Here is a 52,006-nt window from a genome sequence, read left to right on the forward strand (position 1 = left end):
AATATCAGTGCCATTACCTGCAACACTCATAGTGCTTATAGTGATATAATCGTTTTGACTAAAGTTTAAGACTTCGTTTCCAGGGTTTGTGCCTAAGGGAAGTCTTACGTGAGACCATAAATAAGCAACTTCTTCTATAACAGCAGAATTTGTAGCAAAAAAGAGATTAGTATCAATTGCAGAAGGATATGGATTACCTATTAAATTCCAATGAAACGATTGATAGTTAGCTGTATTATTCACAACAGGATAAGTAATATCACCCGTGTTATATGGACCGTTAAAAGTAAAATCATAAGCTGTATTAGGCATAAAAATAGCAGCATTATGTGTGGCTGCAAATCCTTGTCCTGGGGTCATAGGGAAACTTCCTGTTTCTCTAGTCCATGCATTAGCATCATCATCAATGCCATCACCATCTTCATCAATAAAATTATTTGCATTAAACCAGAATCGAAAACTTGGATTGGCTGGAAATAAGGCAGAATCAGTAGTTTCATTTTCAACCGGGGAACTCCAATAAGTATAATCGAACCAGTTGGCTAAGATAGCAGTTGTTTTAATCACATCAGAATTTCCTCCACTACTAGTAAACGTACCTGCATCACTACCATTACCACGTTGTACAAATGTACCTTGAGTTTCTGTAGTAATTCTTCCACCATTAACAATAACATTATTAATTATCTCAATGAAATTACCACCTTTAATAGCTAGAGTTCCAGAATTTATAGTTAGACTACACGCGGAAAAACTACCTCCATTAACTATGGTATCATAATCTCCATTAATAATAGCAGCTATAGAATTGTTTGGGCCTGTAATATTATCCCATGATGTACCATCCCAAGTTGCTGTTGTAAGGCATAGTTGGCAAGAAAAATTACATTGTGCTAGAGCCAGGGATTGATCTCCTGCTCCATCGGTAGTTGTCCAATTATTAATGTCAGATACAGCAGCTAATATTAACTTAGGGTCATTGGTAATAGTACAATTATAGGCACCATTATCATCATCACCACCAATATTAATTGAGTTTACTCCATTAACCAAACCAGTAGGGATTGCAGATTGTTGTTGACTTCCAGCAGTAACAGTCCAATCAGGGTTATTATAATTTAAAGCATATATAAAAGACGGATTTGAGTCTAAGCCTTGGTATACAATAATTTGATCTCCATTGCCTCTAAATTCGAAGTCATCAGTTTCAGTAAGTGTTCCTATATTAGGGATAATAGTTAAAGTACTGTCATTATCGGATTGAATAACGATCTGTGTGCCACATGTAACTGCTGTAGTAGCAGTCCATGTAAGTGTACCTTCTCTATCTGTATCTCCAACTCTAAAAGCGTTTGTGTCTAGCCAACCTCTATCTGTAAAATTAATTTGAGTACCTGCGGAAATATCAGTCAACAATAGAAAAGCAACTTGATCATCACCATCATTATTATAACCTGTAATAACAATATCACCTGGGTTAAGAATATCACAAGAAAAATTACATTGTGCTAGAGTTAAAGATTGATCTCCTGCTCCATCAGTAGTTGTCCAATTATTAATGTCAGATACAGCAGCTAATATTAACGCTGGGTCATTGGTAATAGTACAATTATAGGCACCATTATCATCATCACCACCAATATCAATAGAATTAATTCCGTCTGTTAACCCTGTAGGAATAGCTGATTCTTGCTGAGATCCTGCGGTTGCTGTCCATCCAGGAGCATTATAATTTAAAGCATATATAAAAGTTGGATTTGTATCTAAACCTTGATATACAATAATTTGATCTCCATTGCCTCTAAATTCAAAATCATCGGTTTCAGTAAGAGTTCCAATATTTGGAATAATGGCTAAAGTACCATCATCAGCTGATTGAATAGTAATTTGAGTGCCACAAGGGAGGTCAGTATCTGAAGTCCAAGTTAATGTACCTTCTCTTCCTGTATTACCTGCTCTAAACGCATTAGTATTTAACCAACCTCTATCTGTAAAGTTAATTACTGTACCCGTAGTAATATCTGTTAATAATACAAAAGCGATTTGATCATCACCGTCATTATTGTAGCCTGTGATTGCTATATCACCTGCAGAAAGTGTAGTTTGAGAAAAACTAATATTAAAAACTAATATTAGTAATATAAAAGAGCAATATTTTTTAATCATAGGGCATTAAAAAATGATATTGCGAAGATAGAAAAATATACGATTAATAAATGAAAATTCTTACTTCAAATACAATATAGTGTTCATATTAAGACATTTATTCTTATGTTATAGATTGTCTTTCGTAGTACGAGAAATGGCTTGCTCATTTTTCCAATCTATCCATTTTTGACCTCTAAGCCTTCGCATAATATTATCAAAACTGCGCATAATTAAGATGTTATATATAGCTTTACCTAAGTTTTTAGGATTGCGAGCAATAGCACGTAAACTCATAGAAAAGCCAGGAGTTATATAGCGCATGTAATGCCAATAACCTTCAGGCATATACAAGACTTCTCCATGATTAAGATCACATACCCAACCTTTAGCATTTTTAAGAGCAGGCCATTTTTTAAAATCAGGATTTGCAAAATTGATATCTTCTCTCGTAATTAAAGAATGTGGAATTTTATAAAGATGTTTATTCTGTTTCTGATCAAACAAAATGCATTGCTTTTTGCCTTCAAAATGAAAATGAAAAATATTAGCTAAATCAATGTCATAATGCATAAAAGTATGAGAGTCTTTACCTCCAAAAAAGAGCATAGGTAAACCTTTCATGAGTCGTAATCCAAAATCGGGAAATGTATAATCTTTTTGAAGTTGCGGCACTTCTTTTAAAATATTCCAAAGAAAAATACGATACTTAGTAGGCTCTCGTTTAAGCAAATCTACATATTCGCTCATTTTCATTTTAGCATGGGCTTCATTAAAACCATCTTTATAATCTACTGGTCTATCGTCATATAAAGGCACAGTTACATCACCAGCAATATCTTTCATGTAATCTAAATTCCACTTAGTGTATGCTGGCCAGTCTTCAATAAAACGTTCTATAACCACAGGTTTTTGTGGTTTAAAATAGTTTTTAATAAAATCTGATTTTGTAATCGTTTTTACACGAGGAATATCTTGGAGGTTTAATTGCAATATTGATTGATTTTAATAACTCAAAGTTAATAAAACGTTATCTAAAAATAAATAGTATAGAATGAAGTTTAACGAATTATTTTAAAACTTTAGCTTTTTGCTTTGCGTCTTCATTGCGTTCAATCTTATGCTCTGGCCTTGTCCATTTTGGTTTTTCGCCTAAAGATTGTAACTCAGAATCAACGGCCTCAACAGTCTGTGGCTGTGTTTTTTTAGTAAATGGTTTTTGAGGATTTAAACCTAATAATTTAAACATCTCCATATCCTCATTAACATCTGGATTTGGAGTTGTTAATAACTTGTCTCCTGCAAAAATTGAGTTAGCACCTGCAAAGAAGCACATGGCTTGTCCTTCGCGAGTCATTTGTGTTCTTCCTGCACTTAAACGCACTTGAGTTTCTGGTAATACAATACGCGTTGTAGCTACCATACGCACCATATCCCATATAGAAACTGGATGTTGATCTTCTAAAGGAGTACCTTCAACAGCAACTAAAGCATTAATAGGAGTAGATTCTGGTTGCGGATCTAGTGTAGATAATGCGACAAGCATACCAGCTCTATCTTCAATTTTTTCACCCATACCAATAATTCCTCCAGAACAAACGGTTACATTCGTTTTGCGAACATTATCGATAGTTTCTAAACGGTCTTCAAAACCACGTGTAGAAATCACTTCTTTATAGTATTCTTCAGACGAATCTAAATTATGATTGTAAGCATACAAACCAGCTTCAGCTAATCTTTGCGCCTGGTTTTCTGTAACCATACCTAAAGTACAGCAAACTTCCATATCGAGTTTATTAATGGTACGCACCATTTCTAAAACCTGATCGAATTCTGGACCATCTTTTACATTTCTCCAAGCGGCTCCCATACAAACTCTTGAACTTCCAGATGATTTTGCACGCAATGCTTGCGCTTTTACTTGTTGTACAGACATTAAATCATTCCCTTCAATATTGGTATGATAACGCGCTGCTTGTGGACAATATCCGCAATCTTCAGGACATCCACCAGTCTTTATAGATAACAACGTAGAGACCTGAACCGTATTTGGATCGTGATGTAAACGGTGTATTGTAGCTGCTTGATACAACAATTCCATTAACGGAGTATTGTATATGTCTAGAATTTGTTCTTTTGTCCAATCGTGCCTTACTGTACTCATAAAAATTCAAATCTTTGAAAAGCAAAAATAACTATAACCATTTAGATTCTCGCTCTGTGGCATCTAAAATATCAACATTTAATAGTGTAGCAATTTGTTTGGCTTTTTTAAAAGCATCATTTATATCGTAGGTATTATAGGCTTCAATTCTTTTATTTGTGTTATAGAACAAGTTTAGTTTTAAGACTTCATTAGTAACATTTGCTTCGGCAGATGTTTGTCTTATTGTGGTAGTTTCATTTGTTTTAAAAACGGAAACGTATTCTATTTCTGGAAGCTCTTGCCATTTCCCAATAGTAACTCCTAATATCGATTTTGTTTTCCTATATTTTCTATCTTTAAAATTGAATTCCGAACCTTCAATTAAAAGCATATAAATACCAATACCAATAACGGCAAAACCTATAAAGTCAGAGAATAATGAAATGATACCAACTACTAATGCTAGAACTCCAAGAACTAGTTTCCATATGGGAAGTTGTCTTTTAAATATAAATACATCCATGAAAATAAGATTCATTTAAGATTTATGACGCTTTATCCTGTAAAGTTTTTGACACCTTGTAGGTATTGCTTGTAAATTGTATAAACCTACAAGGTGTCAAAAACCTTGCAGGTTTATAAGGTGTTATTTATCTTCAGATTCTTCTACTTCAGCATCTTCAATAGTATCGTCTTTTTTGTCTTTCCCTTTTAAATACTCAGGTAAATCCATACCAGCCATATTAAACATTTCTTGTAAAGGTGGTACTGACTTGTACATGCCAGATAAGAAATTAGCAGTTGACGATTTTCCGTTTTCACCATTACCGCCATTATCCCAAACCGTCACTTTATCAATTTTAATATTTTTGATAGCATCAGCTTGTATTTTTACTAATTCAGGTAATTTGTCTGCAATTAATAATAATACGGCATCTCTACTACTATTTCCAGCAGCTTTTACGATTTCTTGTAAACCGGCAGCTTGTTTTGTTAAAACTTCAAATTGTCCTTGAGCTTCAGCCTGTGCTTTAAAGAGAATGGCATCTGCTTGTCCTTTGGCTATTCTTCTAATGTTTTCAGCTTCTGCTTCAGCATCAATTTCCACTTTACGTTTATCAATTTCAGCAGGAACAATAATATCAGCCATTTGAGAAGAACGTTCACGCTCAGCTCTTGCAACCTCTGCTAGTTGTTCAGCAGCATAAGACTCTTCTAATGCTTTTGCCGTTTGTACTTTCTCAGATGCTATTGCCACACGTTCTGCTTCCGCTTCACGTTGACGACGTAACGAGTCCGAATTAGCAACAGCAATCTTAGCGGTATTCTCTCCTTCTACAGCTTGTGCATTTGCAGCAGCAACTTGTGTTCTTTCATCTTGTACAGCGTTGGCTTCACCAATAGATCCGTCTCTAGTTTTCTCAGCAACCGATTTACGAGCGGCGTTAATTGCGTGTGCTGCAGCTTCTTTACCAAGTGCTTCAATATAGCCAGACTCATCAACGATATCTGTAATGTTTACGTTGATTAATTTTAATCCAACTTTCTTTAATTCAGTTTCTACACTTTGTGAGATATTAGTTAAGAATTTATCACGATCATTATTAATTTCTTCAATATCCATTGAGGCTACTACTAAACGCAGTTGACCAAAAATGATCTCTTGTGCTAATTCTTGAATTTCATTTTGTCCTAATCCTAATAAACGCTCTGCAGCATTTTGCATAATACCTGGCTCAGTAGAAATACCAATGGTAAAACGAGACGGCACATTAACACGAATGTTTTGTTTAGATAAGGCATTAACCAGATTCACTTCAATAGAGATTGGAGTTAAATCTAGAAATTCGTAATCTTGAATAACAGGAATAATAAATGCAGCTCCACCATGAATACACTTAGCAGATTGTCCGCCGCCAACTTTTCCATAAACGACCAGTATTCTATCTGATGGACAGCGTTTATAACGTTTAATTAAAATAATTAAAGTTAATACTACAAATAATACGACAAATATTAATAGCATAGGACCGCCTATGCTTTCCATGTTAAAGTTCTCTTGTATGCTCAGTAATTTCATATAGTATATTTTAATGGTTAGTATTGAGTTATTTTAAGTTTAATCATTGCTTAATAAATGGTTCTCACCTGTCTGCAACTTTTCATTTTCTATGTTAGAGACTTCTATAGGTTTCCGTGTGCGATCAACAACAAGTATTCCGTTAGAAGTGACATCGAGGACTTTTATAATAGTTCCAGATTTTAATTCTGTTAATGAATCTGTCAGTGCATCTAACTCTCGCATAGTGCCTTGCACACTAACGTTTACTTTACCCATTTTAGAACGATCTGCGCCAATGGTTAAATAAACTTCGCCAATAGCATCGATTGCATTTTTATACTTTAATGTTCCGCTATCCGTGAGTTTGCTAATAAAATAGAATAGCGCAGCCATGATCATCATCATTAATAATCCAGAAATAACTGAAATAATTATGATTAGTGGAGTTGAAAGGCCAGCATCAATGCACGCGATTCCACTCCAGCCAAAGATGGTGAAAAAGCCCACCAAGTTTTTAAAGGAGATGAATTGAAATCCAGCACTTGCATCCATATCAGAGTCCATATCTTCAATGCCATCACCGTCTCCGCCTGCAAATGCCATTAGCATTACTACCGAAAAAGTCAAAGAACCAATAATAGCAACTAGCCAATATATCTTAGGTAAAAATTCTAAATTTGAAAACCATTCAGTCATAATGTTAAGATTTAAAATGCGTTAATAAATATACGACCATTATAAGACTGCGCAATCTTATTTTGAAAGTAAAATAGTCACTGCATTACCACCAAAGCCGACGGCATTAATCATAATTTTTGAAATCTTTTTTGGATGCGATTGCTCCAAGTAAGGAATGTCAATAAATGTTTGATGGTTAAGCATAAGTACGGCCATTTCTATACTTAATAATCCGGAAGCTCCTAGACTGTGACCTACTTTCAATTTATTAGTAGTCAAAGCAGGAATTTTGTTACAAAAAATCTGTTTTATTGCATTGTATTCTGCTAAATCTCCTTTTACAGTTCCGGGTGTGTGAGTAACAATAATATCAATGTCGTCAGGCTTTAATTTACCCAAAGCCATTGTCATTGAACGTTGAAAACAATCGGCATTTGTAGATAAAGAGGCGTTATGCTCTAAAGGTTCTGTGCCATAACCAATGCCTTCAATAAAAGCTAATGCATGCTCTTTTTTGCCTAATTCTAAGCAAGCCATTGCAGCAGCTTCACTAAGAATCATGGTGTTTTTAGTTTTATTAAAATCTAAAGCTTTGCAAGGATAAGATTCTTCACTTTGTTCTGAATGACAATAAATTTTAAGCGCTTTCATTTGAGCTATAGTAAATGGCGTTAATGGAGCTTCGCTTCCTCCTACTAAAAACTTATCAGATAAACCAGATTGTAACCAAGCCACTCCATTTAGCATAGAATGCAGTGCTGTAGAACAGGTAATGGAATGTGAAATCTCTGGACCTTTAGTCTGTAAATCGTGCGCAATCCATGAAGAGATATTCCCTAAAGTTGTTGTTGGTGAGCTTAAAGGTTTAGCCTTATTCTTATCTAAAAAATCTTTAAAATACGTTTCAAATAAACCTGTAGCTCCACGAGACGAGCCTACATTTATTCCAAAATTATCTTCTGCTTGCCAACCGGCTTGTTGTACTGCTTTTCGAGCAGCATATATTCCGTATAATACTGAATCATCTAATTGCTTATATTTAGAATTAGAATTGCGAAGTTTAGCAATATCTTGTTTTGCTTCTTCAGAAAGTTGTGCTACTAAATCTCCATTTATTTCAGAAAAAAAATGACGGTTAGATCTATAATTTCTCCAAATAGATTCTGATTGAAAACCTAAAGGAGAAATAGAAGAAATGGCAGTTATGGAAATGGGTTGATTCAATATAAATATATTAAAAAGCAAAAGTAAGATTTAAACACAAGTCTAAAAACGAACCTATACAATTTATTATCTTTTTGTAACATATTCGTGTTTTAGATTACTTACATTGAGATATCAATTACAATATTATGGAAGAACAAAGACAAAAAAGTTGGTTTGCAAAAAATTGGGGATGGGTTTTAGGTGGAGGTTGTTTAACGTTAATAGTAGTTGTAGTTGTGGTTGTCGGTGGAATAATTTATAAAGTAACTGATACGATAAAAGAGTCAGAGCCTTTTACGCATGCTTATGCCGAAGCCATAGAAGATGAAAGAGTTATTGAATATTTAGGGACTCCGATTGAGACGAATGGTATAGGAAACACAAGTTATAATTATTCTAACGGATCTACCACGGCAGAATTAACAATACCAATAAAAGGCCCTAAAGACGAAGGTAATATTGTGGTTAGTGCTGAAAAAATAAGTAATGAATGGGCTTACAAATTACTTTATGTAAAAATAGATGGGGAAATAGAAACGATTAATCTATTAGAAACAAACAAGGAAGAAGCATTAGACGATTTCTAACGCCGCTTCAATTGTAGCATACACTTTTTCTAATTGTGCGTTTGTAATAACATAAGGCACTTGTATATAAATAGTATTACCAAGTGGTCTTAAAAACACACCACGATCCATAAAGAATTTTAAAAGCTGATCTCTTAAACTTCCGTACCGTTGCATATTGGTATCTAGATCTAAAGCAAAAATAACTCCTAATTGTCGTGTAGATTTTACTTTAGGATGATTCTTAATTCGTATATTAAACACAGTATGTGATTCTGTAATTCGCTGAATATTATCTTGTGTCTCTTTAGAGGTTAAAAGCTCAATACTAGCAATTGCGGCAACACAAGCAATGGGATTACCTGAATACGTATGGCAATGAAAAAAGCCTTTAGCTATATCATTACTTAAAAACGCATCGTAAATATTTTGCGAACAAGAAGTAATTGCCATAGGAACTAAACCAGCGGTTAAGGCTTTACTTAAACAAATAATATCGGGTTTAGTATCTATATAATCTGAAGCAAAATGACGCCCTGTTTTTCCAAAACCAGTCATGACTTCGTCAGCAATAGTTAAGATGCTATTGGCTTTGCAAAATTTAAGAACTTCATTTAATCCATTAGCATCATGGATTTTCATTCCGGCAGCACCTTGTACTAAAGGTTCATAAATAAATCCTGCAACTTTACACTCTTCAGAAATCGACTTTAGTTTGCTTAAAATAACATCATGATTAGATCCATCAGGAACAGGAATCCGCTTTACTTCAATTAAAAGATCTTCAAATGGGCCATTGTAAACAGATAAGCCAGAGACTCCCATTGCGCCAAAAGTATCTCCGTGAAAACCATTTTCAAAAGCAATAAATGTAGAACGTTTTTCATCGTTGTTAAAATAGTATTGCAACGCCATTTTAATTGCAGCTTCGACAGCAGTAGAGCCATTGTCATTAAAGAAAATTTTAGCTTGACCTTCAGGTAAAATAGCAATTAATTTTTCAGATAATTCAATAGCTGGTTGATGCGTGAAATCGCTAAACATCACCTGGTCTAATTGCTGCATTTGTTTATAGACTTTATTAATGATATAATCATTACAATGCCCAAACATACAGGTATACCATGAAGCAATGGCGTCGATATATTCATTGCCATTTTCATCAGTTAATAGACAACCTTTGGCTTTTACAATAGCTAAACTATCAGGGTTGAGCTGATGCTGTTTTAATGGATGCCAAAGGTGTTTTTTATCGCGTTCTTGTAATGTCATATTTTCTGTCATTTCTGCCTCTCGACTTCGCTCGAGATAAACTACAGCAGGAATTTTTTAAGTATTACTTATAATCTTTTCCTTCAAGGTCTTTTTTTGACCTTGTAGGTATGGTCTATTTTCTTTTATATACCTACAAGGTTTTTAAAACCTTGCAGGATTTACCTTCTTCATGAGATTCCTGCGAAGGCAGGAATGACAATCTTTCAATTCAAATTTTCTTTAAAAACTCTCGCATATTCCTTAATCACATTTTTATCAAAATAGGGCTCGTCATTTATTCTGCCAATAACTTCAACTCCAGTCATTTTTTTAATAATAGATTCTGTAGACTTATGTTCGTCACCACTGTAAATTAGAGCGATATCAAATCCTTTGTCTTTTAATGTGTTAATTGTTAAAAGTGTATGATTAATACTTCCTAAATAATGCCGAGAAATGACTATAACTTTATCTTTTGGTTGTATAAGATCTAAAATAGTTTCAGAATTATTTAGTGGCACCATCAATCCGCCAGCTCCTTCGACGATCAGATTGTTTTTGGTTTTTGGGCGCTTAAGTTGTTTTAAGTCTATGGTTAATCCATCAATTTCGGCTGCACCATGAGGACTCATAGGCGTTTTTAAAGCATAACTATTAGGATGAAAAATAGAAGCAGTATTTGAAATGAGGCGTTTAACCTTATGCGTATCGCTATTGTCTAATTCGCCAGCTTGAACAGGCTTCCAATAATCGGCTTTAAGCGCTTCTACTAAAATAGCTGAAGCTATTGTTTTTCCTACATCTGTTGAAATTCCAGTAACGAAATAGGTGTTCATTTAAAAACAGTTTTACAATCATTACAGATGTGTTTACTTTTTTCAAAAAAAGGAAACAACATATATAGTATATTTTTTTGATTTGGAGGCGCCATTAAAATATGAGTTGAATTGCATTTTGGACAATGAATATCATTACCGTTTTCATCTTTACGATAGCTCCTTATCCTATTATATATTTCAGTGGCTTTCTTTAGATCATCATTATGAACAAATAACTTAACACCACCAATAGCTTGACTTAGTAAAGGATCAGCATCAATAGTTTTTTCGTCTGCTAAAAATGTTCTGATATCTTCAGACTCTAATTTAGATTTTATAACCTGTGCTTCTGTTGAGTATTCAAAAACAGCGAGTTTAGAAAAACTATCTTTCATCTATAAATTAAATTTTGTGCTACACAAAGGTAGCTAACAAGCTTAAGACTTCCGAAATTTCTTTTTCAGAATTATAACTGTGTAAGCAAAACCGTAACCGCTCATCTCCAATAGATACTGTTGGTGATAAAATAGGCTTTACATTAAATCCTTTATTTTGAAGTTGATGTGCTATAGATTTTACTTCAGTATTACCCGAAATAATACAACAATGGATGGCAGAATTACTTGTTATAAATTTAGCTTGAAGCTGAAGTCTTTTTACTTCGGCATTGAAAAATGCAATATTACTATGAAGTTTACTTACTTCTTTTAAAGAATCAGAAACCAATTTATTATAAGCCATCTGTATGGTTGCTACAGAATGTGGCGGAAGTGCAGTTGTGTAGATTAATGACCTAGAAAAATTAATCAGATAATCTTTTAAATCTTGAGAGCCTAATATAGCAGCACCATGGCAACCTAACGCTTTACCAAAAGTTACAATTCTAGCAAAAACTTCATTCTCTAGTTGCATTTGTTGTACTAATCCATAATCAAAGATGCCAAGAGCATGGGCTTCATCTATAATGAGGTTTGCACTATAATCTTTGCATAATTTTGATAGCTCTTCTAAACCTGGAGAATCACCATCCATAGAAAACACAGATTCAGTGACAATATAGATTTCTATATTGTCATGCTGAACTCGTTTCAGCATCTCTTTCAAGTTGCTTAAGTCATTATGCTTAAACTTATATGATTTTGCATGACTAAGTAATATGCCATCACGTATAGAGGCATGCGAAAATTCATCGTATAAAATAATATCTCCGCGTTGAGGTACAGATGAAAAAAAACCAATATTAGCATCGTAACCCGAATTAAAAACCAAAGCGCTTTCGCAATGATGCGTCTTGCTAAGTGTCGTTTCTAATTGCTCATGTAATTGATGATTACCAGATAAAAGACGAGAACCTGTAGCGCCATTTTGAGTGTTATTCTGAGATTTTAGCTGGTTATAAGTAGCATTAAAAATAGTTTCAGATTTAGAAAACCCTAAATAATCGTTAGATGAAAAGTCGATTAGAGTATCAGACGTACTTAACTGCCTAAAAGCATTGTTAACTTTACGATCTTCTAATTTTTTATGGAGCTTTTTTGGTAGCATCAATCTATGTAAACGATTTCACCTGTTAATCTATATTCATCTTTATCTATCCATTTATGATAGCCCTTTTGTCTTGCGTCTAACAAATCAATTTTTAATTTTTCAGCAAAGAAAAAAGCTTTTTCGATAACTTCATCAAAGTTATCAAAAACAAACAAATTGATGATTTCATTTTTGTTATGCCATAAATTTACTTCATAACCATTCTCCGTTTTAAAAACTGATATATATTCTAGTTCTTTTAAATCTTTCCATCTTTTTCGAAATGTAAAAGGGCCGATACTCATTTCGTGTTTAATTTTAAGATAACTAAAATTTAGATGTATTGCTTTTGTAGTTAAACCAGGCATTATCATATATTTAAATACAAAAAAGCCTAGAATAATAAGATAAAGAATAGTTGATGATTTATCTTCATTTTCAGTGAAGAAATAATAACAAAGCGCAAAGTAAACGGTTAATATAAATGCAATGAGTATGCTTATTCCAATTGTAGTTTTGGGCTCTCTTATGGTAAATTCTTTTTCAATCATCTTAACAAAGATACCTATTATTGAATTGAAATCTCGATAATAGAAATAACCTTTTTAATAAAAAATTATTGTTTTTCGATAATTTTATTATATATTTGTTATCGTTAAACAATAATTATTAGATCACAATCATGAAAACGACAGTAAATTTAAAAAAGCAATTTAACTATGTGTTAGCAGTTTTTTTAGCATTGAATATATGCTCAAAATTAATGGCTCAAGAAAAAAAAGCAGTAGATCTAAAAGATTTTAAAATAATTATTGAACATACTGAAGATGGGATTAAAATGCAAGGTGTGGAAGGCAGTGCATGGATATATTTATCATTTGACCTTAATAATGATCGTTCCCAAGCTGTTGATGAATATGGAGCAATAATATTAGAAGAAGCATCTTCTGTGAAAGATAAAAATCTTGCCGATTTTTTGTTTACTGTAACTAGGACAGAAGATGGACTTAAGCTGAAAGGTTTAGAAGGTACTGCTTGGACAGACCTTAGTTTTTCTCTTGGTAAAAACCATAAGCAAGCCATTGATCAAAATGGAATGACTTCACTAAATTAAAATAATCATCTTTTATCGCCATGAAAACCATCAAGCTTTTAAAAATCTTAATCACTATCATTTTTTGGGGAATGATAGTTTTACTCGGATTAGGGATTATATGCTTTATATTACTACTATTTTTTGAGGATTTATTTCCACCATTTTTACAAGGTTTCAATATGCTTTTTAATGATAGATTTCCTTGGCAAGTATGGATTGGTCCAATTGCATCAGTTATAGCTTTTGTACTTTTTATACTAGCAATTAATTATTTAAGAAAGTGCATTGCTCCAATACAAGAACAACGTTTTTATTCTGAAGAGGTGATTTCTAATTTAAAAAAATCGGGACGTTTATTCATCATTATTGCTTTGGGTACAAGCTTCATAAGAATAGTAGGCGTGTTTATGATTAAAAATTTAACCAATAGGTTGGCATATGGAGGAAATTTAGGAGGTCAGATTGGTGTTACTAATTTAATGCAGACAACGGATTCTAGTGTTTGGAGTTATTTGGGCGCTATATTATCTGCTATTGGAGGAACCAATTTCTTTCTATTAATTATAGGCCTCTTTTTATTAGTGTTTAGCAGTGTTTTTAAAGAAGGGCAATTGCTTAAAGAAGAAAACGATTTAACGATATAATTGAAATGAATAAAAGAAATCTAAAATATCAGCAAATCATAGTGCTTTTATTTATAGCAGGAATACTTTATTATGGCTGGTTATATTACCATCCTTGGATAACAGCACTTATTAAAGGAAGTTTTATAGATAAAGATTTTAATGAGATGAGTTATAATATTATAAAAAGTGAATCAGGATTTTATATGCGATTCTTTTGGCAAACGCTTCGTTTTCTGTCACTGTCATTGTTATTGGTAGGGATGTTTAAATATTTTAATCTGATTCAAGAATTCGAAAAAAAATGCTTATTTACAGAAATGAATTATAAAGCATTAATGAAGTGTGGGAATTTATTTATGATGTATAGCGCAATCATATTCATGATTAGGTTATTTGATCCAGGTAAAAATATAATCGGTTTCGGTCTAACTGTTTTTATAGGTTCTACATTATTAACATTTGGAGAAGTGTTTAAACGCGCGTATCTCAATAAAAAAGAAAACGATTTAACAATATAAAAGTATGATTATGAAAATGTTTGGTAATAAATCTATAGCATCAATACTATATAGGGTGTTCTTAACTATGTCAATACTTTTAATGCTCGTTACTATTTACAGGGTAACAAATATGCTTGTCGGAGAAGATTTACAGTATTCTGAAGATGGAAAATATATAGTACAAAAGTTTAGTGATGGTTTAGTTTATACAGAGCCAGATAACTATAACGAATTAAGAAAAAGAGGATTATTTAATATAGGTTATTTGAGTTTATACCTTTTTATAGTTTCGTTAATATTCAAAAGCGTAAGTGCAGAAAGTGTTTTTTCAAGGAAAGTCATTACCATATTACGAATATTTGCAATAGTTAATTTTGTACCATTTTTATATGCTTTAATCTATAATATTACCACTTGGAGAGAAAGCTGGTTTTTTGAAGATGTATTGTATAGTAATTTGGCTTTTGTTTTAGCTGGTCTTTCCACATTGATTATAACAGCAGTATTTAAAAAAGGTTTAAAAGTGCAACGAGAAAACGACCTAACCATCTAAGCTATGTCAATAATCGTAAATTTAGATGTGATGCTTGCCAAACGTAAAATGAAAAGCAAAGATTTGGCAGAGATTATTGGTATTACTACGGCTAATCTATCTATCTTAAAATCCGGGAAAGCCAAAGCCATTCGGTTTTCTACCTTAGAAGCCATTTGTAAAGCACTCGATTGTCAACCTAGTGATATTTTAGAATATATAGACGATGAGTAATTATCATCTTTCAGTTTAAGTGTTTTCTGTCGTATCGAGCGCAGTCGAGATAAAAAAAATACTTCGAGAACATTTTTTTGATATAACTTCACAACAGACTAATACCCTAAAAATACTATCTTAGTTGCTCAAAAATTCAAGATCATGCAACGTGTACTTTTACTATTAGTATTTTTAAGCTTATTTCAATGCAAACAAAGTGAAACATCAGAAGCCTTACCTTCTATAGACGGAAAATCAACCTATACGATTTCTTTTGAAAATGCGGTACATCACGAAGCTTTAGTTAATGCTACATTTTCAGGAATCCCAACAGGTGAGTTTGAATTCAGAATGAGTCGTACTTCACCAGGACGTTATGCCTTGCATGAGTTTATGAAAAACGTATACGATGTAAAAGTAACTGATGACGCAGGAAATGCCTTAGAAACATCTCGCCCAGACCCATATTCTTGGATTGTAAACGGTCACAATGGTACAGTAAACGTCAGCTATATTTTATATGCCAATCGTGGTGATGGCACCTATGCACAAGTCGATGAAACGCACGCACACCTCAATATTCCAGCAACGTTTATGTATGCCCCCGTTTTGGCTAATAACGAAATAGAAGTCACCTTTAATGTACGTAAAGATTTCAATTGGAAAGTCGCCACACAATTAAAACACCTCGAAGGCAACACCTATTACGCTAGAGATTTACAATATTTTATGGATAGCCCAACTGAGGTTAGTAATCATAGTGTACGCTCGTTTGATGTAGGCGACCAAAAAGTGAATTTCGCATTGCATCATAACGGTATAGAAGCCGAATTTGATGCCTATTTTGAAAGCGTTAAAAAAGTAGTATTACAACAAGAAGCCGTATTTGGTGAGCTGCCAAAATACGATTATGGCGAATACACCTTTTTAGGCTGTTATATCCCAAATGCTTCGGGCGATGGTATGGAACATCGTAATTCTACCATTGTAACCAGTACACGCAGTTTGGCTAATGGCGGACTTTCGGGAAATTTAGGAACCGTATCGCACGAGTTTTTCCACTGTTGGAATGTCGAGCGTATCCGTCCGCAAAGTTTAGACCCTTTCGATTTTGAAGAAGCCAATATGAGTGGCGAACTCTGGTTTGCCGAAGGCTTTACCAGTTACTATACCAATTTAATGATTACCCGTGCAGGTTTAATGACGCCTGAGCGTTATGTACGCGGATTAACAGGTGGATTCAATTACGTGTGGAATTCCCCAGGGCGACAATTTTTCAACCCTATCGAAATGAGCTACCAAGCCCCATTTGTAGATGCGGCACGTTCGGTAGACGATATTAACCGTAACAACACCTTTATTTCTTATTATACTTACGGAAGTGTTTTAGGACTAGCTTTAGATTTATCATTGCGTGAGCAAAATTTAAACCTTGATGATTATATGAAATTGGTTTGGAACACCTACGGAAAAGTTGAAGATTATTACACCGTTAAAGATTTACACACTACCTTAAACGCATATGCAGGAGCAGAGTTTGGTGATGCTTTTTTCAATAACTACATCTATAAAAGCGGAATGCCAGATTACGAGCGTTTGTTTAAAACCGTGGGTATAAATGTAACCAAAAATGACAATCGTGTTTCTTTTGGTGGGTTTATAAGAAATCAGGTGATTACTGCTAACGTAACAATGGGTTCATCAGCGTATAACGCAGGTTTAGAAAAAGGCGATAAATTGCTTAAAGTAGGAAAAACAACACTTACAGAAACCAAATCACTTAACGATGCCATTAGCCAATACAAACCTAACGATACAGTAACGGTAACGTACGAGCGTTTAGGTGAGGTGAGAACAACGCAATTAACCTTTCAAAAAGACCCATCGTATAGTATTGCGCTGTCTGATGCAGAGAATGCAGAAGCTAAAACCAATCGCGAGGCTTGGTTAGGTGCTAAGTAATGCACTTCCTGAAACAGTATTTATAAGTTGTTTGTTTTGGGCGTTCCCACGCAATTATTGAGACAAGCTCAATAATTGCGTGGTCAGGCTTTCCACTATATCTCCCAATTAAATTGGGAGGATGCCGTTACAATCCTTAACGCATACATACTTTATTTAAAATTTGTCACTCAGAGTTGTCATTCTAAACTTGTTTCAGAATCTCACAAACCGTACCTTTAAACCTATGCTTGCACTCGTAGATTGTAATAACTTTTATGCCTCTTGCGAACGAGTATTTAACCCGAATTTGCAAGACAAACCAGTTGCTATTTTAAGCAATAACGATGGCTGTATCATCTCGCGTAGCGACGAAGCTAAAGCCATAGGTTTACCAATGGGTGCGCCCATTTTTAAATGGGAAGGTTTTTGCAAATTGCACAACATTAAAGTACTATCTTCCAATTACCCACTGTATGGCGATTTAAGCAGTAGGGTGATGTCTATTTTAGAACAATTTACACCCAATGTTGAGGTGTATAGTATTGACGAAGCCTTTATAGAATTCAATAATTTAGAAGAGGACACAGATTTTGGTTTACAAATACGTCAACGTATTTTACAGTGGGTTGGTATTCCAACCTCTGTAGGCATTGCACCTACCAAAGCGTTGAGTAAAGTAGCTAATAAAATTGCACGCAAATTCCCTAAAGAAACCAAAGGTGTTTATGTCATTGACTCTGAAGAAAAGCGTATTAAAGCTCTGAAGTGGACAAAGTTAAAAGACGTCTGGGGTATTGGTCATGCCTTGCAAAAACGACTTAAAGCTAAAGGTTGTAAAACTGCTTACGATTTTGTACAACTACCAGAGGAATGGGTGCGTAGCACGTTTTCTATAGTAGAATGGCGCCTTAAAAAAGAATTAGAAGGCATTTCAAAACTATCCTTAGATAATTTTGAAACCAAACGTGCTATTGCCACTACACGAAGTTTTGAATACACCTATTCGGATATTGAAAATATAAAAGAGCGTATTTCTACCTTTGCCAGTAGTTGTGCCGAAAAACTAAGAGCACAAGGCTCAAGTTGCTATGCAATTTATGTAATGTTACGCAGTGATCGCCATAAAAAAAATGTAGAACAACATCGTGTAAGTGCGGTTGTACAATTACCATACCCTACAAATTCATCGCTTATTATTAGTGGCGAAGCTGTAAAAGCAGTTAAATCTATATTCAAAGCAGGAATTAAATATAAACGTGCTGGCGTAATTGTTACCGGATTGGTGCCTACAGATAATTTCCAGATGGATTTGTTTGAAGCCGAAAACCCAAAGCATCAACCTTTAATGAATACTGTTGATATACTGAATGCCAAGTATGGCGATTACAAAATAAAACTAGGGAACCAAGATTTAGAACGCACTTGGAAAATGCGTCAAGAACGTTTGTCACCAAAATACACTACAGATATTAATGATATTATTGTTGTGAAATAAAGTTTCAAAAAATCCGTAACTTTATAAAATCATTAATAATCCACGCCTTATGTTGTTACATCGTTCCGAATCACTTACCTTCTTTACGCCAGACCATTTTAGTAACATCGACATTCCTTTTTTTGATACGGGAATTTCAGCAGGGTTTCCTTCACCAGCCGAAGATTTCAAACAACAACGTCTGTCTTTAGATAGAGAATTAATTAAAAATAAAGAAGCCACATTTTTTGCACGGGTAAGTGGACAATCGATGATTGGTGCTGGATTAGATGATAATGACTTGTTGGTGATTGATCGTAGTATAAACCCAACTCATAATAAGATAGCGGTTTGTTTTTTAGATGGCGAATTCACTGTAAAACGTTTAAAGATGAGTGATGGCGAATTGTGGTTACAACCCGAAAACCCAAGCTATCAACCTATTAAAATCACTAAAGAAAATAATTTTGTGATATGGGGTATTGTTACTAATGTTATAAAAAGAGTATAATAATCGTGGTAGAAGTTATCTATAAACGTGCAGAAACTTCTGAAGAATTACAACAAATTTTAGAATTACAGCAACGTAATATAAAAGCAGTTTTAAAGGATAGCACAATTAAAACTGAAGGTTATGTTACAGTAGAACATACATTTGATGTTTTAAAACGTATGAATGATGCTTGCCCACATATTATAGCAAAAGCAAATGGCGTTGTTGTGGGTTATGCGCTTTGTATGTTAGAAACATTTAGAGATGATGTACTTATATTAAAACCTATGTTTGAGTATATGGATACAATTATAGAATCTAAAAACCTATTGCGCTTAAAGTATTTAATCATGGGGCAAATATGTATAGACAAAACATTTCGTAAACAAGGTTTGTTTAAAAAGCTATACACTCATTTTAAAATAGAATTAGAATCGGATTTTGATGCTGTAATTACCGAAGTTAATACTAAAAACACACGTTCTTCTAAAGCTCATAAATCTGTAGGATTTGAAGTTTTAGATGAGCATACCGAAAATGGCGAAGATTGGGAACTTATCATTTGGAAATGGCACTGATTAAAATCAATATAAAAATGCTAGCATAAATCTTAATATTTTGTTAAAAATTTAGTATATTTGGTTAACTACTAACTAACCATACCATCATTATGAATACTTCTGAAGAGAATTTAAGAGTTGAAATGATAAGAAATGCTGCATTATTTTTGATTATGATATTATGTGTGTATTTCTTTATAGATAGTATTAAGCTAATTCTAGTTGCATTTCAAGATCGTATTTATGAAGGTATAGCTTCTAATTTATAGAGGCAATAACAATGTGATATAATAGAAAAAGCTTCAAGAATTTCTTGAAGCTTTTTTGTTTTTTATAAAGTGAAAGTATTAATCAGCTAAAACAATCACTTTATTATCTTTCATTTCAATTGTTCCAGAATTGATCTCTAAAAATGTACCATTAGCATCTTTAGTAAATTTAGTTTCAACATCTTCTTCTAGAGTAATGTCTCCATAAATTTTTACTTGACCAGCTTTTAATAACGATACAATAGGAGCGTGATTATTAAGCATTTCAAACTCTCCATGAACTCCAGGAACAGCAATGCTAGTTACTTCTCCGCTAAATAAGGTAGCTTCTGGTGATACAATTTCTAAATACATCTTTTAAATTTTATTTAAAAGCTTCCGAGAAATCGGAAGTCTTAATTTAAGCCTCTGCTAACATTTTTTCTCCAGCTTCAATAGCTTCTTGAATAGATCCTTTAAGGTTAAATGCCGCTTCTGGTAAGTGATCTAATTCACCATCCATAATCATATTAAACCCTTTAATAGTTTCTTTAATATCTACTAATACACCTGGGATTCCTGTAAACTGTTCAGCTACGTGGAAAGGTTGAGATAAGAAACGTTGTACACGACGTGCACGACCTACAGCCATTTTATCTTCTTCAGATAATTCTTCCATACCTAAGATGGCAATAATATCTTGTAATTCTTTATAACGTTGTAATAACTCCTTTACACGTTGTGCACAGTTATAGTGTTCATCACCTAAAATGTCAGCCGTTAAAATACGAGATGTAGAATCTAACGGATCTACCGCAGGATAAATACCAAGCTCAGCAATTTTACGAGATAATACTGTTGTTGCATCTAAGTGGGCAAACGTTGTTGCCGGTGCAGGATCTGTTAAATCATCCGCAGGTACATAAACTGCTTGTACAGATGTAATAGACCCTTTTTTAGTAGATGTAATACGTTCTTGCATCGCTCCCATCTCTGTTGCTAGTGTAGGTTGGTAACCTACCGCAGATGGCATACGACCTAATAATGCAGATACTTCAGAACCAGCTTGTGTAAAACGGAAGATATTATCCACGAAGAATAATACATCTTTACCTTGTCCATCTCCAGCTCCATCACGGAAATATTCTGCTATAGTTAATCCTGAAAGTGCCACACGAGCACGAGCTCCAGGAGGTTCATTCATTTGTCCAAAAACGAAAGTTGCTTTAGAATCTTTCATAGCAGATTTGTCAACCTTAGTTAAATCCCATCCACCATCTTCCATAGAATGCATAAAATCATCACCGTATTTAATAATACCAGATTCTAACATTTCACGAAGTAAATCGTTTCCTTCACGAGTACGTTCACCAACACCTGCAAATACAGAAAGACCACCGTGACCTTTAGCAATATTATTAATCAACTCTTGGATTAATACTGTTTTACCAACACCTGCACCACCAAATAAACCAATTTTACCACCTTTTGCATAAGGCTCAATTAAATCGATAACTTTAATACCAGTAAATAAAACTTCAGTAGATGTTGATAAATCTTCAAACTTAGGTGCTTGTCTGTGAATTGGTAAACCGGCATCACCAGCTTTAGGTAAATCACCTAATCCATCAATAGCATCACCAATTACATTAAATAAACGACCATAAACATCACCACCAATAGGCATTTGTATAGGAGCACCAGTTGCGTGAACTTCTGTTCCTCTACTTAATCCATCTGAAGAATCCATAGCAATAGTACGTACGGTATCTTCACCAATGTGAGATTGTACCTCTAATACTAATTTAGAACCATCTTGGTTATTAATTTCTAATGAATCGTAAATCTTTGGAAGCTCTGAGCCAGCAGCGAATTCAACATCGATAACTGGACCTACAATTTGTGCAACTTTACCTGTAACTTTTGACATTACTTATATGTTTTTGTTTTGCAATAATTTAATTAAGAAAAACACGCGGTTTTTCGCGCTGCAAAGATATAGTTTTATTTAAATATAAAAGTGTTTTTGCAAAGCTTTTTTAAGCAAAAAAAATGCACTCAATTTGAGTGCATTTTTCTTATGTTTTTAGACTTGTATTATTGTAACGCTGGTGAATAATTAGTTGGGAAATCTCCTATATCATAGAAGTTTTCGGAAGCTTCAAAATTAGAACCATAAGTAGCGTCAATAGACCTCATAAACTCATTAGCAATCAATGCATAACCTCTAGCCGTAGGATGAACACCATCTAAAGAGAATGCGCCACCAGTAACGAGTTCTGTTGATAGAGTAAAATTGCCAGATGTTAAGTCTCCGCTAAGAATACTATTAGCGTCTACAAAAGCAAAGCCAGCAGCAGTAGCAGCAGACTCAATCATTGAATTGAAAGTTGTCGTAGCATCAGAAATAGCTTGTTGCTCACTTGGCAATAATACAAAGCGATCTGCTAGAGGTGAGGTTATGCCTTCTACAGCGAACTGACCAGCTAATTCAGGTGGTAATCCTTGTTGAACTAAACTACCTGCTACAGTTTGGTTTACAGTACCAATTATAGAGGCACTCGTTAGAGTTAATAGATCATCAGCATTGGCTTGACGTGTTTGACCAAAAGTAGATCCAAATAGATTAGCAACAATTGGCGCTGCTTGAGCTGGTAACCCAAATTGTGCTAAGAAATCTGGGAATGTAGGGTTCTGTAATAAAACTCCAGTGATTTGAGCAGATAAATCTACCAATGTTTCATCTACAATAACTACAGGGCTAGCGGCATCGGTAACAAATACAACTTCACGTCCGGCAGCAGCAGTAAGGCCTTGTGATTGTAAGAATGCAAAAACACCATTTAAGGCTCCATATATTGTGTTTAGTGTTGGGATTTGAGATCCAAAACTTGGGTCAGCTGGGCTTAAAGGCGCAAAAGGTACCGTAGTAAAAAACGGTATTGTAGTCACATCAGGAATGTTAGCCATAACTCCTTGCCTACCTGACATAGTAGACATAATAGCATCTAGAGAAGCACTAAATAAAGGAACAGGTGTAATATTACTAATGTTTTCATCACCTCCACTAGTTGCAAATCCTAGTACATCATTATTTCCAATCCATAATGATACAAAAGAAGGATTTTGTGCTATAGCATCTTCTAGCATAGATGAATTAGGAGAAGTTGCCATTCTTATAAAATAAGGATTAGCCGTAGGAGGATTTGTTTGGAGACCTGCAGGATTACCAAGACCATTAAATACAACTTGAAAACTTGTAGCACCAGGAACACCCATATTATTAAAAGGACCTGTAGGGTTATTTGAAAATATGTCAGTTGTAGGTGTTGCAGGAAGCGTTGTTGGTCCTGAACCATCAAAAAATAATCTAGGATTAAATCCAGGAAGTTGATTGCCTCCAGCTAATAATCCTCCAATATTATCATTAGTAAGCGGTTGGTTAAAGTTACCTCCGCCAACTAAAGCAAAGCGTTGAGATAATAAATTAGGAAACGAATTATTTTGACCTGCTTGAAACAAGGCGTTATCTGTAAATCCTGCGGTTAATGAATTACCTATAGATACAAAACTTGAAAAATCGGCATTACCAGCGGTTAATTCTGGAATAGGATCAACCTGAATGTTATCGTCATCATCACTACACGCTGTAAAAGCGGCAAAGAGAAGACATAACCATATATATTTTGTTTTCATAATATTATTCTTTTTCATTTTTATAAATTATTAATTGTCCATGAGAATAAAAATATTGAGCCAACAGGTCCAGGACCAATAGCAGTAATAAATTCATTACCAGTAAGATTTGAAGCACTTAATCTAAAGTTTGATTTTATACTAGGAATACTATAATTGATTTGTAGATCTACAGTATTGAAGGCAGGCACATTACCATCTGCAAATGGGGCTTGCCAGAAATAAGAATCACTCCAACGCCATGCTATGTTAAAACCAAAGTTTTTAAATAATTCGCTGTTACCAAATGAAGCCTTTACTTTATGTTTAGGGGTATTAAATCCTGGTCTGAAATCAGGATCAGAATCTTGATCAAATTCAAAATCTGAAAATGTATAATTGACACCAATATTAAAATCACCAAAAACTTTAGTAGTTATACTGGTAGTTGCACCAAAAGATTCTATATCTGCATCAGAATTTGTGGTGACTTGAAATGCTTGAGAATTACCAGCAGCTAAGGCTTGCACACCTGAAGCATCAAGAACAGACCCTACTAACGGAGAAACTACAACTTCTGATGCGAGGAAATTCCTAAATGTATTATAGTAGCCATTTACATCTATAGTTACTTTTTTATCAAACAATTGACTTCTATAGCCTACTTCAAAGGAAGTTACTTGCTCAGGCATCACTGGATTAAGATTCCCTACTTCTAAAACAGATGGATCACCAGTAGCTGCAAAAATAGCGGCAGATGTAGCTGTATACGCATTATTAAATGCTAAACTTCCATTAAGTGTCGTTAGAGTACCGTCGCTTAAAAAAACATTTCTTTCAAAACGTTCAGGATTTCCTGGTGCAGACCCCAGCAATATAGCAGAACCAACATCTAATCCTAAAAATAGGTTTTGACTTGTTGGATTTCTAAACCCTGTTTGAACAGAAGTTCTAATATTATGATTTCGTTCTTCTCCTAAAGTATAACCAACAGAGAATCTTGGAGTAAAAAAGCCATCGAAAAGTTCATTTTTATCAAAACGTCCAGAACCAGTTAACTTTAATCGTTCATCTACTAATTCTTTTTGAATTTGAACATAAGCTCCTACTTCATTGTAAGTAATACCACTATTATTATCGGTGAAGATGGTTCCATTAGAATTTAAACTATTTTCTCTAAAAGATCCACCTGCTTGTAAATCAAAAATATCTTCGATTAAGTGACTAAAATTGTAATTTGCATCAACATGGTAAAATTTAGATTCGTCTTGAAAACTTGACCCAGAAGAAAAATCAGGATTTTGTGTAACTCGATCAAAAGTTTGTTGAAATTCAGGTGTTCCTGGAATTAAACGTCGAACCCCATCGACTTCTCCAGTGAGTATATTTCCTGAAGCATCAATATCAAAATCCTCATCTGCTACACCACGAGCAAAAGCGTGAGCAGCACCTTCATTTTGTCCACCAAAAGTGGCTAGAGCAAAAGCGCCAATATAATCGCCAAACCATTGTTGATCTGATTTCCAAGCTCTATTGATATTAATTCCCGTGAATACTAAGTCATATGAATTACCAGCATCATCATCATTTACATAACCACGTACAAAGAAATTGTCATTCTTTATTTCAACTTTATGTTGTTGAAAGAAAAAATCGTCTAAGTAATTTCTGTTTGTAGCTTGAAATACCGTTGAACCTACTCCAACACGACCATTGTATGAAATCTCAAAATCATCTCCCCAAGGTCTATAAGCTAGAGTCCAATCTGCTTTTACACTTTCTGCATCAAAATCTGTTAAGTCCTGTTCGTTATATCCTGTTCTACTTACATTTACATCAGGAATAATTCCTAAACCTCCAGAAGCAGCTCTGATATTTGTAGAGACTTCGTCTCCAAAAACATTTAAACCATTAAAATTAACATTAGATTGTCTTGTGCCTCCAGGTGTATCTATATCTTGTTCACTATTAGCAAACCAATCTGTACCTTTCAAGTAAGAAAAATTAATTTCGGCAGCAAATTTATCACTAAATTTGTGTGCGCCTCTAAAACCAACATCATAATATTCGTTTTCACCTGCGGCATCTTGAGAAGTAAATCCTGTTTTCACATAAGCTTTAACACCTTGGTCATCAAAAGGGTTTTTAGTTTGTATAAATAATATACCATTAAAAGCATTAGCTCCATATAGAGCAGAAGATGCACCAGGAAGAATCTCAACACTTTTTACGTCTAACTCAGAAGCTCCTACCAAATTACCAATTACTATATTTAGAGCAGGAATAGAATTATCAGCCCCATCAATTAATTGTACAAACCTACCATTATTAAAATCAGCGAAACCTCTGGTGTTAACTTGTTTAAAAGTTAAACTACCAGTGTTTATATCAACTCCTTTAAGGTTTTCTAACCCGTTGTAGAAACTAGAAGATGCTGTATTTTTAATTTCTCTAGCTCCAAAACGTTCAACAGTTACAGGAGATTCAAAAATACGTTCAGGTGTTCTAGAAGCAGAAATAACAACTTCATCTAATTCATTACCTTCTATAAGAGTGACGTTAATTGTTTGATTATTAGAAGTGACTTGCTCAGTTTTAGTTTCAAACCCAGTATAAGAGATTTTAATTGTAAATGGAGGGTTTAAATCTGTTGTTAACGTGTAATTACCTTCAAAATCAGAAGTAGTACCTGTAGCTGAACCAGCTATTATAATATTTGCACTAGGTAAAGGTAAGCCTTTGTCATCTATGACTTTCCCTTTTACTGTGGTTTGAGCAAAAGATAAGACACAAAAAAGCATTATAAAAAGCTTTAAAAATGTTTTCATGTTAAGTTTTTATTAATTTGTTAGGATAGCAATTTAAATAAATATATGAAAAGTAGGCAATGATTTTTCATAAAATTATGCATGCATAATATTTTTTTGTAAAAATGGAAGGTGTAAAATTGAAAAACCCATTAAATGAGTTTGCTGATTTAATGAGTTTTTCAATAGGAATAAAAACAATTTTATTCTACAGTAACAGATTTCGCCAAATTTCTTGGTTGATCTACATTTTTATTAAGCATCACAGCAATATGATAGGATAATAGTTGAAGAGGAATTGTAGTTAGAAGCGGAGTTAATGATTCTATAGTGTCTGGAACTTCTATAACATGATCTGCTAAGTTTCTAACATCAATATCTCCTTCTGTAACTATGGCAATAATTTTACCTTTTCTAGATTTTATCTCTTGGATATTACTTACTACCTTTTCATAATGTCCTTTTTTAGTAGCAATCACAAAAACAGGCATTTGTTCGTCAATAAGAGCAATGGGACCGTGTTTCATTTCAGCAGCTGGGTAGCCTTCAGCGTGGATATAAGAAATCTCTTTTAATTTTAAAGCGCCTTCTAAAGCTACAGGAAAATTATATCCTCTTCCTAAATACAAACAATTTGTAGCATCTTTATAGATGTCAGCTACTATTTTTATGTGAGCATCTGATTGTAAAGCTTTTTTTACTTTTTCAGGAATTAACTCTAATTCTTGCAGATGGTAATGAAAGATAGAATTAGAAATTGCTCCTTTCTGCTTTGCTAACTTTAATGCCATTAACGATAAAACAGTAATCTGGGTTGTAAATGCTTTTGTTGATGCTACTCCAATTTCAGGACCCGCATGTGTATATGCGCCAGCATCAGTTTCTCTAGCTATAGTTGATCCAACAACATTACATACACCAAAAACAAACGCACCATTAGCTTTTGCGAGTTTAATAGCAGCTAAAGTATCCGCCGTTTCTCCAGATTGCGATATAGCAATCACAACATCGTTATCTGTTATTATAGGATTTCTATATCTAAATTCAGAGGCATATTCAACTTCAACAGGTATTCTTGCAATATCTTCAAAGATATATTCTGCAACTAGACCAGCATGCCATGAAGTACCACATGCAACGATAATAATACGATTAGCATTTAGAAACTTTTCAATATTATCATCAATTCCTGCCATTCTAATAATCCCTTCGTTTGCTAACAAACGTCCTCGATAAGTATCTTTTATAGCATTTGGTTGTTCATGAATTTCTTTAAGCATAAAATGATCATAACCGCCTTTTTCAATCTGCTCTAGGTTGAATTTTAACTCTTGCATTAAAGGGTCAACTAAAGAATCATCTTTTATTTTTCTAATTTTTATTTGTTTGTTTAAACGAATAACTGCCATTTCTTCATCTTCAAGGTAAATAGCATTTTTAGTATATTCAATAAAAGGGGAAGCATCGCTAGCAATAAAAAACTCATCTTCGCCAATCCCAATAGCTAATGGGCTTCCTAATTTAGCCACGACAATTTCATTAGGTTTATTTTTGTCAAAAACAACAATGGCATATGCTCCTATAACTTCATTTAATGCAATTTGAACAGCTTTACCTAATTTTACATTACGTTGTTTTTTTACTTCTTCAATAAGGTTGATTAAAACCTCAGTATCAGTATCTGAAGTAAAGGTATAACCACGTTTAACAAGTTCAGTTTTAATAGCTTCATAATTTTCTATAATTCCATTATGAATAATCACTAAATCACCCGAATTTGAATAATGAGGATGTGAATTAATGTCATTTGGAACTCCGTGAGTAGCCCATCTAGTATGTCCGATTCCAAGTGTTCCCTTAGTGGAAGTTTCATTTTCTAATTGAGATTGTAAATCTGAAACCTTACCTTTTGTTTTAGAAAGCTTGATGTCATTACCATCATAGATTGCTATGCCAGCACTATCATAACCTCTATATTCTAATCTTTGCAAGCCTTTTATAATAATTGGATAAGCCTCTCTTTTACCAATATATCCTACAATTCCACACATAGTTTGTTGGTTTTTTAGTTGATTCGTTTAATGATGCTAATTATTTTCTTCGCAATCATCATCGGTATTTAAGCAAGTGTAAAAGATTTCTAGGAAAACACGTCTGCTTGGATCCTCACTATTACTTCCATGTAATATAGTACCTCTGGGAGAAATAATAGAGCTTACAGGGATATTGTTTATTATCGAATTATTTATTTGTTGTGATCTTTGCGGGACAGTTCCTTCAAGGTTAACATCGGAAGAAAGAGATAAACCTAATTCTACATTTGTTGAATCTTGAATTAGTAAGTTATTTATATGTGATGTAATTATCATTTTATATCGAATACCTTGTGCGTTGGGCTCTTCGTTTTCACGCTCTAAAACACCTAAATGATTTACTATAGATGAATTCGGGTCAGTACTGATAGCTAGATCTGTAAAATAGTCGGCAAGAGGGACATTATTACCTCTGTCATATAAATATAAACGTTCGGGTTCTTCTCCATTAACTAATATGGGATCTACAAAGAATACCAAATTAGCTTCGTTTACCAAGCGTCTTGAAGATTGAAATGTACCATCTTCATTAAGGTTTACAAATTGTTTACGCCAAGCTTCAAAGACATTATCAGTACTATTGTCAGAATCCATGTTTTCTCCATTAAAAAGGCGAATTGCGGCAATTGATCCTTCACCACCTTTTAAGAATAAACGACTATCTCCATTAACTTCATCTCCATCGTTAAGAGGAACATTAAAATCGTTTTTAAAAAAATTAGCGCGATTAGGGCCAAAAGTAAGTGTAAATGTCTGTTGTACACGTTCACCTAAAATATCTGAATCTTCCGTATAAAATAATGTAATATCAGCATTGTTAGTGCCTTGCTCTGCAAAGCTTAAAACCATCATAGTCCCATCATTATTTATAGGTTCTACTTTAAAATAAATACCTCTAAAAAAGTTATTAAAATTATTTACGTTACTAAGCTCTGGTGTGCCCCCACGTTCTAATATTTTATTTCTCCAATATGATAAATTATCTAGTTTTATTCTGATTGATGGCGGACCTGATTCAGTAACCATGGGTTCTTCTATAGCACCATCTGTTAAAATAATCCCTTCACTAGATATAAGAAGAGTGTCTTCTACGTGAATTAAAGTGCCTTCTAATTCAGAGTCGGGAATTAATTCTATTGGCGAGGCAGACTGATTAGAATAGTAACTTTGAGGGGTGTTGAATACAGCAGTTGGATCGAAGTCTCTTAAAAAATAATTATTTTCATACAAAGTTAACTTAATTGGGCTAAATTCAGTTCCATTGCCTCTTGGAAAAACTGAATCTAATTCAAAATCTAGAATATTATCATCACCAGCACCAATATTAGTGCTAAAGTAACTAATTGCTAAGACTACAGAGTCTAATACTATATTCTCACCGAAAGTAGGATTTATTACATTTGAAGCTACTTGAGTAACTACATTAGCAGTAGTTCTGCCATAATTAGGGTCGTCATATATACCTAATAGATTTACCCCAATATTATTTGTTTGTATGGGGCCAAGTGCATCACTATAAGTAATTACTTCAAAAGATTCAGAAGTAGTATTAAAATTAGTTGCAGTACCTTCATTAATAACATCCGAATCAATACTAGAAAAATCTTGTTCACATGCAATAAATATAGAAAATAATACAACTATTAAAATACTGTTTTTTAGGGCAAATTTAAATTTTTTCATATTATCATTTTAGTCTATTGCAGGACACTATTTTGATAAAATTCAGTATAAGGTTCTGCAAATTCTTCAATAGAGAAATAGTCTAATTTAGGTTTGTCTGTAGCATTAATATATTCATCTAATTCATTAGATAAATCTTCAGATCCTTTAATAATAGCATCAGAGTTGTCAATAGCAATCTTCATTAAATTATTATAAGTAGGTTCTTCAAGGGGTTTTAATACTTCAGCATCTAAACCGTCAAATTTTACTTTTTCAATCATTTTTTTATTTAACGTACTATCAAAGCTTTGATTGTATACAGATGTAACAATTTTGCTTTCAGTAAACAAAGGTTCTGTCTTGTAGAATTCTTTTAAATACAATGGCAATAATGATGCCAACCAACCATTAACATGAATAATATCTGGCGCCCAATTCAATTTTTTAACAGTTTCTATAACACCTTTAGCAAAAAATATGGCACGTTCATCATTATCTTCAAAAAGTTTACCGTCTTCATCCGTTAGTGTTGCCTTTCTTTTAAAGTACTCTTCATTATCTATAAAATAAACCTGTATACGTTCTTTAGGGATAGAGGCGACCTTAATTATAAGTGGCATATCTAGGTCATTAATAACTAAGTTTATACCAGATAATCTTATGACCTCATGTAACTGATGCCTACGCTCATTAATATTACCAAAACGAGGCATGAATATTCGTATTTGTCCTCCTTGTTTATTTACCATTCTTGGAGCTTCAAATGACATTGAAGAAATCTCTGTTTCTGGTAAGTATGGAACTACTTCCGATGACACATACAATATTCGCTTATCTTTCATATACCTATGGGTTTTAAAATTAAAGGTAAAAAACATGCAAAATTACAAAAATTTATGCAGATTGCTAGTAAAATATTAAGTTTGCATGCGTTAAACTTATGTTACAGCATTGAAAACTTTCCTTAACAAAATAGAGTTAATAGATTATCTAAACCATATAAAGGCTATGGATAAATCTATTGGTTTTGTGCCAACAATGGGAGCACTACATAAAGGGCATTTATCTTTAGTAGATTTTGGTTTTGAAAAAGATAATGTTATAGTAGTAAGTATTTTTGTAAACCCAACGCAATTCAATAAAGAAGAAGATTTAGTAAAGTACCCAAGAACTTTAGATAGAGATATAGCACTTTTAAAAACAATATCTAAAGGAGAGGTCATTATATATTCACCTAGTGTAGAAGATATTTATAGTAATAATGTTAATGCAGATCATTTTAAATTTGATGGTTTAGAACATGAAATGGAAGGCGCTTTTAGGCCTGGACATTTTGACGGGGTTGGAACTATAATAAAGCGTTTTCTAGAAATTATAAAACCTGATCACGCTTATTTTGGGGAGAAAGATTTTCAGCAATTAATGATTGTTAAAAAATTAGTAGAACTTTATAATTTACCTACAAAAATAGTTGGATGCCCAATATATAGGGCGGAGGATGGCTTAGCGATGAGTTCTCGTAATGAACGATTAACATCAGAGCATAGATCTGCGGCACCATTCATCTATAAAACGCTAAAAACAGCCAAAAAAAAGTTTGGCACAAAAAGTGCTAAACAAGTAACGGAATGGGTAACTAAAGAATTTAAAAATAGTCAACTATTAGAGTTAGAATATTTTTTAATTGCTGATGTAAATACCTTAAAACCATTACAAAGAAAATCAAAACAAAAAACGTATAGAGCCTTTATAGCTGTGTACGCTGGCGGTATAAGACTTATAGACAATATCGCTTTAAATTAATTACCTTTGCCTCATGCAAATTCAAGTTGTCAAATCTAAAATTCATAGAGTAAAAGTTACAGGTGCAGATCTTAATTATATAGGAAGTATTACTATAGATGAAGATCTTATGGACGCTGCAAATATTATACAAGGGGAGAAAGTTCAGATTGTAAATAATAACAATGGAGAGCGCCTTGAAACCTATTGTATTCCTGGACCCCGTAATAGCGGAGAAATAACCCTTAATGGTGCTGCTGCACGTAAAGTAGCTGTTGGTGATATTTTAATTTTAATTACTTATGCTTTTATGGATATAGAAGTAGCTAAAGTATTTAAACCTTCATTAGTTTTTCCTAATGAGACTAACAATCTCTTAAAATAGTCTTTTGAAAAAACTAGGATCAATTATTAAAATTGGACTCCCACTTTTATTAGGCGTCATTCTAGTTTGGTATTCCCTTTCAAAAATTTCAATTCCTGAACTTTTAAAATATTTTAAAAAAGCAGATTATGCTTGGATAGTTCTCGGAGTAAGTTTTGGAGTTTTAAGTCATATTTCTAGAGCATACAGATGGCTATTTATGGCAGAACCTTTGGGGTATAAGCCTAAATTAGCAAATAGTTTTATGGCTGTATATTCTGCATATTTAATCAATTTTACTATTCCTAGAGCAGGTGAAATTGCTAGAGCATCAATTTTAACAAATTACGAAGGAGTGCCTTTTGATAAAGGATTTGGAACAATTGTAGCAGAACGCGTTGCAGATACCATTATTCTTTTATTAATTATTTTATTTGCTCTGTTTTTAGAGTATGATTTTATATATCAATTTTTTGCAGACCGTTTTAACCTAACTACAATTGTAATTGGAGGATTCGGGTTGTTGTTTTTAATAATCTTAGGGTTTCTATTTATTAGAAAAAGCCAAACCCAATTAGCAAAAAAAATAAGAACTTTTGTTTCAGGATTAATAGAAGGAGCACTTAGTATTTTTAAGATGAAAAAGAAATGGGCATTCATCTTTCATACTATTTTTATATGGTCTATGTATGTACTTATGTTCTATGTTACGTCTTTTGCATTGGAAGAGTTAGAAGGAATATCTTTTGCAGCAATTTTAATAGGGTTTATATTAGCAAGTTTTAGTATTGCAGCTACAAATGGAGGTATTGGTTCCTTTCCCGAAGCTATAGTTATTGCTTTCCTATTATTTAGTCTGCCAGAAGATCCAAGTCGAGCTTTTGGTTGGATTATGTGGTCATCACAAACCATTATGATTATTATTTTAGGAGGGATTTCGTTATTATACCTTCCAATCTATAACAGAAAAAAAGCTTAAGTATAGAAATATTTTTTACCTTGCTTGTGTTAACCAAAATCAACCTACTATGCACAGAGTAAACATACTATTCGTACTGTTTTTTGTAACATTCCCTCTTTTTTCACAAGCAAAATACGAAACCATTTCGTCTCAAATTTTAGGACAAGATAGAGAACTCAAAATTTTATTGCCCAGAGGTTATTCAAACGATGATGAAAAAGCATACCCTGTGGTTTATGTTTTTGATGGAGATTATTTGTTTGAAGCTGTAGCTGGTAATGTAGATTATTATGCTTATTGGGAAGATATTCCTGAAACGATAGTGGTCGGAATTAATCAAGTAGAAAATAGAAAAGACGATTTATTTTACTCAGAACAGAATTCATTACCTATAGAAAGCGGCGCTAATTTTTTTGAATTTGTAGGGAAAGAGCTTATTCCATACATAGAAGAAAAGTATAAAACGGAAAGATTTAGAGTTGCTGTTGGTCATGGAGAAACTGCAAATTTCATTAACTATTATTTGATACGTCAAAACTCCATTTTTAATGCTTATGTGTCAATAAGTCCAGATTTAGCAACAGATATGTCGCAATACTTATTAGAAAAAATAACGACTCTAGAAAAGAAAGTGTTTTATTACATGGCAACATCAACAGCAGATGTGCCTCATATTATGGAAAGTGTTAAAGCGCTAGATAGTAGTATAAAGGCTAAAGAAAACACTAATTTATTATATACTTTTAATGAGTTTGAAGAATCAACACATTACGCAATGCCAGCACATGCTTTGCCAAAAGCATTAGAAAGTATCTTTTTTGTATTTCAACCCATTAGCAAAAAAGAATACAAAGAATCGGTATTAAAATTAGAAACATCGCCGATTGAATATCTAACTCAAAAGTATCAAGAAATTAAAGATTTATTCGGAATAGAAAAGCAAATATTAATCAATGACTTTAAGGCTATTGAAGCAGCAATAAAGAAAAAAGAGCAATGGAATTATCTAGAGAATTTATCTAAAGTTGCACGTAAACAATATCCTGAAACGCTACTAAGTAGTTATTATATGGGTATGTATTACGAAAAAATAGGAGAACCTAAAAAAGCAATTAAAACTTACCGATCATCTTATGGACTAAACGAAATTGCAGGGATAACACAAGATTATATGATAGATAAAGCTGATGAAATTAAAGCAGATTTTGATAACTAACCCGTAAGGCTTCAAAACCTTGTAGGTCTTTAAAAACAACAAAAAAATTCCTCCCGATGACTATCAAGGTTAACGGAAAGTAAATATGGCAAAAGTAAAGACGACGTTTTTCTGTCAGAGTTGTGGCAGTCAGTATGCAAAATGGCAAGGGCAATGTAATGCATGTAAACAATGGAATACTATTGTTGAAGAGTTAATACATAAACCAGAAAAAAGCGATTGGAAATCACCAACATCTACTTCTAAAAAGCATGCTTCAAAGCCTTTAAAAATTAATGAGATTGATAGCTCTCAAGAAGCACGCCTTAATATGCAAGATGCAGAATTTAATCGTGTGCTTGGAGGCGGAATGGTGCCTGGGTCATTAACACTTTTAGGAGGAGAACCTGGTATAGGTAAAAGTACATTATTACTTCAAATTGCCTTAAAATTAAACTATAAAACACTATACGTTTCTGGAGAAGAAAGCCAGAAACAAATTAAAATGCGAGCTGAGCGCATTCTACCTAATAGTGATAATTGCTATATTCTTACAGAGACAAAAACGCAACATATCTTTAAGCAGATAGAAAGTTTAGAGCCAGATATTGTTATAGTTGATTCTATTCAAACACTGCATAGTGATTATATAGAATCGTCTCCAGGGAGTATTTCGCAAATTAAAGAATGTACTACCGAGCTTATAAAATTTGCTAAAGAAACCGCAACTCCAGTTTTATTAATAGGACACATTACTAAAGATGGACATATTGCAGGTCCGAAAATTTTGGAGCATATGGTCGATACGGTGTTACAATTTGAAGGCGATCGTAATCATGTGTTTAGAATACTAAGAGCAAATAAAAACCGATTTGGTTCTACAAACGAACTCGGTATTTATGAGATGCAAGGTTCAGGATTAAGAGAGGTTAGCAATCCGTCTGAGCTATTAATCTCTGAAAAAGACGGAGAATTATCAGGTAACGCTGTAGCCGCAACTTTAGAAGGTATGCGTCCTTTGATGATAGAAGTTCAGGCGCTTGTGAGTACAGCGGTTTATGGCACGCCTCAGCGCTCCGCAACAGGTTTTAATGCAAAACGTTTAAATATGCTTTTAGCCGTTTTAGAAAAACGAGCAGGTTTTAGACTCGGTGCAAAAGATGTGTTTTTAAACATTACTGGAGGCATAACTGTCGACGATCCAGCTATAGACTTGGCAGTAGTCGCATCAATATTGTCTTCTAATGAAGATGAGGCTTTACCTAGTGATTATTGCTTTGCTGCTGAGGTTGGGTTGTCAGGAGAGATTAGACCTGTACAACGTGTAGAGCAACGCATTTTAGAAGCAGAAAAGTTAGGATTTTCAACCATTTTTGTATCTAAATACAATAAAATAGCCTTGAAAAATCCTGCGATTAAAGTTCAATTGATCTCTAAGGTTGAAGACTTAGTAGGGTTTTTGATATAATTCCGTTATAATTTCACTCAATTTTCTTTACTTTTGCGCTCTTATAATACTAGAGTACAATGAGCCAAAAGTTCCCTGAATACAAAGGACTTAACTTGTCAAAAGTTGCAGAAGAGATTAACAACTATTGGCAAGATCAAGATATTTTTAATAAAAGTGTTACCACTAGAGAAGGCAAACCGCCTTATGTGTTTTTTGAAGGACCGCCTTCGGCAAACGGATTACCTGGAGTACACCATGTTTTAGCACGTGCTATAAAAGACATTTTTCCACGTTATAAAACAATGAAAGGCTTTCAGGTAAAACGTAAAGCGGGTTGGGATACTCATGGTTTGCCTATTGAGCTTGGAGTTGAAAAAGAACTTGGTATTACTAAAGAAGATATTGGTACAAAGATTACTGTAGAAGAGTATAATGCGGCTTGTAAAAAAGCGGTAATGCGTTATACAGATATCTGGAATGACCTTACGCAGAAAATGGGATATTGGGTAAATATGGATGATCCATATATCACTTATAAATCCAAATACATGGAATCTGTTTGGTGGTTACTCAAACAGATTTACGATAAAAATTTATTATATAAAGGCTATACTATTCAGCCGTATTCTCCAAAAGCAGGTACTGGTTTAAGTTCTCACGAGTTAAATCAACCAGGGACTTACCAAGATGTTACAGATACTACAATAGTGGCTCAATTTAAAGCTAATGAAGATTCATTGCCAGAATTTCTAAAAAAATATGATCATTTACATTTTTTAGCATGGACGACTACACCATGGACATTGCCTAGTAATACGGCATTAACAGTTGGCCCAAAGATTGATTACGTTGTTGTAGCAACTTATAATCAATATACTTTTGAGCCTGTGCATGTTATTTTGGCGAAGAGCCTTGTAGGAAAACAGTTTGTTGGAAAATACGAGCAAACAGAAGACGTTTCAGTATTGTCTAATTTTTCAAAAGAAGACAAGAAAATTCCATTTTTAATCTGCACAGAATGTAAAGGAACGGATTTAGTCGATATCACATACGAGCAATTATTAGATTATGCGCTACCTAACGATAATCCGGAGAATGCTTTTAGAGTGATATCTGGTGATTTTGTAACGACAGAAGATGGAACGGGTATTGTACATACATCACCAACTTTTGGTGCTGATGATGCTTTAGTAGCAAAACAAGCTGTGCCAGAAGTACCGCCATTATTAGTTAAAGACGATAATGATAATTTAGTGCCACTTGTAGATTTACAAGGAAAGTTTAGACCAGAAATGGGAGAGTTTGCAGGTAAATATGTTAAGAATGAATATTATACAGATGGTGAAGCTCCTGAAAAATCTGTAGATGTTGAACTCGCTATTAAACTAAAAACAGAAAACAAAGCCTTTAAGGTAGAAAAATATAAGCATAGCTATCCAAACTGTTGGCGTACAGATAAACCTATATTATATTATCCTTTAGATTCTTGGTTTATTAAAGTTACAGACATTAAGGGTAGAATGCATGAGTTAAATACCACCATAAACTGGAAACCTAAATCTACAGGTGAAGGTCGTTTTGGAAACTGGTTAGCAAATGCAAACGACTGGAATTTATCGCGCTCACGTTTTTGGGGAATTCCATTGCCAATTTGGAGAACAGAAGATGGTAAAGAACAATTATGTATTGGCTCTGTTGAAGAACTGAAAAACGAAATGCAAAAGGCAGTGGCGGCTGAGGTTCTCGAAGCCGATATTTTTGCTGATTTTAAAGTTGGAGATATGTCTGAAGCTAATTATGATACGATTGACCTTCATAAAAACATTGTAGACAAAATTGTGTTAGTTTCAGAATCTGGTCAACCGATGAAACGAGAAAGTGATTTAATTGATGTTTGGTTCGATTCAGGATCTATGCCTTATGCACAATGGCATTATCCGTTTGAAAACAAAGAGCTGATTGATGAAAACAAATCGTTTCCTGCAGACTTTATTGCTGAAGGTGTTGACCAAACACGTGGATGGTTTTACACATTACATGCTATTGGTACTATGGTTTTCGATTCTGTAGCTTATAAAAATGTAGTCTCAAACGGACTTGTTTTAGACAAGAACGGACAGAAGATGTCTAAGCGTTTAGGCAATGCTACAGATCCTTTTGAAACCTTATCAAAATATGGAGCAGATGCCACACGCTGGTATATGATTAGTAATGCCAACCCATGGGATAATTTAAAATTTGATAGTGATGGTATTGCAGAGGTAAGCCGAAAGTTTTTTGGGACCTTATATAACACCTATTCATTCTTTACATTATATACTAATATTGACGGATTTAAATATTCAGAAGCTGATATTTCATTAAACGAACGTCCAGAAATAGACCGTTGGATCCTTTCAGAATTAAATACATTAATACAAAAGGTTGATGAATTTTATGCTGAGTACGAACCTACAAAAGCCGCGAGAGCTATTTCAAACTTTACGCAAGAATATTTGAGTAATTGGTATGTACGTTTAAGTAGAAGGCGTTTTTGGAAAGGGGATTATCAAGCGGATAAAATTTCGGCATATCAAACTTTATATACATGCATGGTAACTCTAGCAAAACTTGGTGCGCCTATTGCTCCGTTCTTTATGGATCGACTGTACTTAGATTTAAATGCTGTGACTCAAAAGGAAAATTTTGAAAGTGTGCATCTAGCAGAATTCCCAATTGCAGATATAAATGTTATTGATAAGTCGTTAGAACGGAAAATGGAAAATGCGCAAACCATATCTTCACTTGTATTGTCATTGAGAGCTAAAGAAAAAATTAAAGTGCGTCAGCCACTTCAAAAAATAATGATTCCGGTAACAAGCAAAGAACAAAAAGAAGAGATTAGTGCGGTTTCAGATTTAATAAAACACGAAGTTAACATAAAAGAAATTGAACTTTTAGAAGATGCTTCAGACATATTAGTAAAACAAATTAAACCAAATTTTAAAGCACTAGGCCCTAAGTATGGTAAAGATATGAAGCTGATTTCTAGCGCTATAAGTAGTTTTGTTTCAGAAGATATCAACAAAATTGAACAAAATGGAAGTTTTGAGCTTGAAATTAATGGAAAAAATATTACTTTAGGACTTGATGATGTAGAGATTACATCTCAAGATATTGAAGGGTGGCTTGTAGCTAATGAAGGCGTATTAACAGTAGCTTTAGATGTTACTATAAATGAGGATTTACGAAAAGAAGGGATTGCACGTGAGCTTGTAAATCGTATTCAGAATCTTCGTAAGGATTCAGGTTTTGAAGTGACAGATAGAATTAACGTACAATTACTTAGAGATGATAACGTTATAGCAGCTGTAGAAAGTAATGAAGCATATATTAAGTCAGAAACCTTAACAGAAGAATTAGAGATTATTGATAACTTAAACAATGGTATAGAAATAGTATTTGATGATGTAAAGACCAAATTGTTTATTCAAAAAAATTAAAACCAATTATGGCACCAGAATTAAAAAACAGATATTCGGATAAAGATTTAGAAGAATTTAGAGTATTAATCCAAGACAAAATTGATAAAGCCGAGCACGATTTAGAATTGATAAAAAGTGCGTATATGAACGATCATAATAATGGTACGGATGATACGTCACCAACATTTAAAGCTTTTGAAGAAGGCAGTGCAACAATGAGCAAAGAAGCAAATTCTGCATTAGCAATTCGTCAAGAAAAATTTATTCGTGATTTAAAAAATGCACTCATTCGTATTGAAAACAAAACTTATGGTGTTTGTCGTGTTACACAGAAACTGATAAATAAAGAACGTTTAAAATTAGTGCCACATGCAACACTTAGTATTGAAGCTAAGAATATGCAGAAATAATTAATTCCTGCGAAAGCAGGAATCTCAAATTTTGAAAACCAAAAAACACATACAACCTCGTGGAATTTTTCGCGGGGCTTTTTTATGTTTTTATTTCTTAGGAGGAATGTTTTATCGTTTCTCACAAAATAAGGGAGAAACAGTATTCTCTGCTATAGGTATTTCTAAAGTTGTTGTAAATGGAAATCAAATTTTTAATATAGATATAGAGACAGGTGAGGCAGAAGACATTAAAGTGTTTTCATTAACCGATGGAGAATATCAAGATGACTTTAAGGTGTTTTCAGAATTAAAAGATGGATTACTAAACGTAGGTTTAATACGTTCACCGTTTTATAATAAACCAGATGATAAGCGTAATGCTCATAAAGTTATTGCAGCAACCTTGAAGATTATATTGCCAAAGAATCATGACCTTTCCGTTACTAGTGATGTTGGTTCGGTAGATATAAAAGGGGATTTTAATACACTATTTATTCAATTGGCTGAAGGCTATTTTAAGTTTGAAGGCATTGCAAGATCTGCTGTAGTAAATACAATAGAAGGAGCTATATCTATTGCAACACAAAATGCAGATGTAGAGGCAACTTCTAGCTATGGTAAAATAGATATTGAAAAAATGATTGTTAGAGACAATCGATGGCAATTACAATCCATACATGGTAATATTAATGTTGTAAAAAAAGAATAATGTCTTTAAAGAAAGCAATCTTTATTATAATTTGTGTTTTACTCATTGACCAAATAAGTAAAATCTATATAAAAACCCACTTTGAATTAGATGAAACAGTGCCTGTGTTTTCTTGGTTTAAAATTGTTTTTGTTGAGAATGAAGGTATGGCTTGGGGCACAAAATTGAGTGATGTGTTTTCTTTTATTTCAGATAAAAGCGCCAAGCTTATTTTAACCTTATTTAGAATAGTTGCAGTTACTGCTATAGGTTTTTGGTTGGTAGATGTTATTAAAAAAGAAAAAACAAAATTGTTGATTTTTGCAATAGCATTAATTTTTTCAGGAGCTTTAGGTAATATTATAGATTCTGTATTCTATGGTGTTTTATTTAATGATAGTGTTATGGAAGTGGCGACGTTTTTACCAGAAGATGGAGGTTACGCAAATGTATTTCATGGTAATGTTGTAGATATGTTACACTTTCCTTTATGGTCTGGAGTTCTCCCAGAATGGATACCATTTCTAGGTGGAAAATACATTTCGTTTTTTGACCCTGTTTTTAATGTTGCCGACATGGCTATTAGTACTGGGATTGGTATTTTAATTGTGTTTAATAAAAGAGCGTTTAAGGATACAATTAAAACCGATACAATTTTTCAGGAGTCACACAATAATCCAGTTTAACATCATCTTCTAAAGTTTCAATGATCTCATTTTCAGCTTCAAAAAAAGACAAACCAATTTTAATGGTTTCGGGTTTGCAATCGGCTAAAAATCGATCATAGAATCCTTTACCATAGCCAACACGATTGCCTTTATTGTCGAAAGCTAAAAGCGGAATAAAAACAACATCTAATTGTGAAGATTGAATCTCTATACCATCAATAGGTTCAGGAATATTATAAGTGTTTTTTTGCAACCTAGTATTGTCTGTTAATAGATAATGCGTCATGCTAAAATCCGTAAAATTGCTTTTAGAGATTACAATATTCTTATCTTTTCCTGATAGTATGTTTAAAATGTAATCGGTATTAACTTCGTGCTGTGTTTCAATAGTTAAAAACACATGATAGAATAAAGCATTCCAAATATCTAATTGCAACAATTGATTAGCAATAGCTAAACTTTTATCTTCAATATCGGTTGAAGATAATTGCTGTCGTAATGCTTTATATTTTTTTCGTAATTCAGACTTAGTCATTAATTTTGAAGCTTCGTAGAGATATGAAAAATGGCATCTCCTTGGTAGATGATAGGAGACTCATTCACATTAAAAATATAGCCGTCATTTGGCGCTTTCACAAAATGGTTAAAGCTACCATAAGGATCTGTAATGTGTCCTAATACATCTCCTTTTTCTACTCTAGAATTTATAGCAACCGAAGCTTTAAACATTCCAGAATATTTTGCACGTAACCATTTGCTTTCTTCAATTTTTATGCAGCTTTTTTTAGGTTTAGACACTTTAAATTTAGAGTTTAACATTTCCAAATGATGCAAAACCCGTTTAGTGCCATTAACACCCGTATTGGTTATGGTATTATCTATATTAAAAGATTTACCGCCTTCAAAAAGCAATATCGGAATTCCGAGTTTATAACACGAGCTTCGGAATGAATTATTTAAATTTTTGGTGTAAAGTGTAAATGGTGCTCTAAAAACCTGTGCAAGTTCATCAAGTACAATTTCGTTTTTCACAACACGAATTTGAGCTGCATTAAAACGATCAGCACCACCAGTATGAAAATCTAAAATTAAATCGGCATGTGGTACAATTTCGTTCATTAATTTATGAGCTACTCTACTGGCTAAAGAGCCTTTTTTTCCGCCAGGAAAAACACGATTTAAATCACGTCCGTCAGGAAACAAACGATCCATATTAATAAAACCAAATACATTAATAACAGGGATACATATAATTGTACCTCGTTTAGGTTTATTAATACCTTTGGCAATAATTTGACGTACAATTTCTACTCCATTTATTTCATCTCCATGGATGCCTGCAGTAATTAAAACGGTTGGGCCAGGTTTTTTGGAGCGTTCAATAATTACAGGAACATCTATGGTGTTTTGTGTGTGTAGTTTAGCAACATTAAAACTTACTTTGGCACTTTCGCCAAGCGCTACTTTCTCACCTAAAATATCTAAGACTTCTTTTTCGCTCATATTTATTTCTTGCCAACTCAATAACTATTAGGAAGGCCTATTTTTTAATTCTACTTAATTTCTATTTCGTTCAATAAATGTAATAATAGCTCTCGCAATATTTTTTTCTGTAGCCCTTTCAATACCTTCTAATCCTGGTGTAGAGTTCACTTCCATTAATAATGGGCCGCGATTAGATTGTAGCATGTCTACCCCACAAACAGGCAATCTTAAAGCACGAGCAGCTTTTATAGCTAATTTTAGCTCATCTTCAGAAAGTCGAATATAATCTGCCGAGCCTCCACGGTGTAAATTAGATCGAAACTCACCTGCTTTTCCTTGACGTTTCATAGCGCCAATCACTTGCCCATCAACAACCAAAGCTCTTAAATCGGCACCTTTAGCTTCTTCAATATATTCTTGTACTAAAGCACGTGCTTGTAACCCATTAAAAGCTTCAAGTACAGATTCTGCAGCATTTTTAGACTCAGCTAAAACCACCCCAAGACCTTGTGTGCCTTCTAACAATTTAATAATTACAGGAGGTCCACCAACATGGCGTAATACTTCTTCTACATCTCTAGAATAATTAGTAAACACAGTTTTAGGCATACCAATCCCAGCTTTAGAAAGGCGTTGAAAACTTCTTAATTTATCTCTAGATCGTATAATGGCATCTGAGGTTACCGAAGTAAAAACATTCATCATTTCAAACTGGCGTACAACGGCGCAACCAAAAAAAGTAACCGAAGCCCCAATTCTAGGGATTATAGCATCAACATAATCAAGGTAACGATCTTTATAATAGATGGTTGGTTTTTCTTTTTCAATAATGATATCGCACTTTAAAGGATCTATAACTTCTACTTCGTGTCCGCGTTCTTCACCTTCGTAAATAAGACGTCGTGTAGAATATAGATTTTCGTTTCTAGATAGAATGACAATATTCATAATTAAAAGGATGAGCTATTTTTAAGGCAAGATACTAAAAAAGGATTTCGGTTTTTACAATACTAGCAATTAAACTACCTTTGATTATATGTCAGAAACTGGTCTAGATATTCAAATTAAAACCTTACCGCATCAACCTGGAGTGTATCAGTATTTTGATGCGGACGAGAAATTAATTTATGTAGGCAAAGCTAAAGACATAAAAAAACGAGTGAGTTCTTATTTTACTAAGCACCATGATTATGGTAAAACACGAGTTCTAGTAAAGAAAATTGTTTCAGTAAAACATATTGTTGTAGATACAGAAACCGATGCGTTACTTCTAGAAAATAATTTGATTAAAAAATACCAGCCTAGGTACAATGTGTTATTAAAGGATGATAAATCTTATCCGTGGATTTGTGTAAAGAATGAACGTTTTCCTCGTGTGTTTTCTACACGACGTGTTATAAAAGATGGATCCGAATATTTTGGGCCATATACAAGTATGAAAACTGTAAAAACACTACTCGGTTTAATAAAAGGATTGTATCAGCTTAGAACTTGTAATTTTCATTTATCTGAAACTAAAGTAGAAGCAGGTAAATATAAAGTGTGTTTAGAGTATCATTTAGGAAATTGTAAAGGAGCGTGTGAAGGTTTAGAAACGGAAGCTGAATATCATAATAACGTAGCAGCAATACGAGAAATTCTGAAAGGAAATTTTAAAGATTCTTTACAGCAATTTAGAAAGCAGATGAAGACCTATGCAGAGCAAATGCAGTTTGAAGACGCACAGAAAGTGAAAGAAAAATTAGAAATTTTAGAAAACTATCAATCTAAATCCACCATTATAAATCCTAAAATCAGTAATGTAGATGTATTTTCTATAGTTAGCGACGAAGGTTATGGTTACATTAATTTTCTTCAAATATCTTACGGTTCTATTATAAGATCGCACACCTTAGAATTAAAGAAAAAGTTAGATGAAACAGATGAAGAATTATTAGCATTAGCTGTGACTGAAATTAGACAACGATTTCACTCTAACTCAAAAGAAGTGTATGTGCCGTTTGAAATTGATTTAGGTGAAAAAGTAAAGGTCACCATTCCTAAATTAGGAGATAAAAAAAATATTCTCGATTTATCTAAACGTAATGCTAAGTATTACCGTATGGATAAACTAAAGCAAATAAAAATTGTAGATCCAGATCGGCATGCCAATCGTATTATGGCACAGATGAAATCAGATTTACGTTTATCTGAAGAACCTAGACATATTGAGTGTTTTGATAACTCTAACATTCAAGGTACAAATCCTGTAGCAGCTTGTGTGGTATTTAAAAACGGAAAACCAAGTAAACGCGATTATAGACATTTTAATATAAAAACAGTAGAAGGTCCCGATGATTTTGCCTCAATGGAAGAAGTGGTGTATAGACGTTATAAACGGTTGTTAGATGAAGAGCAATCTTTACCTCAATTGATAATTATTGATGGAGGAAAAGGCCAATTATCTTCGGCATTAAAAAGTTTAGATCAATTACAATTGAGAAATAAGATTGCAATTATTGGTATTGCAAAACGTTTAGAAGAATTATTCTATCCAGATGATCCAATTCCATTATATTTAGATAAAAAAAGCGAAACACTAAAAATTATACAGCAGTTACGTAATGAAGCACACCGTTTTGGGATTGAACATCATAGAAACCGAAGAAGTAAAAGTGCATTAACAACAGAATTAGAAAGTATCCCTGGAGTTGGTGAGCAAACAATAGTAGATCTTATGAAGGCGTTTAAATCTGTAAAACGAATTACAAATGCTAAATTAGACGAGTTAGAAGCCGTTGTTGGCGTGTCTAGAGCAAGTAAAGTATATCATTATTATCATAAAATATAACGATATAATTTTAAAACGACCTGCAAGGTTTCAAAAACCTTGTAGGTCTAATTAAATTAACAAATGAAAACCCTAAGTTTAATTATTATACTATTTGTATTCGGCACTCTAAATGCTCAAAGAGAGACGCTTAATCAAGAACCAAAAGTAGGCTTGGTATTAAGTGGAGGAGGAGCTAAAGGCTTTGCGCATATTGGAACATTAAAAGTTATAGATAGTTTAGGGATTAAAGTTGATTATGTTGCCGGAACAAGTATGGGCGCTATTATTGGTTCTTTGTATGCTTCAGGCTATTCAGGAAAACAGCTAGATTCTTTGTTTAAAATTGTAGATTTTGATACGTTGATAAACGATAAATTTGAGCGTAAATCTAAATCCTTATTTGAGCGCAAAAATTCCGAAAAGTATGCCTTAGGATTACCTTTCGATAATTTTAAAATACAATTACCTTCAGGATTATCTCGTGGTCAAAAAGTGTATAATATGCTTTATAAGCTAATGCTTCCGGTAAATCATATTACAAACTTTGAAGATTTACCAATTCCGTTTTTTTGCATAGCAACTAATATTGAAACGGGTCAGCCTGTTATTTTAGATCAAGGAAATTTAGCGCATGCAGTTGCTGCTAGTGGTGCTTTTCCATCGTTATTTCAACCGGTGAATATAGGAGATCATATTTATATTGATGGAGGTGTAACTAATAATTATCCTATTGAAGAGCTTAAAGCAAAAGGGGTAGATGTTATTATTGGTGTCGATGTACAAGACGATTTAAAAGATAGAGAAGCTTTAAAATCAGCACCAGATATTTTAGTTCAGATTAATAATTTCAGAACTATTGAAGCCATGAAAAGCAAAAGGCAAATGACGGATATCTACATAAAACCAGACATTACTAACTTTACGGTCATTTCTTTTGGTGAAGGAAAAGATATTATAAAAAATGGAGAGGCAGCAGCATATCAACAACTAAATGCATTAGTCGATCTTAAACAAAAACAAAAAGGATTTTATAAACGACCAAAAACAAAAATGCCTGATAGTGTTCGTTTAAACAGTATTAAATTAAAAGGCAATAAGCGTTATACAAGATCTTACATATTAGGGAAATTGAAACTTAGAGGTAATGAGAAAGTAAGTTTTAAAACCATAGAGAAAGGAATTGATAATTTAGTAGCAACAAATAATTTTGAAACCTTTAGGTATCAACTTATAAAAAATGAAACAGGGAACACTTATGATTTAGTAGCAGATATAAACGAATCCGAAGCACAAACATTTTTAAAAGTCGGAGCACATTATGACGACCTCTACAATAGTGGCGCGCTTTTAAATGTCTCTAGAAAACGATTGTTATTTAAAAATGATATAGCATCTTTTGATGTTGTTTTAGGAGATAATTTTAGATACGATTTCGATTATTTTATCGATAAGGGGTTTTACATCAGTATAGGAGTTAAGTCCAGATTCAATCAGTTTGATCGTCGTATAGATGCTGACCTTTTGTTAGATGAAGATGATCCATTAATACTAGCAGGTCTCAATAGAGTAGATATAGAATATCAAGATCAAACCAATCAAATTTATTTGCAAACGTTGCTAGCAAAAGAGTTTGCTTTAAGTCTCGGAGCAGAACATAAACGTCTTAAAATTGCATCAGAAACTTTAATTGGACCTGAAGAAGACGAAGACCTTATTTTTGAAAACACGGACTATTTAAGCTTATTTGGAAATTTAAAAATTGACACCTATGATAATCGTTATTTTCCAAAAAATGGCTTCTTTTTTAATGGAGATGTTCATTTTTATATAGGAGCATCAGGCTTTAATCAAGAGTTTGATAATTATTCTATAGCAAAAGCAGATATAGGTTATGCATTTAGCCTTAATGAAAAAATAGCGTTTAATATAGAAACGTTTGGAGGTTTTCAATTAGGTGACCGATCTACCAATTCTTTAAATTTTACATTAGGAGGTTATGGCAATAATTTTGTCAATAATATCTCTTCGTTTTATGGTTATGATTATTTGTCTTTGATAGGGAATAGTTTTGTAAAAGCCAATTTTAATATGGATTACGAAATCGTAAAAAAACATCATATTATGCTTTCTGCTAATTATGCCAATATAGAAGACAATATTTTTGATACTACAGAATGGTTTTCAGAGCCAGATTTTAGCGGTTATGCCTTAGGATATTCTATAGAAACATTTTTAGGACCTCTAGAAGGAAAGTTTACATGGTCACCAGAAACAGGAGACAGTTTTTGGTATTTTAATGTAGGATTTTGGTTTTGACAAATTCAAATTTTAAATGAATTTGTCATATCGAGCGTAGTCGAGATATCTTATTACAACTTATAACTCAACTTCAATAGAATAATCCGTGGCAAAATAAAGGTCCTATTATCACTAATTAAAAAAGCATTAAACGAACTCTGTTGTCTAAAACGTACATCAAATAGGTTAGTAGCATTAAGCTCAAAACCCCAAGGACTATCTTCTTTTTGGTAAAATAAAGAGAGGTTTGCAGTATCAAAAGTATTTCTAACATTTGCTCCTTCATTATTAAATACATCTAAAGCATAATCCGCTTTTAGTACAACATCTTTAAAAAAACGATATTCTAGATTGGTAAATAAACGGTCATTCTCAAAACGATTAATGGTATTTACTGATCTGAAACTATTAAAATCTTTAGTATAACCGACTTCTAGATTTGGTGCTTTTTTAAATAAGGTTTCTACTTTTAGTGTCCCTGATGTAGTTTTTGAGATGTTAAGATTGGTCTCATTATTTAAGATCTGAAAAAAATCACTGTAACTAAAACGTCCTTGTACCGTGTAACGAAATTTGTTTACTTTTTTAGTTAAACGTCCATTAAAACTTATATTCTGCTCAGGTTCTTCAAATAAAATGGGAGTACTAAATTGTTCTATGCCATCTAATTGTGTTACATTTTTAAAGCTTTTAGCACGTCTATTATAACTAGTACTAAGATTAAAATTAAGCCCTCTATACAAGCTAAATTTATAATAACTTAACGAGAAGTTGTGCGACAATTGATTCTCTAAAGCCGTATTACCTCTAAATACACGATTAAAACTAGAAAGTATAAAATTATTAGCCAAGCGATCTATACTAGAAAAACTCGCATTAACACGATATCTAAAATTTAGTTTTTCAGAATTATTGAATTCTGTTTTGCTCGTAAACTGAGGTAAAAATAAGGCCTTGCTATTTGAAAAACGCTCGTTAAACTGTTGGGTATCCCAATTGTAATAATGAAAATACCCCGCAGGTTTAAATTCAGTTTTACCAATCTGAAATTTATATTCTATCCCTGCAAAAGCATTAAAAAAATTATAGCTAAAATCATTACCAAAACCCGCAGAATTAAAATTGTTAATACTGCCATTACTTAATTGTTGCGCATCCGATGAGAAAAAATTACTAGCTAAAGTATTTACACCGATACTGGTATAGATATGGTTAAAATTACCAACAGTCCAATAATCTTTAGCTACAGCGTTAAATGTATGTGAATTCACTGTTTTGGTTTGTAGTATGTTAAAAATAGTATCGTCTTCTAAAGGAATAAGTCCTTGTAAAATTTGTTGATTAGTGATCCAATTAGTTATAGGCTCATCGTTTTGGTAATTATGGGTGGCTTCTAAAGTCCCTGTATGCTTTTTAGTGAGTTTAGCGGTAATCCGTAACTCTTGCTTTAAATTAATATTAGTCACATCGGTAATGGTAGCAATACTATTATTAAAATTTGGGTTTATAGTATTTATTAAACCATTATTATCGTTATTTGTCGCTTTTACAGAGCTATTAAACCCTATATCTACACTGTTGTTAGGGTCATAATCTATAGTTAATTTGCCAATGGTGAAAAATGTATTAAGACTATTGGTTGTGGATCGGGTTTCGGTAAAAGTGTTGTTAGTATTTAAAAAGGTATTTAAGGCACTACGTTCTGTGCCTGTTTTTGAGTTAGAGGTAATGACATAACTGCTAATGTCGAGTTTATTATTAATAGACTGTCTTATATTAAACGCCCCAAATTGGTTGGTATTAGCAGTGAAATCTCTATTGTTTAAAAATTGTGCAAAATCACTATTAAACAAATTAAAATAACTACCAGTATCATTTAATAAACGGTTAGTACCTCCTTCAAATTCTAAATAGTCCGTAAAAACAAAACTTTTAATCCCAGTGTTATTAAGATCTCCAATAAAATTCAGGTTGGTTTTTGGGCTATAATAAAATAAGTTTGGGTGTATAAGATACCGCTCTTCTATACCTACGCCAACTTCTATATCCCCAAAAGCAAATTGCTTCTTGTCTTCTTTTAATTTTATATTTAGGGCTAAATCTTCTGTATCTTGTAGCCCTTTTAGTAAAGGTACATCGTTATAATTATCTAAGACCTGTATTTTATCAACGGCATCAGCGGGGATATTATTTACAGCCAATTTACTATTTCCCGTAAAAAATACTTTACCTTCTACTAAAACTTTGGTTACACGCCTCCCTTGAGAAAACACATTGCCTTCACGGTCTACTTCTATACCAGGTAGTTTTTTTAAAATCTCTCTTAACTTACGTTCATTACCTGTAGCAAAGGCATCTACGGCATAGGTAATGGTATCTTTTTTTATAGAAACAGGTGGGGTATAATTAAGCTCAATAGTTTCTAGTTGGTCTATATTTTCTTTAAGTACAAAGTGTTTAGTAATGGATTGCTTTTTATCTGTCGTGGTTATTGTGTCTTTTTGTGAAACAAAGCCTAAATAGCTTACCGTAATCTCATAAGTTTGATTTTGTTCTAACCCTAATTTATAGCTGCCATTCTTCTCAGTAACCGCAAAACGTACACTTTCATTATCATTTTGAGGTATAGCCAATACATTAGCATAAACTAATGGGTTTTTTAAGGTATCTGTAACTTTACCAGATATTACGATTTGCTGAGCATTTGCGAAAGGCATTAGTGCTATAAAAAAAACAAATAGAATACAAAATAATTTGTTGCTCATAAACGTATTAATACGGATTGAGATTAATTTTTACTTCTAGTAAATTTTCGATCTCCAAATCTATCTTTGAACTCTTTTAGTAGCATTTCTTCAAATTCTTTATATGAAATAAGTTTACCTTTTGTAGGTTTTGAGATTTTATTTTTAGAATTTAATTCTATTTTATTGGCTATAAAATAAACTCCTCCGTTTTGTGCTTCTAATACCAAACCAGGAAGGCCATAATAATCTACAGGACCGTAAGGAATAGATATTTCAGGAGCAAACCAAGCGGTAATATATTGAACAAATTCTTTTTGTCTCATGGGGTTATAACCTTTATGTATAGCAGTGGCCTTATAACATTTATATCCACTTATAATTTTGTGTTCTTTTGTAATTTTCCATTTATATGGGTTAGTTTCTTTTTTAATTAAAAATTGTATACCATTACGTTCTCTTTGGTGGAGGTCGTAAGATTCATTTTTATTAGTATAATACACACCATCACCACCTCCACGTTTTGCAAACCGTGAATTAGATTTTTGAATATCATTTGTTAAACTCTTTTCTAAAAAGAATTCAGATTCATTCTCGTCAATCAATAATTTATAAGATAACCCTTTAAGTTGACTAGGGGAGTTATTGGTCTTATCTGTTATTGCTTTTAATGCTTTGTAATAGGTTACGGTTATACTTTTTCTCTGCGAATACCCGTTTAAATTTGTTAACAGAAGGATTAAAACAAATAAGGTGTGTTTCATTAGAATACGCTTTTAATTTAAAAATTATTTTTAGCCTATAGTAGGAACCAGTAAAATTTTAGTTATATGCAAATTTTACTGGTTTTATATAAATCTAAATCTATCAATTAATAATTAAAGGTTCACCAACATTTCCATTATTTTCTTCACAAAGATCATAATACCAAAGATAAGCTTCGAATGCATCTTCAAAATTATATTCTCCAAAAACTTCTTCTTCTGCTAGAAGCGAATTCCAAGCGTAATCACCACAATCATCTACTAGGATAAGATTTGATGCATTAATTGAACTAGACATAAATAATACCACTGCTATTACAGCAAAAACTCTTTTTTTCATAATTTTAAAATTTAAGATCTATATTTTGAAATAGATCGGTTAATAAACATTTTAGTTTAAGAAGTCTTTTAAATTATAAGAAGTCAAAATTGTCAAGAAGTCATTTTTAAGAAGTCTTTTTTTGCGCTATTAATAATATAGGGAGGGAAAATAAAAAACTTGCGCAAGCTTACATGTTTAAACATTTTGTTGTCAAACTTTAAGTAAGGAGACTTCTTACATAACCTTTAATAAAGCAATTCAACTCTGTAAAACTAAAAAAAAAAAA

At 33.1% G+C, this 52,006-nt stretch carries 47 protein-coding genes; 22 read left to right on the plus strand and 25 right to left on the minus strand.

Translation table 11 applies throughout. From position 1 onward, the window contains the following. The 7 genes from K8Z87_RS11750 to K8Z87_RS11780 all read right to left on the minus strand — a co-directional run. Window positions 1-2,166, minus strand: a 2,166-nt coding sequence (locus K8Z87_RS11750; RefSeq protein ID WP_227477762.1) for a hypothetical protein, incomplete at its 3' end; no start/stop codon positions are given. Window positions 2,167-2,274: 108 nt separating this feature from the next. Continuing rightward, the gene (locus K8Z87_RS11755; RefSeq protein ID WP_227477763.1) at window positions 2,275-3,138 is read right to left on the minus strand and encodes a cupin-like domain-containing protein; all 864 of its coding nucleotides are present in this window, start codon (window positions 3,136-3,138) and stop codon (window positions 2,275-2,277) included. Window positions 3,139-3,214: 76 nt separating this feature from the next. Beyond that, a complete protein-coding gene (bioB, locus tag K8Z87_RS11760; protein ID WP_227477764.1) occupies window positions 3,215-4,309 on the minus strand; it encodes a biotin synthase BioB in 1,095 nt (364 codons plus the stop codon). Between the two features lie 31 nt (window positions 4,310-4,340). Then, window positions 4,341-4,829, minus strand: a complete 489-nt coding sequence (locus tag K8Z87_RS11765) for a hypothetical protein (RefSeq protein WP_227477765.1) — start codon at window positions 4,827-4,829, stop codon at window positions 4,341-4,343. A 108-nt stretch (window positions 4,830-4,937) separates the two neighbouring features. After that, window positions 4,938-6,371 (minus strand): flotillin family protein, encoded by a 1,434-nt coding sequence (locus K8Z87_RS11770; protein WP_227477766.1) that lies wholly within the window; start codon window positions 6,369-6,371, stop codon window positions 4,938-4,940. A gap of 39 nt (window positions 6,372-6,410) precedes the next feature. Further along, window positions 6,411-7,049 carry a hypothetical protein gene (locus K8Z87_RS11775; protein ID WP_227477767.1) on the minus strand — a complete coding sequence of 213 codons (639 nt, stop codon included), beginning with the start codon at window positions 7,047-7,049 and terminating at the stop codon, window positions 6,411-6,413. 57 nt (window positions 7,050-7,106) lie between these two features. Beyond that, window positions 7,107-8,255: a beta-ketoacyl synthase N-terminal-like domain-containing protein gene (locus K8Z87_RS11780; RefSeq protein ID WP_227477768.1), complete on the minus strand. Its 1,149-nt coding sequence runs from the start codon at window positions 8,253-8,255 to the stop codon at window positions 7,107-7,109. A gap of 128 nt (window positions 8,256-8,383) precedes the next feature. Between K8Z87_RS11780 and K8Z87_RS11785 the strand changes: the two genes are divergently transcribed. Beyond that, window positions 8,384-8,824 (plus strand): cytochrome c oxidase assembly factor Coa1 family protein, encoded by a 441-nt coding sequence (locus K8Z87_RS11785; protein WP_227477769.1) that lies wholly within the window; start codon window positions 8,384-8,386, stop codon window positions 8,822-8,824. Here the strand turns inward: K8Z87_RS11785 and bioA are convergent. The 5 genes from bioA to K8Z87_RS11810 all read right to left on the minus strand — a co-directional run bounded on the left by bioA (window position 8,810) and on the right by K8Z87_RS11810 (window position 12,953). Beyond that, window positions 8,810-10,075 (minus strand): adenosylmethionine--8-amino-7-oxononanoate transaminase, encoded by a 1,266-nt coding sequence (bioA, locus tag K8Z87_RS11790; protein ID WP_227477770.1) that lies wholly within the window; start codon window positions 10,073-10,075, stop codon window positions 8,810-8,812. The genes K8Z87_RS11785 and bioA overlap by 15 nt on opposite strands. Window positions 10,076-10,281: 206 nt before the next feature. Further along, a complete protein-coding gene (bioD, locus tag K8Z87_RS11795) occupies window positions 10,282-10,893 on the minus strand; it encodes a dethiobiotin synthase (protein WP_227477771.1) in 612 nt (203 codons plus the stop codon). Then, on the minus strand, window positions 10,890-11,270 hold the full coding sequence (locus K8Z87_RS11800) for a putative signal transducing protein (protein WP_227477772.1): 381 nt from the start codon (window positions 11,268-11,270) through the stop codon (window positions 10,890-10,892). The genes bioD and K8Z87_RS11800 overlap by 4 nt, the downstream gene beginning before the upstream one ends. A gap of 19 nt (window positions 11,271-11,289) precedes the next feature. Beyond that, complete coding sequence (locus K8Z87_RS11805) at window positions 11,290-12,420, minus strand: aminotransferase class I/II-fold pyridoxal phosphate-dependent enzyme (RefSeq protein ID WP_227477773.1); 1,131 nt, start codon at window positions 12,418-12,420, stop codon at window positions 11,290-11,292. Next, window positions 12,420-12,953, minus strand: a complete 534-nt coding sequence (locus K8Z87_RS11810; RefSeq protein ID WP_227477774.1) for a hypothetical protein — start codon at window positions 12,951-12,953, stop codon at window positions 12,420-12,422. Before K8Z87_RS11810 ends, K8Z87_RS11805 begins: the two co-directional genes overlap by 1 nt. 131 nt (window positions 12,954-13,084) lie before the next feature. On the opposite strand from K8Z87_RS11810, the gene K8Z87_RS11815 reads away from it, so the two are divergent. The 10 genes from K8Z87_RS11815 to K8Z87_RS11860 all read left to right on the plus strand — a co-directional run bounded on the left by K8Z87_RS11815 (window position 13,085) and on the right by K8Z87_RS11860 (window position 20,112). After that, window positions 13,085-13,516 carry a hypothetical protein gene (locus tag K8Z87_RS11815; RefSeq protein ID WP_227477775.1) on the plus strand — a complete coding sequence of 144 codons (432 nt, stop codon included), beginning with the start codon at window positions 13,085-13,087 and terminating at the stop codon, window positions 13,514-13,516. A gap of 71 nt (window positions 13,517-13,587) precedes the next feature. After that, window positions 13,588-14,142 carry a DUF2975 domain-containing protein gene (locus tag K8Z87_RS11820; RefSeq protein WP_227477776.1) on the plus strand — a complete coding sequence of 185 codons (555 nt, stop codon included), beginning with the start codon at window positions 13,588-13,590 and terminating at the stop codon, window positions 14,140-14,142. 5 nt (window positions 14,143-14,147) lie between these two features. After that, window positions 14,148-14,642 carry a DUF2975 domain-containing protein gene (locus K8Z87_RS11825; protein ID WP_227477777.1) on the plus strand — a complete coding sequence of 165 codons (495 nt, stop codon included), beginning with the start codon at window positions 14,148-14,150 and terminating at the stop codon, window positions 14,640-14,642. Between the two features lie 10 nt (window positions 14,643-14,652). Further along, entirely contained in the window at window positions 14,653-15,177 is a 525-nt protein-coding gene (locus K8Z87_RS11830) for a DUF2975 domain-containing protein (RefSeq protein WP_227477778.1), read from the plus strand. 3 nt (window positions 15,178-15,180) lie between these two features. Continuing rightward, a complete protein-coding gene (locus tag K8Z87_RS11835) occupies window positions 15,181-15,390 on the plus strand; it encodes a helix-turn-helix domain-containing protein (RefSeq protein ID WP_227477779.1) in 210 nt (69 codons plus the stop codon). Window positions 15,391-15,534: 144 nt separating this feature from the next. Further along, the gene (locus K8Z87_RS11840) at window positions 15,535-17,334 is read left to right on the plus strand and encodes a M61 family metallopeptidase (protein ID WP_227477780.1); all 1,800 of its coding nucleotides are present in this window, start codon (window positions 15,535-15,537) and stop codon (window positions 17,332-17,334) included. Between the two features lie 226 nt (window positions 17,335-17,560). Then, window positions 17,561-18,811 (plus strand): Y-family DNA polymerase, encoded by a 1,251-nt coding sequence (locus K8Z87_RS11845; protein ID WP_227477781.1) that lies wholly within the window; start codon window positions 17,561-17,563, stop codon window positions 18,809-18,811. 49 nt (window positions 18,812-18,860) lie between these two features. Next, a complete protein-coding gene (locus K8Z87_RS11850; RefSeq protein ID WP_227477782.1) occupies window positions 18,861-19,301 on the plus strand; it encodes a LexA family protein in 441 nt (146 codons plus the stop codon). Between the two features lie 5 nt (window positions 19,302-19,306). Further along, window positions 19,307-19,861, plus strand: coding sequence for a GNAT family N-acetyltransferase (locus tag K8Z87_RS11855; RefSeq protein WP_227477783.1), 555 nt, complete (start codon window positions 19,307-19,309; stop codon window positions 19,859-19,861). Window positions 19,862-19,953: 92 nt separating this feature from the next. Continuing rightward, the gene (locus K8Z87_RS11860) at window positions 19,954-20,112 is read left to right on the plus strand and encodes a hypothetical protein (RefSeq protein WP_227477784.1); all 159 of its coding nucleotides are present in this window, start codon (window positions 19,954-19,956) and stop codon (window positions 20,110-20,112) included. Window positions 20,113-20,190: 78 nt separating this feature from the next. Here the strand turns inward: K8Z87_RS11860 and K8Z87_RS11865 are convergent, their stop codons facing one another. The 7 genes from K8Z87_RS11865 to K8Z87_RS11895 form a co-directional block, all read right to left on the minus strand. Then, the gene (locus K8Z87_RS11865; RefSeq protein WP_227477785.1) at window positions 20,191-20,466 is read right to left on the minus strand and encodes a F0F1 ATP synthase subunit epsilon; all 276 of its coding nucleotides are present in this window, start codon (window positions 20,464-20,466) and stop codon (window positions 20,191-20,193) included. Window positions 20,467-20,512: 46 nt separating this feature from the next. After that, window positions 20,513-22,021, minus strand: a complete 1,509-nt coding sequence (gene atpD / locus K8Z87_RS11870; RefSeq protein WP_227477786.1) for a F0F1 ATP synthase subunit beta — start codon at window positions 22,019-22,021, stop codon at window positions 20,513-20,515. A 167-nt stretch (window positions 22,022-22,188) separates the two neighbouring features. Further along, complete coding sequence (locus tag K8Z87_RS11875) at window positions 22,189-23,787, minus strand: SGNH/GDSL hydrolase family protein (RefSeq protein ID WP_227477787.1); 1,599 nt, start codon at window positions 23,785-23,787, stop codon at window positions 22,189-22,191. Between the two features lie 20 nt (window positions 23,788-23,807). Then, window positions 23,808-26,594: a TonB-dependent receptor gene (locus K8Z87_RS11880; RefSeq protein ID WP_227477788.1), complete on the minus strand. Its 2,787-nt coding sequence runs from the start codon at window positions 26,592-26,594 to the stop codon at window positions 23,808-23,810. Window positions 26,595-26,776: 182 nt separating this feature from the next. Continuing rightward, complete coding sequence (gene glmS, locus K8Z87_RS11885) at window positions 26,777-28,624, minus strand: glutamine--fructose-6-phosphate transaminase (isomerizing) (RefSeq protein WP_227477789.1); 1,848 nt, start codon at window positions 28,622-28,624, stop codon at window positions 26,777-26,779. Window positions 28,625-28,660: 36 nt separating this feature from the next. Next, entirely contained in the window at window positions 28,661-30,349 is a 1,689-nt protein-coding gene (locus K8Z87_RS11890; RefSeq protein ID WP_227477790.1) for a DUF4270 domain-containing protein, read from the minus strand. Window positions 30,350-30,363: 14 nt separating this feature from the next. Beyond that, entirely contained in the window at window positions 30,364-31,173 is an 810-nt protein-coding gene (locus K8Z87_RS11895; RefSeq protein ID WP_227477791.1) for a glycogen/starch synthase, read from the minus strand. Window positions 31,174-31,282: 109 nt separating this feature from the next. On the opposite strand from K8Z87_RS11895, the gene panC reads away from it, so the two are divergent. From panC to K8Z87_RS11940, 9 genes are all read left to right on the plus strand, one after another. Next, complete coding sequence (gene panC, locus K8Z87_RS11900) at window positions 31,283-32,134, plus strand: pantoate--beta-alanine ligase (protein WP_227477792.1); 852 nt, start codon at window positions 31,283-31,285, stop codon at window positions 32,132-32,134. A gap of 13 nt (window positions 32,135-32,147) precedes the next feature. Beyond that, on the plus strand, window positions 32,148-32,498 hold the full coding sequence (panD, locus tag K8Z87_RS11905) for an aspartate 1-decarboxylase (RefSeq protein WP_227477793.1): 351 nt from the start codon (window positions 32,148-32,150) through the stop codon (window positions 32,496-32,498). Between the two features lie 4 nt (window positions 32,499-32,502). Beyond that, window positions 32,503-33,456 (plus strand): lysylphosphatidylglycerol synthase transmembrane domain-containing protein, encoded by a 954-nt coding sequence (locus tag K8Z87_RS11910; RefSeq protein WP_227477794.1) that lies wholly within the window; start codon window positions 32,503-32,505, stop codon window positions 33,454-33,456. 49 nt (window positions 33,457-33,505) lie between these two features. After that, entirely contained in the window at window positions 33,506-34,654 is a 1,149-nt protein-coding gene (locus tag K8Z87_RS11915) for an alpha/beta hydrolase (RefSeq protein WP_227477795.1), read from the plus strand. An 85-nt stretch (window positions 34,655-34,739) separates the two neighbouring features. Beyond that, window positions 34,740-36,101 carry a DNA repair protein RadA gene (radA, locus tag K8Z87_RS11920; protein WP_227477796.1) on the plus strand — a complete coding sequence of 454 codons (1,362 nt, stop codon included), beginning with the start codon at window positions 34,740-34,742 and terminating at the stop codon, window positions 36,099-36,101. Between the two features lie 59 nt (window positions 36,102-36,160). Next, window positions 36,161-39,565: an isoleucine--tRNA ligase gene (gene ileS, locus K8Z87_RS11925; RefSeq protein ID WP_227477797.1), complete on the plus strand. Its 3,405-nt coding sequence runs from the start codon at window positions 36,161-36,163 to the stop codon at window positions 39,563-39,565. Between the two features lie 8 nt (window positions 39,566-39,573). After that, window positions 39,574-39,957 carry a TraR/DksA family transcriptional regulator gene (locus K8Z87_RS11930; protein WP_227477798.1) on the plus strand — a complete coding sequence of 128 codons (384 nt, stop codon included), beginning with the start codon at window positions 39,574-39,576 and terminating at the stop codon, window positions 39,955-39,957. 31 nt (window positions 39,958-39,988) lie between these two features. Then, the gene (locus K8Z87_RS11935; protein WP_227477799.1) at window positions 39,989-40,648 is read left to right on the plus strand and encodes a DUF4097 family beta strand repeat-containing protein; all 660 of its coding nucleotides are present in this window, start codon (window positions 39,989-39,991) and stop codon (window positions 40,646-40,648) included. Then, entirely contained in the window at window positions 40,648-41,313 is a 666-nt protein-coding gene (locus tag K8Z87_RS11940; protein ID WP_227477800.1) for a lipoprotein signal peptidase, read from the plus strand. The genes K8Z87_RS11935 and K8Z87_RS11940 overlap by 1 nt, the downstream gene beginning before the upstream one ends. Here the strand turns inward: K8Z87_RS11940 and K8Z87_RS11945 are convergent. Genes K8Z87_RS11945 through rimK form a run of 3 tightly spaced genes read right to left on the minus strand, consistent with a single transcriptional unit; the run spans window position 41,267 to window position 43,728 of the window. Then, on the minus strand, window positions 41,267-41,830 hold the full coding sequence (locus tag K8Z87_RS11945; RefSeq protein ID WP_227477801.1) for a 5-formyltetrahydrofolate cyclo-ligase: 564 nt from the start codon (window positions 41,828-41,830) through the stop codon (window positions 41,267-41,269). The two genes, K8Z87_RS11940 and K8Z87_RS11945, sit on opposite strands and share 47 nt — an antisense overlap. Continuing rightward, on the minus strand, window positions 41,830-42,798 hold the full coding sequence (locus tag K8Z87_RS11950; RefSeq protein ID WP_227477802.1) for a succinylglutamate desuccinylase/aspartoacylase family protein: 969 nt from the start codon (window positions 42,796-42,798) through the stop codon (window positions 41,830-41,832). The genes K8Z87_RS11945 and K8Z87_RS11950 overlap by 1 nt, the downstream gene beginning before the upstream one ends. A gap of 54 nt (window positions 42,799-42,852) precedes the next feature. Then, a complete protein-coding gene (rimK, locus tag K8Z87_RS11955) occupies window positions 42,853-43,728 on the minus strand; it encodes a 30S ribosomal protein S6--L-glutamate ligase (protein WP_227477803.1) in 876 nt (291 codons plus the stop codon). An 88-nt stretch (window positions 43,729-43,816) separates the two neighbouring features. Here rimK and uvrC point away from each other — a divergent pair, with 88 nt between their 5' ends. Both uvrC and K8Z87_RS11965 read left to right on the plus strand, forming a co-directional pair. After that, entirely contained in the window at window positions 43,817-45,610 is a 1,794-nt protein-coding gene (gene uvrC, locus K8Z87_RS11960) for an excinuclease ABC subunit UvrC (RefSeq protein WP_227477804.1), read from the plus strand. A gap of 63 nt (window positions 45,611-45,673) precedes the next feature. Further along, window positions 45,674-47,908: a patatin-like phospholipase family protein gene (locus K8Z87_RS11965; protein WP_227477805.1), complete on the plus strand. Its 2,235-nt coding sequence runs from the start codon at window positions 45,674-45,676 to the stop codon at window positions 47,906-47,908. Window positions 47,909-47,961: 53 nt separating this feature from the next. Here K8Z87_RS11965 and K8Z87_RS11970 read toward each other — a convergent pair whose 3' ends face one another. The 3 genes from K8Z87_RS11970 to K8Z87_RS11980 form a co-directional block, all read right to left on the minus strand. After that, on the minus strand, window positions 47,962-50,655 hold the full coding sequence (locus K8Z87_RS11970; RefSeq protein WP_227477806.1) for a carboxypeptidase regulatory-like domain-containing protein: 2,694 nt from the start codon (window positions 50,653-50,655) through the stop codon (window positions 47,962-47,964). Window positions 50,656-50,678: 23 nt separating this feature from the next. Continuing rightward, a complete protein-coding gene (locus K8Z87_RS11975; protein ID WP_227477807.1) occupies window positions 50,679-51,398 on the minus strand; it encodes a GLPGLI family protein in 720 nt (239 codons plus the stop codon). Between the two features lie 103 nt (window positions 51,399-51,501). Then, a complete protein-coding gene (locus K8Z87_RS11980) occupies window positions 51,502-51,738 on the minus strand; it encodes a hypothetical protein (protein WP_227477808.1) in 237 nt (78 codons plus the stop codon). Window positions 51,739-52,006 lie beyond the last annotated feature (268 nt).

This window comes from Winogradskyella immobilis (assembly GCF_021887715.1).
Lineage (GTDB): Bacteria > Bacteroidota > Bacteroidia > Flavobacteriales > Flavobacteriaceae > Winogradskyella > Winogradskyella immobilis.

What these genes read in the sequence shown, in the direction of transcription:
- uvrC (WP_227477804.1), top strand. Translation starts at nt 43,817, where the DNA reads ATGTCAGAAACTGGTCTAGATATTCAAATTAAAACCTTACCGCATCAA.
- K8Z87_RS11930 (WP_227477798.1), top strand. Translation starts at nt 39,574, where the DNA reads ATGGCACCAGAATTAAAAAACAGATATTCGGATAAAGATTTAGAAGAA.
- radA (WP_227477796.1), top strand. Translation starts at nt 34,740, where the DNA reads ATGGCAAAAGTAAAGACGACGTTTTTCTGTCAGAGTTGTGGCAGTCAG.
- K8Z87_RS11915 (WP_227477795.1), top strand. Translation starts at nt 33,506, where the DNA reads ATGCACAGAGTAAACATACTATTCGTACTGTTTTTTGTAACATTCCCT.
- atpD (WP_227477786.1), bottom strand. Translation starts at nt 22,021, where the DNA reads ATGTCAAAAGTTACAGGTAAAGTTGCACAAATTGTAGGTCCAGTTATC.
- K8Z87_RS11770 (WP_227477766.1), bottom strand. Translation starts at nt 6,371, where the DNA reads ATGAAATTACTGAGCATACAAGAGAACTTTAACATGGAAAGCATAGGC.
- glmS (WP_227477789.1), bottom strand. Translation starts at nt 28,624, where the DNA reads ATGTGTGGAATTGTAGGATATATTGGTAAAAGAGAGGCTTATCCAATT.
- K8Z87_RS11890 (WP_227477790.1), bottom strand. Translation starts at nt 30,349, where the DNA reads ATGAAAAAATTTAAATTTGCCCTAAAAAACAGTATTTTAATAGTTGTA.
- K8Z87_RS11865 (WP_227477785.1), bottom strand. Translation starts at nt 20,466, where the DNA reads ATGTATTTAGAAATTGTATCACCAGAAGCTACCTTATTTAGCGGAGAA.
- ileS (WP_227477797.1), top strand. Translation starts at nt 36,161, where the DNA reads ATGAGCCAAAAGTTCCCTGAATACAAAGGACTTAACTTGTCAAAAGTT.
- K8Z87_RS11875 (WP_227477787.1), bottom strand. Translation starts at nt 23,787, where the DNA reads ATGAAAACAAAATATATATGGTTATGTCTTCTCTTTGCCGCTTTTACA.
- K8Z87_RS11785 (WP_227477769.1), top strand. Translation starts at nt 8,384, where the DNA reads ATGGAAGAACAAAGACAAAAAAGTTGGTTTGCAAAAAATTGGGGATGG.
- K8Z87_RS11775 (WP_227477767.1), bottom strand. Translation starts at nt 7,049, where the DNA reads ATGACTGAATGGTTTTCAAATTTAGAATTTTTACCTAAGATATATTGG.
- K8Z87_RS11880 (WP_227477788.1), bottom strand. Translation starts at nt 26,594, where the DNA reads ATGAAAACATTTTTAAAGCTTTTTATAATGCTTTTTTGTGTCTTATCT.
- K8Z87_RS11820 (WP_227477776.1), top strand. Translation starts at nt 13,588, where the DNA reads ATGATAGTTTTACTCGGATTAGGGATTATATGCTTTATATTACTACTA.
- bioA (WP_227477770.1), bottom strand. Translation starts at nt 10,075, where the DNA reads ATGACATTACAAGAACGCGATAAAAAACACCTTTGGCATCCATTAAAA.
- K8Z87_RS11895 (WP_227477791.1), bottom strand. Translation starts at nt 31,173, where the DNA reads ATGAAAGATAAGCGAATATTGTATGTGTCATCGGAAGTAGTTCCATAC.
- K8Z87_RS11980 (WP_227477808.1), bottom strand. Translation starts at nt 51,738, where the DNA reads ATGAAAAAAAGAGTTTTTGCTGTAATAGCAGTGGTATTATTTATGTCT.
- panD (WP_227477793.1), top strand. Translation starts at nt 32,148, where the DNA reads ATGCAAATTCAAGTTGTCAAATCTAAAATTCATAGAGTAAAAGTTACA.
- K8Z87_RS11940 (WP_227477800.1), top strand. Translation starts at nt 40,648, where the DNA reads ATGTCTTTAAAGAAAGCAATCTTTATTATAATTTGTGTTTTACTCATT.
- K8Z87_RS11975 (WP_227477807.1), bottom strand. Translation starts at nt 51,398, where the DNA reads ATGAAACACACCTTATTTGTTTTAATCCTTCTGTTAACAAATTTAAAC.
- K8Z87_RS11950 (WP_227477802.1), bottom strand. Translation starts at nt 42,798, where the DNA reads ATGAGCGAAAAAGAAGTCTTAGATATTTTAGGTGAGAAAGTAGCGCTT.
- K8Z87_RS11835 (WP_227477779.1), top strand. Translation starts at nt 15,181, where the DNA reads ATGTCAATAATCGTAAATTTAGATGTGATGCTTGCCAAACGTAAAATG.
- K8Z87_RS11850 (WP_227477782.1), top strand. Translation starts at nt 18,861, where the DNA reads ATGTTGTTACATCGTTCCGAATCACTTACCTTCTTTACGCCAGACCAT.
- K8Z87_RS11945 (WP_227477801.1), bottom strand. Translation starts at nt 41,830, where the DNA reads ATGACTAAGTCTGAATTACGAAAAAAATATAAAGCATTACGACAGCAA.
- K8Z87_RS11765 (WP_227477765.1), bottom strand. Translation starts at nt 4,829, where the DNA reads ATGAATCTTATTTTCATGGATGTATTTATATTTAAAAGACAACTTCCC.
- K8Z87_RS11970 (WP_227477806.1), bottom strand. Translation starts at nt 50,655, where the DNA reads ATGAGCAACAAATTATTTTGTATTCTATTTGTTTTTTTTATAGCACTA.
- K8Z87_RS11860 (WP_227477784.1), top strand. Translation starts at nt 19,954, where the DNA reads ATGAATACTTCTGAAGAGAATTTAAGAGTTGAAATGATAAGAAATGCT.
- K8Z87_RS11840 (WP_227477780.1), top strand. Translation starts at nt 15,535, where the DNA reads ATGCAACGTGTACTTTTACTATTAGTATTTTTAAGCTTATTTCAATGC.
- rimK (WP_227477803.1), bottom strand. Translation starts at nt 43,728, where the DNA reads ATGAATATTGTCATTCTATCTAGAAACGAAAATCTATATTCTACACGA.
- bioB (WP_227477764.1), bottom strand. Translation starts at nt 4,309, where the DNA reads ATGAGTACAGTAAGGCACGATTGGACAAAAGAACAAATTCTAGACATA.
- K8Z87_RS11810 (WP_227477774.1), bottom strand. Translation starts at nt 12,953, where the DNA reads ATGATTGAAAAAGAATTTACCATAAGAGAGCCCAAAACTACAATTGGA.
- K8Z87_RS11965 (WP_227477805.1), top strand. Translation starts at nt 45,674, where the DNA reads ATGAAAACCCTAAGTTTAATTATTATACTATTTGTATTCGGCACTCTA.
- K8Z87_RS11800 (WP_227477772.1), bottom strand. Translation starts at nt 11,270, where the DNA reads ATGAAAGATAGTTTTTCTAAACTCGCTGTTTTTGAATACTCAACAGAA.
- K8Z87_RS11845 (WP_227477781.1), top strand. Translation starts at nt 17,561, where the DNA reads ATGCTTGCACTCGTAGATTGTAATAACTTTTATGCCTCTTGCGAACGA.
- bioD (WP_227477771.1), bottom strand. Translation starts at nt 10,893, where the DNA reads ATGAACACCTATTTCGTTACTGGAATTTCAACAGATGTAGGAAAAACA.
- K8Z87_RS11815 (WP_227477775.1), top strand. Translation starts at nt 13,085, where the DNA reads ATGAAAACGACAGTAAATTTAAAAAAGCAATTTAACTATGTGTTAGCA.
- K8Z87_RS11830 (WP_227477778.1), top strand. Translation starts at nt 14,653, where the DNA reads ATGAAAATGTTTGGTAATAAATCTATAGCATCAATACTATATAGGGTG.
- K8Z87_RS11825 (WP_227477777.1), top strand. Translation starts at nt 14,148, where the DNA reads ATGAATAAAAGAAATCTAAAATATCAGCAAATCATAGTGCTTTTATTT.
- K8Z87_RS11805 (WP_227477773.1), bottom strand. Translation starts at nt 12,420, where the DNA reads ATGCTACCAAAAAAGCTCCATAAAAAATTAGAAGATCGTAAAGTTAAC.